General features: G+C 44.4%; 46 protein-coding genes and 1 tRNA gene (1 of these 47 running past the window's edge). 11 read left to right on the top strand and 36 right to left on the bottom strand.

Annotated elements, in window-relative coordinates; translation table 11 throughout:
* The 7 genes from FEF09_RS05195 to FEF09_RS05165 form a co-directional block, all read right to left on the bottom strand.
* A protein-coding gene (locus tag FEF09_RS05195; protein WP_146304136.1) for a murein L,D-transpeptidase crosses the window boundary here: on the bottom strand, positions 1-598 show its 5' portion. 1064 nt of this gene lie to the left of the window's left edge; only the first 598 of its 1662 coding nucleotides appear in the window; it begins with the start codon at positions 596-598; its stop codon lies beyond the left edge, outside the window.
* Positions 599-830: 232 nt separating this feature from the next.
* Complete coding sequence (locus FEF09_RS05190) at positions 831-1658, bottom strand: transporter (RefSeq protein ID WP_146304135.1); 828 nt, start codon at positions 1656-1658, stop codon at positions 831-833.
* Between the two features lie 66 nt (positions 1659-1724).
* Positions 1725-2273, bottom strand: coding sequence for a heavy-metal-associated domain-containing protein (locus tag FEF09_RS05185; RefSeq protein ID WP_146304134.1), 549 nt, complete (start codon positions 2271-2273; stop codon positions 1725-1727).
* 83 nt (positions 2274-2356) lie between these two features.
* Positions 2357-2746 (bottom strand): HYC_CC_PP family protein, encoded by a 390-nt coding sequence (locus tag FEF09_RS05180; RefSeq protein WP_146304133.1) that lies wholly within the window; start codon positions 2744-2746, stop codon positions 2357-2359.
* Positions 2747-2785: 39 nt separating this feature from the next.
* The gene (locus FEF09_RS05175) at positions 2786-2998 is read right to left on the bottom strand and encodes a hypothetical protein (protein WP_146304132.1); all 213 of its coding nucleotides are present in this window, start codon (positions 2996-2998) and stop codon (positions 2786-2788) included.
* A gap of 175 nt (positions 2999-3173) precedes the next feature.
* Complete coding sequence (locus FEF09_RS05170; protein WP_186774199.1) at positions 3174-5105, bottom strand: putative porin; 1932 nt, start codon at positions 5103-5105, stop codon at positions 3174-3176.
* 191 nt (positions 5106-5296) lie between these two features.
* A complete protein-coding gene (locus tag FEF09_RS05165) occupies positions 5297-6118 on the bottom strand; it encodes a purine-nucleoside phosphorylase (RefSeq protein WP_012794168.1) in 822 nt (273 codons plus the stop codon).
* A gap of 109 nt (positions 6119-6227) precedes the next feature.
* Between FEF09_RS05165 and sucC the strand changes: the two genes are divergently transcribed.
* A complete protein-coding gene (sucC, locus tag FEF09_RS05160; RefSeq protein ID WP_146304130.1) occupies positions 6228-7442 on the top strand; it encodes an ADP-forming succinate--CoA ligase subunit beta in 1215 nt (404 codons plus the stop codon).
* A 204-nt stretch (positions 7443-7646) separates the two neighbouring features.
* A complete protein-coding gene (locus FEF09_RS05155; protein ID WP_146304129.1) occupies positions 7647-8663 on the top strand; it encodes a DUF4407 domain-containing protein in 1017 nt (338 codons plus the stop codon).
* 53 nt (positions 8664-8716) lie between these two features.
* Here FEF09_RS05155 and FEF09_RS05150 read toward each other — a convergent pair whose 3' ends face one another.
* The 5 genes from FEF09_RS05150 to FEF09_RS05130 all read right to left on the bottom strand — a co-directional run bounded on the left by FEF09_RS05150 (position 8717) and on the right by FEF09_RS05130 (position 10987).
* The gene (locus FEF09_RS05150) at positions 8717-9337 is read right to left on the bottom strand and encodes a SprT-like domain-containing protein (RefSeq protein WP_146304128.1); all 621 of its coding nucleotides are present in this window, start codon (positions 9335-9337) and stop codon (positions 8717-8719) included.
* Between the two features lie 6 nt (positions 9338-9343).
* The gene (locus FEF09_RS05145; protein WP_143087872.1) at positions 9344-9655 is read right to left on the bottom strand and encodes a hypothetical protein; all 312 of its coding nucleotides are present in this window, start codon (positions 9653-9655) and stop codon (positions 9344-9346) included.
* Between the two features lie 70 nt (positions 9656-9725).
* On the bottom strand, positions 9726-9986 hold the full coding sequence (locus FEF09_RS34690) for an AtpZ/AtpI family protein (protein ID WP_146304127.1): 261 nt from the start codon (positions 9984-9986) through the stop codon (positions 9726-9728).
* Positions 9916-10389 carry a polymer-forming cytoskeletal protein gene (locus FEF09_RS05135; RefSeq protein WP_146304126.1) on the bottom strand — a complete coding sequence of 158 codons (474 nt, stop codon included), beginning with the start codon at positions 10387-10389 and terminating at the stop codon, positions 9916-9918. Before FEF09_RS05135 ends, FEF09_RS34690 begins: the two co-directional genes overlap by 71 nt.
* Before the next feature lie 193 nt (positions 10390-10582).
* Positions 10583-10987 (bottom strand): hypothetical protein, encoded by a 405-nt coding sequence (locus tag FEF09_RS05130; RefSeq protein WP_146304125.1) that lies wholly within the window; start codon positions 10985-10987, stop codon positions 10583-10585.
* 365 nt (positions 10988-11352) lie between these two features.
* Here FEF09_RS05130 and FEF09_RS05125 point away from each other — a divergent pair, with 365 nt between their 5' ends.
* A complete protein-coding gene (locus tag FEF09_RS05125) occupies positions 11353-14283 on the top strand; it encodes a tetratricopeptide repeat protein (RefSeq protein ID WP_186774198.1) in 2931 nt (976 codons plus the stop codon).
* A gap of 203 nt (positions 14284-14486) precedes the next feature.
* Positions 14487-16892 (top strand): transglycosylase domain-containing protein, encoded by a 2406-nt coding sequence (locus FEF09_RS05120; RefSeq protein ID WP_146304123.1) that lies wholly within the window; start codon positions 14487-14489, stop codon positions 16890-16892.
* Positions 16893-16958: 66 nt separating this feature from the next.
* On the opposite strand, the gene FEF09_RS05115 is transcribed toward FEF09_RS05120, so the two are convergent.
* From FEF09_RS05115 to FEF09_RS05105, 3 genes are all read right to left on the bottom strand, one after another.
* A complete protein-coding gene (locus FEF09_RS05115; RefSeq protein ID WP_146304122.1) occupies positions 16959-17906 on the bottom strand; it encodes a M20/M25/M40 family metallo-hydrolase in 948 nt (315 codons plus the stop codon).
* A 91-nt stretch (positions 17907-17997) separates the two neighbouring features.
* Positions 17998-19851, bottom strand: a complete 1854-nt coding sequence (yidC, locus tag FEF09_RS05110) for a membrane protein insertase YidC (protein WP_146304121.1) — start codon at positions 19849-19851, stop codon at positions 17998-18000.
* Positions 19852-19968: 117 nt separating this feature from the next.
* A complete protein-coding gene (locus FEF09_RS05105; RefSeq protein ID WP_146304120.1) occupies positions 19969-21621 on the bottom strand; it encodes a CTP synthase in 1653 nt (550 codons plus the stop codon).
* A 302-nt stretch (positions 21622-21923) separates the two neighbouring features.
* On the opposite strand from FEF09_RS05105, the gene FEF09_RS05100 reads away from it, so the two are divergent.
* A complete protein-coding gene (locus FEF09_RS05100) occupies positions 21924-22439 on the top strand; it encodes an acyl-CoA thioesterase (protein WP_146304119.1) in 516 nt (171 codons plus the stop codon).
* Positions 22440-22556: 117 nt separating this feature from the next.
* Here the strand turns inward: FEF09_RS05100 and FEF09_RS05095 are convergent, their stop codons facing one another.
* The 4 genes from FEF09_RS05095 to FEF09_RS05080 all read right to left on the bottom strand — a co-directional run bounded on the left by FEF09_RS05095 (position 22557) and on the right by FEF09_RS05080 (position 27789).
* Positions 22557-23225 (bottom strand): HD domain-containing protein, encoded by a 669-nt coding sequence (locus FEF09_RS05095; RefSeq protein WP_146304118.1) that lies wholly within the window; start codon positions 23223-23225, stop codon positions 22557-22559.
* A 976-nt stretch (positions 23226-24201) separates the two neighbouring features.
* The gene (locus tag FEF09_RS05090; RefSeq protein ID WP_146304117.1) at positions 24202-24783 is read right to left on the bottom strand and encodes a bifunctional precorrin-2 dehydrogenase/sirohydrochlorin ferrochelatase; all 582 of its coding nucleotides are present in this window, start codon (positions 24781-24783) and stop codon (positions 24202-24204) included.
* Between the two features lie 81 nt (positions 24784-24864).
* Positions 24865-25641, bottom strand: a complete 777-nt coding sequence (gene cobA / locus FEF09_RS05085) for a uroporphyrinogen-III C-methyltransferase (protein WP_146304116.1) — start codon at positions 25639-25641, stop codon at positions 24865-24867.
* 33 nt (positions 25642-25674) lie between these two features.
* The gene (locus tag FEF09_RS05080; RefSeq protein WP_146304115.1) at positions 25675-27789 is read right to left on the bottom strand and encodes a HEPN domain-containing protein; all 2115 of its coding nucleotides are present in this window, start codon (positions 27787-27789) and stop codon (positions 25675-25677) included.
* Positions 27790-28343: 554 nt separating this feature from the next.
* Between FEF09_RS05080 and hxpB the strand changes: the two genes are divergently transcribed.
* Positions 28344-28997: a hexitol phosphatase HxpB gene (gene hxpB, locus FEF09_RS05075; RefSeq protein ID WP_146304114.1), complete on the top strand. Its 654-nt coding sequence runs from the start codon at positions 28344-28346 to the stop codon at positions 28995-28997.
* Between the two features lie 366 nt (positions 28998-29363).
* Here the strand turns inward: hxpB and rpsA are convergent, their stop codons facing one another.
* Positions 29364-31256 (bottom strand): 30S ribosomal protein S1, encoded by a 1893-nt coding sequence (gene rpsA, locus FEF09_RS05070; RefSeq protein ID WP_146304113.1) that lies wholly within the window; start codon positions 31254-31256, stop codon positions 29364-29366.
* Positions 31257-31576: 320 nt separating this feature from the next.
* Here rpsA and FEF09_RS05065 point away from each other — a divergent pair, with 320 nt between their 5' ends.
* Both FEF09_RS05065 and FEF09_RS05060 read left to right on the top strand, forming a co-directional pair.
* Complete coding sequence (locus FEF09_RS05065; protein WP_222596922.1) at positions 31577-32356, top strand: rhomboid family protein; 780 nt, start codon at positions 31577-31579, stop codon at positions 32354-32356.
* Between the two features lie 46 nt (positions 32357-32402).
* Positions 32403-33629, top strand: a complete 1227-nt coding sequence (locus FEF09_RS05060; protein WP_146304111.1) for a 4-hydroxy-3-methylbut-2-enyl diphosphate reductase — start codon at positions 32403-32405, stop codon at positions 33627-33629.
* Between the two features lie 219 nt (positions 33630-33848).
* Here the strand turns inward: FEF09_RS05060 and FEF09_RS05055 are convergent, their stop codons facing one another.
* The 7 genes from FEF09_RS05055 to FEF09_RS05025 form a co-directional block, all read right to left on the bottom strand.
* The gene (locus FEF09_RS05055) at positions 33849-34625 is read right to left on the bottom strand and encodes a LytR/AlgR family response regulator transcription factor (protein WP_146304110.1); all 777 of its coding nucleotides are present in this window, start codon (positions 34623-34625) and stop codon (positions 33849-33851) included.
* Between the two features lie 18 nt (positions 34626-34643).
* Positions 34644-36596, bottom strand: a complete 1953-nt coding sequence (locus FEF09_RS05050; RefSeq protein WP_146304109.1) for a tetratricopeptide repeat protein — start codon at positions 36594-36596, stop codon at positions 34644-34646.
* A gap of 436 nt (positions 36597-37032) precedes the next feature.
* Complete coding sequence (gene cmk, locus FEF09_RS05045) at positions 37033-37719, bottom strand: (d)CMP kinase (RefSeq protein ID WP_146304108.1); 687 nt, start codon at positions 37717-37719, stop codon at positions 37033-37035.
* Between the two features lie 73 nt (positions 37720-37792).
* Positions 37793-39364, bottom strand: a complete 1572-nt coding sequence (locus FEF09_RS05040) for a T9SS type A sorting domain-containing protein (RefSeq protein WP_146304107.1) — start codon at positions 39362-39364, stop codon at positions 37793-37795.
* Between the two features lie 42 nt (positions 39365-39406).
* Positions 39407-42163 carry a beta strand repeat-containing protein gene (locus tag FEF09_RS05035; RefSeq protein ID WP_146304106.1) on the bottom strand — a complete coding sequence of 919 codons (2757 nt, stop codon included), beginning with the start codon at positions 42161-42163 and terminating at the stop codon, positions 39407-39409.
* A 204-nt stretch (positions 42164-42367) separates the two neighbouring features.
* On the bottom strand, positions 42368-44074 hold the full coding sequence (locus tag FEF09_RS05030) for a hypothetical protein (RefSeq protein ID WP_146304105.1): 1707 nt from the start codon (positions 44072-44074) through the stop codon (positions 42368-42370).
* 1293 nt (positions 44075-45367) lie between these two features.
* Positions 45368-47902, bottom strand: coding sequence for an ATP-dependent Clp protease ATP-binding subunit (locus FEF09_RS05025; protein WP_146304104.1), 2535 nt, complete (start codon positions 47900-47902; stop codon positions 45368-45370).
* A 195-nt stretch (positions 47903-48097) separates the two neighbouring features.
* Here FEF09_RS05025 and FEF09_RS05020 point away from each other — a divergent pair, with 195 nt between their 5' ends.
* Both FEF09_RS05020 and FEF09_RS05015 read left to right on the top strand, forming a co-directional pair.
* Positions 48098-48472 carry a hypothetical protein gene (locus FEF09_RS05020; RefSeq protein WP_146304103.1) on the top strand — a complete coding sequence of 125 codons (375 nt, stop codon included), beginning with the start codon at positions 48098-48100 and terminating at the stop codon, positions 48470-48472.
* Positions 48473-48576: 104 nt separating this feature from the next.
* A complete protein-coding gene (locus FEF09_RS05015; protein WP_146304102.1) occupies positions 48577-49485 on the top strand; it encodes a ribonuclease Z in 909 nt (302 codons plus the stop codon).
* A 79-nt stretch (positions 49486-49564) separates the two neighbouring features.
* Here FEF09_RS05015 and dapA read toward each other — a convergent pair whose 3' ends face one another.
* Both dapA and FEF09_RS05005 read right to left on the bottom strand, forming a co-directional pair.
* On the bottom strand, positions 49565-50443 hold the full coding sequence (dapA, locus tag FEF09_RS05010) for a 4-hydroxy-tetrahydrodipicolinate synthase (RefSeq protein ID WP_146304101.1): 879 nt from the start codon (positions 50441-50443) through the stop codon (positions 49565-49567).
* A gap of 101 nt (positions 50444-50544) precedes the next feature.
* Positions 50545-51498, bottom strand: a complete 954-nt coding sequence (locus tag FEF09_RS05005; RefSeq protein ID WP_012794201.1) for an acetyl-CoA carboxylase carboxyltransferase subunit alpha — start codon at positions 51496-51498, stop codon at positions 50545-50547.
* Between the two features lie 118 nt (positions 51499-51616).
* Here FEF09_RS05005 and FEF09_RS05000 point away from each other — a divergent pair.
* Positions 51617-51690: transfer RNA gene (locus FEF09_RS05000), tRNA-Asp, on the top strand.
* Between the two features lie 99 nt (positions 51691-51789).
* Here the strand turns inward: FEF09_RS05000 and FEF09_RS04995 are convergent.
* From FEF09_RS04995 to FEF09_RS04965, 7 genes are all read right to left on the bottom strand, one after another.
* The gene (locus tag FEF09_RS04995) at positions 51790-53094 is read right to left on the bottom strand and encodes an MvaI/BcnI family restriction endonuclease (protein ID WP_146304100.1); all 1305 of its coding nucleotides are present in this window, start codon (positions 53092-53094) and stop codon (positions 51790-51792) included.
* Positions 53060-54289, bottom strand: a complete 1230-nt coding sequence (dcm, locus tag FEF09_RS04990; RefSeq protein WP_146304099.1) for a DNA (cytosine-5-)-methyltransferase — start codon at positions 54287-54289, stop codon at positions 53060-53062. The genes FEF09_RS04995 and dcm overlap by 35 nt, the downstream gene beginning before the upstream one ends.
* Before the next feature lie 326 nt (positions 54290-54615).
* Positions 54616-55269, bottom strand: a complete 654-nt coding sequence (locus tag FEF09_RS04985) for an NAD(P)H-binding protein (protein ID WP_261387336.1) — start codon at positions 55267-55269, stop codon at positions 54616-54618.
* 12 nt (positions 55270-55281) lie between these two features.
* Positions 55282-55443, bottom strand: coding sequence for a 2TM domain-containing protein (locus FEF09_RS34685; RefSeq protein ID WP_146304349.1), 162 nt, complete (start codon positions 55441-55443; stop codon positions 55282-55284).
* A gap of 90 nt (positions 55444-55533) precedes the next feature.
* Positions 55534-56121, bottom strand: a complete 588-nt coding sequence (locus tag FEF09_RS04975) for an NAD(P)H-dependent oxidoreductase (protein ID WP_146304098.1) — start codon at positions 56119-56121, stop codon at positions 55534-55536.
* A 75-nt stretch (positions 56122-56196) separates the two neighbouring features.
* Entirely contained in the window at positions 56197-56787 is a 591-nt protein-coding gene (locus tag FEF09_RS04970) for a Crp/Fnr family transcriptional regulator (RefSeq protein ID WP_146304097.1), read from the bottom strand.
* A 323-nt stretch (positions 56788-57110) separates the two neighbouring features.
* Entirely contained in the window at positions 57111-57443 is a 333-nt protein-coding gene (locus tag FEF09_RS04965; protein WP_146304096.1) for a hypothetical protein, read from the bottom strand.
* Positions 57444-57671: the final 228 nt, after the last annotated feature.

The following is a 57671-nucleotide window of genomic DNA, read 5'->3' as shown; positions in this document are numbered from 1 at the left end:
GGGTAGCACCGATAATATGCTGGTGTAATGCGGAGTTGAGATAATTGGCCAGCAGGGTATCTGAATACACAGAATCCTTCCGCAAAGTGATGCTATCTCTCGGCCCTGTACCAAAACGCAGATGCGTAGCCATTTTCATAAAAGCGTCCGTCATCAGCAGATCTACCTGTGCCCAGAGTGTTGCATCCTTTTTAGCATTGGCGTCTTCACGGATATGCTTCATCGCTTCATCCAAAGCTACGCTGTGATAATCAGCCGGCAGCAATCCTGATTCATCTGCATGCATCACATAGTAATACATGGAGTCAGCCTGACCATCCAATACGCCATTAGATGACCATACAGGATTGTTGTTATTCTGCTGATAAAAATAGTTCAGCGCCCCACTCCGGAGAGCAGGTACACTATCCTCCATGACATCCTGATTATCAGCAATATACTCAAGACGTTCTGTAATATTTTCCGGTATAACTTCACTTAACTGACGTATGTCCCCTACAATTTCTCTTTCCCGGAGCACCCGCTTTCTCTGGCAGGCAAACAATGAAAACAATACAACTACAAAAAATAGATTGTCCCTTAGAAAACTATACTTCATTGGCGTCAAAACAATGGTTAAAGATATATAATGCTATATACAAATTCAGAAAATATATTGTTTAACGTTAGCAATTGCCGAGCCAGTTTCAGCAATAAACAGAAAGGGCAGGCTTTCGCCTGCCCTCCGGAAGAACAACAACTTTACTAAATAGATTGGAATAGTTATTTACAACAATTCTTCTTCACAAACAGTGACTGGAGTAATCTCAGGACTGTTATAACTGCCTTCTTCATTTTCGTTTTGTTGAAATATTGAAAATATTGTGCTCGAACCGTAATGTAAAGGTATTAAATACATTGCGAGACATATCACCAAATAATTCTGTACGGTAAGAAAAATCCAGACGGGTAGAGCTGTTAAAGATCAGCTGAATGGCCGGAGCCACGTCCAGATACTGATTCCGGCTGACTGCGTCCGTATTTGCCTTTCCTAAAAATTCTATATAAAGGTTCAAATTTGTCTGATCATAACTACGGTAACTACGTGGGAAAAGCAGGTAACCAGCTGAAAGACTGTAGTTAACGGCGTTAGCAGATAAATAATCCGGTAAGTTGTCCTTTGTATTATTCAGGAATCTGTTATATCCTACTGTTGCAGAAACAGCCAGTTTATGAATCAGCTGTGTAGCAATAATCCCACCTGCTACTCCGGAGGCCCCCCCTTCAAGGTCCAGCTCCTGATTGTCATAAGGTTTTGCGGCACCTTCACGCATAACAGGCACAAAAGGGTTATCTATCACCGAACCTTTAACATAAGCGGCCATACGGAAATGCGACTGCACATCATCATTGGACAGGAAACGGTATTTAGCATAGACACTTCCTCCTTCCAGTCTGAGGGAAGGTTGCATCTGATTAGAGGCCAGTCCGACCACATGCACCATGAGTTTTTTAGAAATGCCCCACATCAGTTCCGGCTCGATACGCATACCAGTCACCCCTTCATGCTCCATTTTAAAGAAACGGTTGGTAACACGGAATCCAAATGAATGAGCAGCCATATTACTGGCGGGTTCTGTGGAGACATACAGTTCCTGTGCATGCAAAAATGCGGGCATAAGGAGGACGATAAAGAATAAGAATCTTCTCATTTACAAGTATTGCGGGAATCGGTTCCCGGTGAATCAGATAGTAACGTGATAAATGCGTTCAGGAGCGGAATGACCTTCCATTTTACAGCAGCTTGCCATAACGCCTGTCTGGTAACAAGGCATGGTTGTCTGTGTACTGAACTTTTTGAATTGTTTGGCGGAGACAAAGTCTTTGTCTATCACGGTTATCTGCTGATCACCTGACAATACCTGATTTTTTGCATTGATGAAATGGAAAGTAGCACCGGCATATTTGATATGTGCATCCTTTTCAACAGCTACTTTATCAAAAGAAGCTGTCAGTACCAGTTTTCCTACAGAGAAACCGGCATCTTCCACCTTCGCTTTAATCTGATCGATATTCACATCAGCACCGGTCTTGAAAGAAAGCAGGAAGGTGGTGTTGTTCAGATCTGTGTCTATCTTATCAACAAAAGGAAGGGTTTTAAGCGCTTCCATGGTAGCACGTGAACACATGGCGCAGGTCAGTCCTGCAGCCTGTAAAGAAGCCTTTTTAATCTGTGCAGAAGAAGAAGTCTGAAGGCCGATGGCCAGCAATATAATAGCAAGTAATGATTTCATGATCTGTAATTTGTAATCGGATAATAAATGACAAACGCTGCTATGGGCATAGCAGATAAGTATCGGTTAACGCGATATACAAATCAGATCAGATAAGTGCAGTATTGAATATACAGGGGTATGGCTTTACAGTCGGGGGGACCGTGACTGTAGTAAGCGATAGGTTGCGTGTTACTGATGGCAGGAACCGGTACGATAATTACCGGCAGACTAAGATCCTTCACAGCAGGCTCAGAGCTCTGTTGTGCTTTTGCAATCTGATGAGAAGAAACGTCTGCTTTACAAAACTTCGCCTCTTCTTTGCAGCATTTGCCTTTTTTACCGGGCTTGCTGCATTTGTTGCACAGATCATCCGCATGAGAAATCAGATCCAGAGAAGCCAGTTTACCCATACAGTAATGCGCGTTCACCGTGAAGCCACTGGTGAGCGTGATATACAGGAAAACTAGTAATATGGTAATGATTCTCTTCATGAATAACAATCGCAAAAATAGCAATTTCTGCCAGATTTGCTACATACCTGCGCTCTCTTCTATTTTGTCAGCTATCGCAAGTAATAATGACATGCTGGCCACCTTGTTTGCCTCTGCCCGGATATGGCCGTCCATATCGTGTTCAAAGATAACTTCCTGTCCGTTGACATTAACCCGGAAACGAGGGGAATGACCGTTCAAAGGTTTCACCATATACCTGTCTGTGTTGTAAACTACTGTAAAGGCCTTCATGTTAAAATGCTTTATACAAACTTAAACAAATCGTGCGCCAGAAGGTTGCAGTCCGGAACAAATCTACCAGCTTAAGTAGTAGTAAAACGGTTTACTTAACAGAAATATAACAATATGATTTAAAACACTTTACAGCGTTAGAAAATAACAATCACGGCCATTGGTTAATAACTGGTTAATTGATAAACCACCAGCGCAAACCCAGTCTGAATGTGAAGTTATTGTATGGGTAAGAAGGTCCGGCAAAGTTGTTTGTTGCGAAAAACGTATTGAGATTTTCTCCCCTGATAAATGCCGACAGTGATTTGATACGGAAGTGTACAAATGCTGCCAGATCAGGCGCATAGTATTTCACCCGTTGGGTAGTCTGATACACAAATTGACCAATCACCGGAGAGTAATCATCTGCATAATAGGACGTGTTATACTTCGCCTCGATACCAGTCATCAGGTTCAGGTTATTGAACAGCTTATTCTCGTAGGCCAGACGGTGACGTGTCCAGATGGCAGGGACATTGATTCTGCCGTCTCCGTGTACCTGCTGGAATGCGAATTCCGCGTACCAGTTGTAGTGTTTGTACCGGAAATGCTTACTTAAGACCACCTGCAGCAGGTTAAAGAGTGCCGGTGCCTGCGTACTGGTATAATAGTTTGAGAAGTAGGTATAGTTTTCCATCAGGTAATAGTTTACCGCCAGGTTATACTTTAGCTTCTTATTATCAGCGGCAAACTGCAGGAGGGTGATGTTTTCCTTTCCAAGTGTGGTATTATACCAGCTGTCGTATGAGCTGCTGAAATATTTATAGATATAAGATGCTTCACGGTTGGTATTACTGAAAAAGAGATGCACATTACCCAGTGTTTCATTCAGGTAACGGCTCAGCATACCACTTACATTATAGTCTCCGGAGTTCCGGCCAGCCAGATAAAACTCACCTTTGGCGGACAGGTCCCATTTCTGGTTACGCGTTTTATTACGGTATTCGCCGTGCAACACCATGTTGTTGAAACTGATATTGGCGTCCAGAAAAGTACCGCGGATATTTTCGTAACGCGCACCGGCACTGATAAAGTGTCCCTGATTGCCACGGAGCGGGAACTGTATCAGAGACACATCATTGGAGATCGTACGCCATTCATGCAGGGCCCTGACAGTATCGCCGTTGAATGCCCAGCCGTATTGTCTGGTGTAGAACGCGGTATCGGGCTGTCCATCCAGATAAGCGAGGCTGTTATTATCTACCTTAAACGTATACTGTACACGGAAAAACGGATCAAACTTATAATAATCGGTTGTATCGTTTACATGCACGGTATCACCTTTACCCCAGTCATACTGCTGTACGAACATGAATCCGGACTGCTTATTGGTGGTCTTTACCGGTAAGGTAGTATTGAAGAGACCTGAAGAGGTAGATGCATAGTTACCAAGGTTCACGTCAATTGTCTTACGCTGACTATATCTTGGATTGTCCAGTATGGAGTCTGCTACGCGCAGCCCCCCGTTCTCACCGTTATTGATCTTATTATAGAAATAGCTGAGGTAAGCATTGTAGCGCTTGTTTTTACTGTTGAAGCGGCCGGTCACCCGATAGATATCATGGTTGGTGGCCTGCGAACGGAAATAACCCGGCGCATATTTCTTATTGTATTCGAAACCGAAATTGAAACGGTCGGTACGGTTCTGTGTGTGGAGTACGCCGATATTCTGTTCCTGCTGACTACCTACCAGATAGGATAATTCCGAGTAAGGCTTGGTCGTAGAATAGATACGGGCATTCTGGTGATTGAAGCCGTAGACATCAAATGTATGGAAGCCGGGATCGAAGCCTGCCTTCATAAAAGGTGTAAACAGGATATTACGGGCAGGTGCACCGCTGTTACCTAACATTACGTAGCTGGCAGGTACATGCATGTAGGACGAGCTGAAGTCGGCTATTGAGGAGTCCAGCTTATAGTCTGTCGGCTCCCCCAGTAAGCGGTAGGTGATCGTAATCGTATCCGGTTCATGCGTATGACTACCGGTATCACGCTGTGCTGCGCCACCGCCGCCTCCACCCATATTACCGAAACGTTGAAACTGCGCCATTACGCATTGCGCGGTCACCAGCAAACAACATATTAAAATAAATGACCTCATCCTATGATATAATTTCCTGCTTCGAGCTTCTTAACTTATTGGTATTGATACATTTGAAACCGGCACAACTACGCGTCTGTGAACATTTGTTTCAAACGGACGTGTCCAGCTTACCCCGGGTATTCCCGTGGGAAGGGCTGCAAGCTAATACAAGCAATTTATATAACCTTGATCAGCTCCCTGAAAATAAGGGTTAATTTCGGTTCAGCTGCATTGGCAGCTTCCAGTACTTCTTCGTGGGTGATCACATTTTCCTCTTCACGGATACCGATATCAGTAATAACACTCATTGCAAAAACTTTCATTCCGCTATGGATGGCAACGATCACTTCAGGAACGGTGCTCATACCAACGGCGTCTCCACCGATGATGTGCATATACATATATTCAGCCCTTGTCTCAAAGGTAGGTCCCTGTACACCTACATAAACGCCGGTATGTACCGGAATACTATTGGCGGCTGCAATTTCTTTTGCTTTGGCAATCAGCGCTTTGGAATATGGTTCGCTCATATCCGGAAAACGGGGACCCAGTGTATTGTTGTTGGGGCCACGCAGCGGATGCTCCGGCTGCAGATTGATATGATCGCGGATGATCATCAGATCTCCTACGTTAAATGCCTTATTCATACCACCGGCGGCATTGGAAACCAACAGCGTATGTACACCGAGGGCTTTCATTACCCTTACCGGGAAGGTGACCTGCTGCATAGACAGCCCTTCATAAAAATGGAAACGACCGGCCATTGCCACTACGGGGCGACCATTCATGTTACCCAGTATCAGGCGGCCTTTATGCCCTTCCACTGAGGAAGAAGGAAAATGTGGGATCTGCTCATAAGGAATTTCAACGCTGTCAGTGATATCACTGGTCAGGTTACCCAGTCCACTGCCTAAAATAATGCCCACTTCAGGGGTACCGGACCATGATTTACGGATAAATTCCGCAGCTGCAGCTATTTGTTGTAAGAGATCACTCATTGATTTATTGTCTTTAAAACAGGTTGCGCAAAGTTATTTTTAATTCACAAAACACTGAGGTTTTATATTTAAATCATAATGACCTATTTTAGCGCCAAATTTTTATCAGATGAACTTACATGAATACCAGGCTAAAGAACTGTTGAAGAAATATAACGTACCGGTACAGGAAGGGATTCCGGTAGATACCCCTGAAGCGGCAGCTGAAGCTTATAAGCAACTTAAAGTGCAGTATGGCAATGAGTTTGCAGTCGTAAAGGCGCAGATACACGCCGGTGGACGTGGTAAAGGTACCATCCGTGGTAAAGAGCAGAGAGGTGTGGCTGTAGGTAAAAATGCGGAAGATGTGAAAACCATTGCCGGTAACATCCTGGGTGGCGTACTGGTTACCATCCAGACCGGAGAAGCTGGAAAATTAGTTAACAAGGTGCTGGTAGCACAGGACGTGTACTACCCTGGCCCTAACCCAATAAAAGAATTCTATCTGTCTATCCTGCTGGATCGTGCAAAAGGTCAGAACGTGATCATGTACTCTACAGAAGGTGGTATGGATATCGAAGAAGTTGCACACAACACTCCTGACAAGATCTTCAAAGAACTGGTACAGCCAAACACTACCCTCCAGCCGTTTCAGGCAAGGAAGATAGCTTTCAACTTCGGTCTGAGCGGTGAAGCTTTCAAAAACATGGTGAAATTCGTTACCAACCTGTACAATGCATACGTTGGTCTGGACGCTGCCATGCTGGAAATCAACCCACTGTTCAAAACCAGCGACGATAAAATCATCGCGGTTGACTGTAAACTGAACCTGGATGATAACGCACTGATGCGTCATGCTGATCTGGAAGCTCTGCGTGATATTAATGAAGAAGATCCAACTGAAGTAGAAGCAGGTAAATTCAACCTGAACTACGTGAAACTGGATGGTAACGTAGGTTGTATGGTAAACGGCGCCGGTCTGGCAATGGCTACCATGGATATGATCAAACTGAGCGGCGGTGAACCTGCTAACTTCCTGGACGTAGGAGGTACTGCAAACGCACAGACCGTAGAAGCAGGTTTCCGTATCATCCTGAAAGATCCTAAGGTGAAAGCGATCCTGATCAACATCTTCGGTGGTATCGTTCGTTGCGACCGTGTTGCACAGGGTGTAATCGACGCTTATCAGTCTATTGGTGATATCAAAGTTCCGATTATCGTTCGTCTGCAGGGTACAAACGCAGAAGAAGCGAAGAAACTGATCGAAGAAAGTGGTCTGAAAGTACAGTCAGCTATCCTCCTGAGTGAAGCTGCTGCACTGGTTAACAAAGCCGTGACTGCTTAATTACATTTCGTAGTGATTGACTAAAAATAGAAAATGAAACCCCGGACAATGTCCGGGGTTTTGTTTTTTATCACTTATTGTGTCCCTTTGGTCACATTCCTGTACCGAAGCTGAAAAAAGTCGTATCTTCATAATCCATCCTTCACTATATACCTGCATTCTGCGGGTGCATTTTTTTTATATATACCAAATAGTACAATTATCATGAAGCGCTTCCGCGACTTTTTCCTGTTTTGTTCAGGAGTGCATGTGCCTATGCTGAAAAGGGCCCCATCAGAGACAAACAAATACGGGGGCATCGGGGCAACAATCTTTTTCACCGGACTACTGGCTGCTTTTTCCGGTGGGTATGCGCTGTGGACAGTATTCAGTTCTCCATGGGGCGCCATTGTCTTTGGCATCGTATGGGGACTGATGATCTTTAATCTGGACAGGTATATCGTCTCAGGTATGAAAAAGCGCAACAAATTCATGCAGGAATTCGGTATGGCTGTACCCCGGCTGATACTGGCGATCCTTATTGCCGTGGTGATCTCCAAGCCACTGGAGTTGAAGGTATTCGAAAAAGAGATCAATCAGGAACTGATTGTCATGGAGCAACAGGTATTCAAAAATCAGGAAGACAAGGTTAAAAACCGCTTCCAGCAACAGGTCAACACCCTGAATGCAGAAATTGCCCAGCTCAACCAGGGCATCCGCGAGCAGGCAGCCAAAGTGGACACTCTGCAGCTTATTGCCCAACAGGAAGCTGATGGTACAGGCGGTTCCCGCAAGCAAAACCTTGGTCCTATTTACAAAGCGAAAAAAGCAGATGCTGACAGTGCGGCTGCCTTATTGCAAAGAATCACGGTCCAGAATGGCACCCTGATCGCCCAGAAACGGCAGCAACTGGCAAGTATCGACTCTACCCGTCAGTCAACTGTAGGTACGCTGGACCGTAGTCACATTGATGGTCTGGCCTCCAGACTGGATGCATTGGGACATCTGACTGACCGTAGTGAGCCTGTGAAATGGGCAAACTGGTTTATCACACTGCTGTTTATTACGATCGAGACAGCGCCGGTATTCGTAAAACTGATTTCTCCCCGCGGACCGTATGACGATCTGCTGGAAGCACACGAACATGCTTATATCATTTTCCGGAAGGAAACGATAGAGAAAAGGGAACGGGAATACAACAAGCGTATGATGATAGGGCAAACAGCGGGTGTAAATTCTTAAATGGAGGTTTAAAGTAAGAAAGGATCTGCAGCTTCAGAGTTGTAGATCCTTTTTTATGCGGCTACGAGTTCCACCTCATATACGGGGCTGAAGAGATACATTCTTTTGGTGGCTACTTCTTCACAGCGGTAACGCTTACGGATACGCTCCCCTTTCCTGAAAACACGACCATCTTTGGTACGAAACAATTGATTGGGCTGCAGTTGTTCTACGAGAAAATGATTTTCTTTCTGACGATCATAGCGTTTGAGTACCCGCATCAGATCATCATCTGCACAGGAACTGGCAGCCGGATTACGGATACTCTGCCGGAGGGCAGCTTCCACATCGGCCGGCAGATAACCTTTACCCACAAACTCTTTCAGAATAGCGGAGAAATGCTGCTTCCACTCCTTCCCATGTGAGGCAACACTATTAGCGTATTGCATAAATGTGGTAAGGTGGGATATTTCATGCAGCAACGTGATCAGAAAAGCATATCGGTTCAGATTACCGTTGATACTGATACGATGTCCACCCCTTCTGTCGGGGTGGCGGTAATCGCCCAAAATGCTTTGCCGTTCACGTGTCACCGTTAAGTGGACCTTGTACTGGTTAAGGTAGGCCATCACCTGCCCGAAGGTTCCTTCAGGCAGATATGCAGCTAATGCATTTAAAGGAGCCTCCTGCTTCACGGGTTGCTAACTATTTTTTCTTTTGATAATTTTTTGCAGACTAAAATTCTCTACTACCGCATATACGGCATAGAAGAACATCAGTATGAAGATAGTGAATTTGCTGGTATGCGGCCTGTTCGCTACGGCATATATAGTAATGCCGGCCAGACATAACATCATTCTGCTGATCATGGAACCATATACACGAAGGAGGAAATCTCCGTTATTCTCAGATCGTATTCCCTTGCGGCTCATGCTGTAGGTCATGGCGGAGAGGGCAGCTAAAGCCAGGTTGCCGATAAGAAGTGCCGTGTGGTGTACTCCATTGTCTAACAACCAGGCTTTTAAAAATAATAATGCGCCATTCAAAATAATGAAAAGGCTAATAACTCTAAAGTAGAACCTGTCACTCATTCCTGCTGGTATCTTTGATAATTTGGCGCAAAATTAAGACTAAAGCTAATAAAGACAAAATGATCAGAAAGAAAGGGAATGACCATCCCGTCCGCTGGTCGATTTTATAACCAGCAAATACCGCTATGCCTAATGTGGCCATCATCTGAAAAGCCAGCCCTGTGTACCGGAGTATCAGCCTGTTATCTGGCTTCTTCTTCGGCTTTTTGTTCAGATTTTTGTTCGGATTTTGTTGAGGTGACTGGTTTTCCATTTTTTTCTTTCTGATTTGCAGCTGCTACTTCCTCAGGCTCCATATAGCAACGACCATTGAATTTCGCTGTTGGTTCCATCTCAAAATGAGCAGTGTACAGATCACCTTTTACCAGCGCGTTACCTTTCAGGAAAAGCAGATCTTCCACCTTAATAATACCAGTTACTTTACCCAGAATGTCCGCACTTTGACATATCAGATCACCGGTAATCTCTCCTTCAGGACCTACTACAATTTTAGCTTTTGTTGATACCAGGCCATTCACCTGACCGTCAATGCGGATATCACCTTCGCTTACAATATCTCCCTGAATGGAAGTTCCACTGCCAATAATGTTCACGTTGGAAGAAGGCATTACTGATTTGCTCTCGCTTCTGGCATTACGATTGTTGTTGCTAAACATAGGATTCTAGGTTTTTCAGCTTTTAGTTAGTGTGATGTAAGATAGTATTATTTATTAACATATTATTTCCGATTGACAATCACTTCTTTCAGAAGTTATTCACATCTTCCCTTAACGGTATACGGCCCCCTTTGCGTATATGACCTTCTCGTATATTTTGTCCCGCAATGTTTTGTCGCCTGACCTGAAATAGTTAGTATGTACTATTATCGACTTTCGGAACTTTAATGGTAGTTGTGTCCAGTTTGCTGGTGGAATAGTCACCGCTGATAACCTTCTGTATATTGTCCAGATATTTATCGCGGGCATTAATGGCTGCTTCCAGTGAATCTGTACGCATTTTCAACCGGATGAACTCTCTCCGCTGCTTAAGGTCACCATATCCCGGGATATAATAACGCAACGGTGTGAATACAACGGTGGCGACAGTAATTGTCACCAGCAGTACAAACAAAGTACTTAAAGCAACATACACACTCATCCGTGATAATTTAAACGATGTGACCTCTTCATAGGTATTGTCGTTCATAATTACCAGGCGGTATCGGTTACCGATCCGGCCCACATTTCTGCCCTTTTTATCACGCTTATTAGCCATATCCGCTATAAAACTGAATAATTTTTCTGATTATCAACCGGCTAAAGTTAAACATTTATATTATTTCGTATTTAAAAAATTGGATAGGACTCATTTTTAATCGTAATATGCACTTTTGACAGCCTCAAAAAAATAATCCTATCTTTAAAAAATAATTTCCTGACATATAAGTTATATAGGTAAGCCTATACACCCTGGCATCCATGAATTATTACAGATCAGTTCGCAATTTTCTATCATATACCTGTTTAGTAAGTCTGTTCTTGTGCTGTATTGAAATTAACAGGGTCAGCGCCCAGCGACGGGATACCACGGTTACAAATAACCAGTCCAGAAATAACAATAGCAGGCCCACTCAACGGACCATGCAAAAGCCGCTTGTTCCAAAAGTAGCGCAGCCGAAAGGTGAAAACAGACGTATTCCCGCAGAAATGCTGGCAGAACGCAAATGGACGATTAAACGTAAACTGGTACAGAACATGCTGGCCAGATATAACTATTTGTTCAATGCCCGCAAGAAACTGGCACTCATTACCCACAATGTGAGCCGTCAGGGACAGGATAACTACAATTACCTGCTCCCCTTCTACCCTTACAGTCTGCAAAGTCTTGGTCTCAGCATTGGCGACCTGGATACCGTCATCGAAAAAGCTTCCATCAACATACAGATACACGACCCTCGTAGTAAATGGATTGACGATAGCTATCTCGTCATTGGTCAGGCCTATTTCTTTCAGGGTGAATGGGATAAAGCCAACCGTACTTTCCAGTTTATCAACACCACCTACGCTCCTAAAAAGAAATCAGATTATAAAGCAGTAGTCGGTTCCAGCGCAAAAGACCAGCTGTCAATTGCCTCCCACGAAAAGCGGAAACCGCCCTTTGGCTACTTCAAACATACCTACGCCCGTAACGACGCTTTTGTGTGGAGAGCTAAAACTCTCCTCGAAATGAAGGAGTTTGATGAGGCCCGTTCTATGATGAATATCCTCGAACAGGATCCCTACTTCCCTAAAAGACTGGCCGGCGACATGGCTGAAGTAAGAGCCTACGCCCTGTACAAACAGGAACGTTTCGCAGAAGTGATCAATCCACTGCAGGTTGCTGTAAAGGCTAAAGGCAACAGGGATGAGCGTGCACGTATGTACTTTATTCTGGGCCAGCTGTATACCAATTACAGCAAACCGGATTCTGCGACCATGATGTTCCATAAGGTGATCAAACAGAAACCGGACCCGATCATGGACTTCCAGGCACGTATCCAGATCGCCAAACTTGATGGTACCCGTGAAGGCGGTTCACTCGACGAAAGCCTCGCCCGCCTGAAACGCATGGTGCGCAAAGAGAAATATTTCGAGTTCCGCGACGCGATCTATTATACAATGGCTAACCTCGTACTGCCAAAAGATCAGGATCAGGCAATGGAATATCTGCGGCAGGCACTCAAGGTAGAGAGCACCAACACTATGCAGAAAGCATTGTCTTTCAAAGCAGTGGCTGATATCTACTACGGACAGCGCCGTTACCGTCTGGCCAGAGATTACTACGACAGTACAGCTTCCGTAATGCCACCAGAATTTACAGACTCCGCCATCGTTAATAAGCGTAAACGCGTACTCAGCGATGTAGCTACCCGTGTGGAAGCTATCCAGCGCGAGGATAGTCTGCAGCGTATCGCCGCCATGCCGGAATCTGACAGGATGATCTTCCTCGAGAAAATGGCAGGACAGATGCGCAGGGAAGCAGAAGAAAAAGCAAAAAAAGACAAGGAAAATGCGGAAAAAGGGATTGTTGATCCACAACAGATGGCCAACAACAACCCGCTTTCCAATATGATGAATAACAATAGCCCTGCCGCTCCTAAAGCGGATGATAAGGGTGAATGGTATTTCTATAATAATGCGACCAAATCCGCCGGTTACTCCGAGTTCAAAAAGCGTTGGGGCAACAGACCTTTGGCCGATAACTGGCGCAGAAGCCAGACCGGTCCGGTTGCAGCCAACCAACCTTTGGCACCGGAAGATGAAAACGGTAATCCAATCGGGGTCAGTGGTGGTAAAACATTGACTGACAGCACCAATGCAAAATCACTTGCTGCCGGTCTGCCCCTCACGCCGGACGACCTGTTGAAATCCAACGTTATCGTAGAGGATGCCTATTATGACTTAGGCAAGCTCTATAATGACCAGCTGGATAACACAGAACTGGCTATTGAAACCTACGATACCCTGTTGAACAGGTATCCACAACATCCGCATAAACAGGAAGTCATCTATTCATTATATATCTGGCATACCAAACTGGGACATACCGCCCTTGCAGCGAAGTATAAACAGAATGTGGTGACACAGTTCGGCGATTCCAAATTTGCCAGCATCATTAAATATGGTGCACTGCAGGACATCAACGAAAGTAAAAAGAAAGAGATCTCCACCTCCTACGACTCCGTTTATGTGAATTATCTGCGGGGGAATCTGGAAGAAGCCTACAACCTGAAAAAGGCAGCTGATTCCAGTTATGGACTCAACTTTATGCAGCCAAAATTTGACCTGCTGGAAGCCATGATCATCATGAAAATGGATACCTGTGAGTTTGGTCGTCAGGCAGTTGTGAATGTCATCAATAAGTACAAGCAGGATGATGCGGTACAGGAAAAAGCCAAATCACTGCTGGAAGCACTGGATAACAGGGCTGCCCTCGTGGTATACCTCTCCAGACTGGAAATAGAAAAAAGCCGGGATAATGGCAATGTGGTCGATGAAAACATCTCTATCCGTTATCCATGGCAGAAACCGGAGCCTAAATTTGATTCAGATAAGCTGAAAACAGCTGCTGCCGATTCTGTAAAAGTGGATGCCAGCGCCGCCAATGCAGCGCTGAAAGTACAGCCTTTGCCAGCGCCACTGAAACCTGTGACTATCTATAAACTGGACGCCAGGAATCCACATTTCGTAATCATGTATTTCCTGCGTACCAATAAAGCCGCTATAGAGGAAGCATTGACACAATTCACCCGGTACAACGCTGAGAAACACGGCGGAGAAAGTATACAGGTGGCCAACTTTGTGTTGACCCAGCAGGATGTCATGCTGATATTCAGATTATTCCCGAATGAAGACAAGGCATTGGACTACTTTGATGAGATAAGGGGCGAAGCTGAAAAGATCGTTCCCCGTATCCGTCCGTCCGATTACACTATGTTTATCATTTCAAGGGATAACTTTATCCAGATGAACAGTACGAAAGACGTGGAAGGCTACCGGAAATTCTTTAATGATACCTACATTACACAATAAGGGACAATAAGATAGAAAACATATTAATTCATTTAAGAAGATAAATCAGCCTTTTAACATTAAAAGGGGGGTATCACACGTTTTTTTTAATAGTTTTGCCCGCTATTACAAGCTATTGCATTTAAGGCCCGCAAATTGCTATAACAGAGTTAGATCTATCCCTGTGCAATGCTGGCCGGGCAAATCAAATATTTTAAGCAAGTATGAAAAAATCGGTTAAAATATTGTGGATCACAGTGTTATCAGTAACCGGATTATTCCTTTTACTGATATTGCTTGTTAACTTCCGCATTATTGGCAACATGCCATCCATGGAAACCCTTGAAAACCCAAGGGCTGCAGTCGCATCTGAAGTAATTGCCGAAGATGGAACCATTCTCGGTAAATACTACCAGGTAGACAGGTCAAGCTCCGACTACAACGAAATTTCCAAAAATGTGCTCAACGCACTGATCGCCACTGAGGATGTCCGCTTCTATGAGCACTCCGGAATCGATCCTTACGCTACCATTGCTATTCCTTTCTACCTCGCAATAGGTAAGAAAAGGGGATCCAGTACGATCACCCAGCAGCTGGCCCTGAACCTGCAGGCTGATAATAACGGTACTTTACGTGCAAGAAACTTTATCGCAAGGTCTTTCCAGAAAATGCAGGAATGGCTGATCGCGGTAAGACTGGAACGTAACTTCACCAAACAGGAGATCATTACCCTCTATCTGAATACAGTTCCTTTCGGGGATAACGTATATGGTATCGAAAATGGCGCACGTACCTTCTTTAGTAAAGATGCAGCTCACCTGTCCATTGAAGAAGCAGCGACTCTGATAGCCATGCTGAAAGGTACCAACCTCTATAACCCACGCCGGAATCCGGTGGTGGCACTTAACCGTCGTAATACGGTGATAGAGCTGATGCAGAAAAATGACTTTATCACTGCTCCTGAAGCTAATGCTGCCAAAAGCAAACCTATCGTATTAAGATACAATAAGATAGACCATAACAAAGGTCTGGCGCCTTACTTCAGGGAGGTACTGCGTGACGAGCTGAAAGTATGGTGTAAAGAGCATAAAAAAGCAGATGGTTCTGAATACAATCTTTACCGTGATGGTCTGAAGATCTATACAACCATCAATCCACGCATGCAGCTGTATGCAGAAGAAGCGGTAGACCATCATCTGAAAGATCTGCAGAAAGTATTTGCTACACAGGCCAATATCAAATCAGGTAGTGTGTGGAAAAACTGGCAGACTTACGTTGATCGTTACATGAAAGAGTCTGACCGCTACAAAGCGATGAAAGAAGATGAAGCATCTGAAGATCAGATCAAAAAAGCATTCAATACGCCTACCAGAATGAAGGTATTCGCATGGAAGAGCTTTACAGAACCTGAGCTCAACGAACTGGATACCATCATGACACCGATAGACTCTATCAAGTACATGAGAGCTATTCTTCAGGCAGGTTTCATGGCGATGGATCCGGAAAGTGGTGAGATCAAAGCCTGGGTAGGTGGTCCTGACTTCCGTTATTTCAAAAATGACCACGTTGCCAAAACCCGCAGACAGGTAGGTTCTACTTTCAAACCATTCCTGTACACCTTCGCTATCATGAATGGTATGCAACCAAGCACCATGCTGCCAAACGAACCGGTATCATTCCCTAAATATAACTGGACACTGAGCCGAAACTCCGAAGGTAGTGTAGGCGGTAGTATCAGTATGGCAGGTGCACTGGCAAAATCACTGAACCTGGTATCTGCTTACCTGATCAAACAGTTAGGTCCGCAGGCAGTGGCTGACTTTGCGAAAAACAAGATCGGCTTCAGTGCAGACATTCCTCCCTACCCTTCTATTTCCCTGGGTACACCGGAAATCTCCCTGTTTGAAATGTTGCAGGCTTACACCATGTTCCCTGCACGTGGTATCATTACAAGACCAATCTACATCACCCGTATAGAAGACAGAAATGGTAACATCCTGCAGACTTTCGCGCCGGAAAAACGCGAAGTGATCAGTGAGAACGAGTCTTATACAATGGTAAAGATGATGCAGGGGGTAACTGGTCCGGGCGGTACTTCTGCCCGTCTGCGTTTCCGTTATGGCATCCAGAGCGAGGTAGCTGGTAAAACCGGTACTACCAACGATAACACCGATGGTTGGTTCCTCGGCTTTACCCCACAGTTACTGGCAGGCGCCTGGGTAGGTTGTGAAAACAACTTCCTGCACTTCAGTTCTACCGCGAATGGTCAGGGTGCAAATACCGGCTTACCAATCTGGGCGTATTTCTTCCAGAAGGTATATGCGGATAAAACATTGAAAATAGATGATAAGGCGACTTTCTCTATTCCACAGTCCATCACCAGTGAATTCTATCAGACGGTTCAAGATAATGTGAAACCAGGTGCTGAAGCTGACGATCATGGTAATGGAAACGAAAGTGACTACACCGAAGGCAACAGCGGCTATAGTGATAGCTACGATGTGAATAAACTGGAACCAGCAGCTGATAAAGAGGCAAAAAAGAGAGAAGAAGAGAAGAAAGAAGGCAAAGAAAAGCCCATTCCTTCTACTATGCCAAAAGCTACTTATCCACAGAAACCGCAACTGTAACGGTAACAATATAAAAGAAAAAGGGTCTGCCATACGGCGGACCCTTTTTCTTTTATAGACACCCTGTTATTTCTTATCCTCTACCTTCTTCTCATTCTCTACATAGTGTAAAGCAGGATATTTCATCGCGTTGTTGATCAGCTGAATACCCAGTTTTAATACCAGCGCTTCTTCTTTTGCCTTCAGTTTTTCCACATCATCTGTTGGTTTGTGGTAGTCGTCATGCGGACCGGTATGCAGGAAAATCACCGGTACATCATTCATATAGAAGTTATGATGATCGGAAGCGCCTTTACCGGAACCGTCTGTGAAATAATGAATACCCGGCTCCTGTGCTTCTTTGAATACAGCAGGCCATTCCTGTGCGGTACCATATCCACCGATACCCAAACCTCTTTCTTCATTATAACGGCCTATCATGTCCATGTTCAGCATGAAATGCATAGTGTTTAACGGGATAGTCGGGTTGGCGGTAAAATATTTAGATCCCTGCAGACCTAATTCTTCGCCTCCAAAGGAGATAAACAGGAAGTTAAATGGCTCTTTCTGACCGTTTTCAGTGAAATATCTGGCTAATTCAAGCAGACCAGCCACACCGGAAGCGTTATCATCTGCCCCGTTATGGATTTGTCCGATGGGATATTTACCATCAAACAATCCGGCGGTACCGAGGTGATCATAGTGTGCGCCTATTACAATGGTCTTTGCAGCGCCATTGTCCAGAAATCCGATCACATTACGGGTAGCAATGCCATGATGTTCTTTCCTGTCAAAAGTAAATTGCTGGAAATAGCTGTCCCCGTTACCCGGTTTCAGTCCGAGTGATTTAAACTGTTTAGCAACGTAACTACTTGCTTTAACGCCCCCTTTTTCGGCTGTGCCGCGACCTTTTAATTTTTCTGACGCCAGATAAGTAACCGTTTTCTGAATACGGCTGGCCGATGGTTGGTAGTCCTGTGCGTAGGCACCGGCATAAACAGTTGTAGCTGTGAATAGAAACAATAAGTACTTCATTAGGTATGATTATGCATGATTTCCTCAAAATACAGAAGGCTTCCTACGTGGGAAGCCTTCTGTTAATATATTACATCAAATTGGTTCGATACTATTGCTTTTTACGCTGTTGTATGTCCTGTTGACGTTTTTGCATGTCTTGCTGTTTCTTCTGCATGTCCTCGAGTTTCTCCTGCCATTTAGACTTGGAAGCAGGTTTCTTTTTATTCTCCTGTATCTGTGCATGAATCTTATCGTGGTTCACGAAGAACTTCTGGATTGCCCACTGTAAACCGATACTGATCACGTTGGACAGGAAGTAATAGAAGGTCAGCGCTGAAGCCAGACGGTTGAAGATACCTAACAGCATGATCGGGAACACATACGGCATGTATTTCATTACCGGATTGCTCTGATCAGCCATACCACGGTTATTGAATGCCAGCATCAAACTGGTGGCAGTCATCAGCAGGGTGAATAGGCTGACGTGGTTACCATAGAACGGAATGGTAAATGGCAGGTTCAGGATAGAATCGTAAGCGGAGAGGTCAGTTGCCCACAGGAAACTTTCTTGTCTCAGCTCGATAGAGGATGGGAAGAAGCTATACATCGCTACCAGGATAGGTAACTGCATCAGGGCTGGTAAACAACCACCGAGCGGATTCACACCTGCGCTTCTGAATAATTTCATCTGTTCTACACCGAAAGCCTGCTGGTCATCACCATATTTTGCTTTCAGGGCATCTATTTCCGGTTTCAGTACTTTCATTTTAGCCTGAGACACATAGCTCTGGTAAGTGAAAGGTGCTATCAGCAAACGGATAAAGATGGTCAGCAGAATGATGATCAGACCGTAGTTACCAATAAATCCACTCAGGAAGTTGAACACAGGGATAATGATCCATTTGTTCACATATTTCACGAAAGCGAAGATACCGGAACCCAGAGGGATGATACTTTCCAGACCGTTATCGAAGGATTTTAAAGTCGAATAATGGTTAGGTCCGTAGTAGATTTCAATCGGGAAGGTGAAATCGTGCGCACGGTTGTAAGGAATTTCCAGTGTGGTAAAGGTCTGTCCTACAATGTTAGCACTTTCAGGCACTTTGGCGTTCACCTCTGCACCGTTGAAGTGTGCATCTTTTCTGGCGATGAAAGTAGTGTTGAAGAACTGTTGTTTTACACTCACCCACTGGAGTTGGTTGTCCCATTTCTCATGTGTGGAACGTTGTAAGGTAAAATAGTCATGTTTGCCATTCACATCACGGTAGTGTACCTGATTGTTCTGGCGTTCGTTCTGCATATCTTTTTCCTGCTTATCATTTTCCGCATCCCACTGTAAGGAAAGGGTTTTCTGATTAGATGGCAGGACGTTTTCCAGTCCGATAGCGTGAATATCAAAGTCTACTGCATAACCATCCTGTTTCAGGGTATATATATACTCCAGATATTGTTCAGGATTGGAGGTAGGCAGGCGGTAAGAGATGGATTGGCTACCATCTGCGAGCTGCTGTACGGTACCACCGGTAAAGTAAAGGTCTGCAGTGTTTAACTGTGTATTGTTATTTGCAGGAACCTGAAGGGAAATACGGTTGAAAGAGCTGTTAGCCAGCATCAAAGGTTTTCCTTCAAAATCCTTGAATTGTTTCAGTTGTACTAAAGTTGGCTGGCCACCCTGCGTAGAGAAGGTAACTTTCAGCACTTTATTTTCCAGAACGGCTGTCTGAATGGTACCATTGGCAGCGCCGGCGAAGGTGCCATATGTACTTGCAAGCTTGCTGGAATCAGCAACGCCCCCGTTTACGTAGGCAGCAGTATCAACCGGTTTAGGCTTATTTACATTAGCTATGGAATCCTGACGATCTTTTTCTCTTTTTGCAGCAGTCTGTTGTTTTTGGTTAAAAAAGATGTAACCAACGAACAACACGCCCAGCAATGCGAAGCCAATGACTGAGTTTCTGTCCATGAAATTCAATTAAAATTTAGGCAGCAAAGGTAAGTAAAAGCAACAAGCTTTCAGCCGCCAACAATAAAGTTAATGCCTTATTGTTGCTACTGAAAGCCTGTCAGTTATAAATAAATATTATTGGTGTGCGATCTTTTCTTCTGCAACTTTTGCCTTAATGGTCTTGTCTTCAGCGTACTGTTTGGCAGCAGCGATGAAGTGAACGAATAAAGGTGCAGGCGCTTCTACAGTGCTTTTCAGCTCCGGATGGAACTGACAGCCTACGAAGAACGGATGTTCCGGCAGTTCTACCATTTCAACCAGACCACTTTCCGGGTTACGGCCGGAAGGTACCATACCCGCTTTTTCGAAATCGGCCAGGAACTGGCTATTGAATTCGTAGCGGTGGCGGTGACGCTCGCTGATGGTAGTATTTGCGTAGATAGTAGCGGCTTTCGAACCTGGGATCAGTTCGCAGGTATAAGCACCCAGACGCATAGTACCACCTTTCACAGTAATTTTCTTCTGCTCTTCCATGAGACCGATTACCGCATGTGGGGTGTCCGGGTTCATTTCTGTGGAGTGAGCATCTGTCCACCCGATCACGTTACGGGCGTATTCCACAACTGCCATCTGCATACCGAGACAGATACCGAAGAAAGGCAGGTTATTTTCACGGGCGTACTGAATAGCCACGATCTTACCTTCAATACCACGATGACCGAAGCCGGGTGCTACCAGCAGACCGTCCAGATTACGCAGCTTTTCAGCCACATTTTCCTGTGTAAGGAATTCAGAATGAATGTTCTGTACTACCACTTTACATTCGTTCATGGCGCCGGCGTGAATAAATGACTCGAGGATGGATTTGTAAGCATCCTGCAGTTCAACGTATTTTCCGATCAGACCAATCGTTACTTTGGATTTCGGATATTTCAGTTTATCCAGAAATGCGCGCCATTTGGTCATATCCGGTTCCTTTTCGATAGGAATACCGAGTTTCTTCATACAGATCACATCCAGCTTCTCGCGCAGCATTTCCAGCGGCACTTCATAGATGGTGCTCATATCTGTTGCTTCGATCACAGCATCAGGCGTCACATTACAGAACAGCGCGATTTTCTTTTTCAGATCATTGTACATTGGCTCTTCTGTACGACAAACGATCACATCAGGATGTACCCCATTTTCGCTCATCATCTTAACAGAGTGCTGTGTTGGCTTGGTTTTCAGCTCTTTTGCAGCACGCAGATAAGGGATGAGGGTCAGGTGTACGACCAGGCAATCCTGCTCGTCCAGTTCCCACTGTAACTGACGAACCGCCTCAATGTAAGGCAGGGATTCGATATCCCCTACGGTACCACCCAGCTCGGTAATCACGATATCATGTTTACCATCTTTACCCAGCAGGAGGATACGACGTTTGATTTCGTCAGTGATGTGCGGTACCACCTGTACGGTTTTACCCAGGTAGGCGCCTTCACGTTCTTTATTGATAACAGTCTGATAGATACGACCAGTAGTCACGTTATTAGACTGTGATGTAGGCGTATTCAGGAAACGCTCATAGTGACCAAGGTCCAGGTCAGTTTCAGCGCCATCTTCAGTTACGAAACACTCACCGTGCTCGTAAGGGTTTAATGTGCCCGGATCCACATTGATATATGGATCAAATTTCTGAATTGTCACTCTAAAGCCACGAGCCTGCAATAATTTTGCCAGCGAGGCAGCTATGATTCCTTTACCCAACGAGGAAGTCACACCTCCCGTAACGAAGATATATTTTGCCATAAGATCTAAAAATTCTGTAGAATATACTTGACCTAAAGAGAAGTGCCGGACGACTTTTGATGTAACCAGTCAAGTAAAAATAACTTCCGAAGGTCATGCAAAGTTAAGACAAATTTAAAGTGCTCCCAAACAGCTTTTTCACATTTAGTCATCGTCATACATATAACAACTTAAGCACAAGATGGTTATAACGTTTTTTTAGCCTTATAAATTTATCCTTGAGGAAATCCTTGTAAGCTGCAGGCATTTATTGCGTCCGTCAGCAAACTTCTTGCTAATTTGCGCCCGTAATAAATCAGCATATGACATTAACGCCCAAGCGTGCGCAGGACTCGGTGATCCAGATGACGGAACTGGTACTGCCAAATGACACCAACACTTTCGGTAACCTGATGGGGGGCCGCCTTATGTACTGGATGGACATAGCGGGTGCCCTTGCCACCATGAAACATTGTAGTGCTCCCGTTGTAACTGCCTCTGTAGATAACATTTCTTTCGAAACGCCTATTAAGCTGGGCAACGTAGTACATATTGAGGCTAAAGTAAGCAGGGCCTTTTCCACTTCTATGGAAGTGCACCTGCGTGTGTGGGGAGAAGATCCGGTACAGCAATACCGTTATAAATCCAACGAAGCGTTCATGACTTTCGTGGCTCTGGATCCTAATGGTAAATCCAGACCGGTGCCGCAGATCATTCCGGATACAGAAGAAGAAAAGCAACTATATGAAGGCGCTATGCGCAGACGTCAGCTGAGGCTGATCCTGAGTGGTAAGATGAAGCCGCAGGATGCGGAAGAACTGAGAGCGCTGTTTCTTTAATTGAAATTAAGAATCAGATAGTTAGTGCTTTCAAACATACTATTGTCTGAAACTTTTTACACCAGACAACAAGGGCGTCCATTATCTGATGGACGCCCTTGTTTTTCCATTATTTACTCAGCTTTCCCCTTCCCATTCCTGATAGAACTTCTCCAGAAAAGTCTCCATAAACGCATGTCTTTCTTGCGCCAGCTGGCGACCGGTGGCCGTATTCATCCTGTCTTTCAGCAATAGCAGCTTCTCATAAAAGTGATTGATAGTAGGGGCAGTACTGTTTTTATACTGTTCTTTGGTCATGTGCAGATCCGGCGGGATAGCAGGATCATAGAGTGCCCGGTTTTTAAAGCCACCATAGTTAAAAGTTCTGGCGATACCGATAGCCCCGATGGCATCCAGACGGTCCGCATCCTGTACCACTCCCAGTTCAGGAGAATAGAATGCACCACTATTATGCCCGCCTTTGAATGAGATATTCACTATGATATCCACCACATGTTGAATTGTCGCTTCCGGCGCCCCTGCCGATTCGAGGAATGCTCTGGCTTTACGGGGACCAATACTTTCATCTCCGCCATGGAATTTGGAATCGGCGATATCATGCAGTAAAGCACTGAGTTCCACCACCAGCATATCCACCTGTTCCCCGGCAGCAATCTTACGCGCCAGTTTCCAGACCCGGTAAATATGCCACCAGTCATGTCCGCCTTCGGCGTCGGCCAGCTCTTTTTTGACAAATTGTTCAGTAGTGGTAATCAGCAGATTTGCTTCAGCGGTGTGTTGACTCATAACGCCAAATATACGTCAGGGCTAACAATAACAAGAAAAACGAAGAAAAGGAGAAGTTGTTTCTCCTTCCCGGGATTCCGGCATGCAATTGTAGAATTGTCCAGGGACCTTGCTTCACTAAGATCTTCTCCGTTTTTCCTTCTAATAAGGGTGGGGAGAAAAATATTGACCCCTTGGAAAAGGGGGCAATCGACATAATCGCAATTAAGCGGTATAGATTCTGGTTGATAAATATGGTTGATCTGATTGATCCGGTTGATCTGGTTGATAAAACTGGAAAGACCTTTTGCTTTCCCGGGAGAATACCTTAGCGAGGCCCCTTTTGGGCCTCGTGCCATAAGGTATATACTTCAGGGAAGCGGGAATATTTTTAATTGGCGCGGCTCAAGGCAGGGGACTAAGGGAATCACCCCGCCTTTGACCGCTGATTGATTTTTAAAGTTGTGACTTCTTCGGTATACGGCTAATTTTCAGCGTCCGGTGCTGTTATTAGCCGGGAAATCATAGGATAGTACTATTCCATTGGCTGGTTTTAAATCTTTTACTGTCTGATTTGATCTTGCGATGGAAATATGTTGTTTAAGCGTAGTTCCTGTGTTATTGTACCAAACCCTTTTTATGACAAGTCTGCCAAATCTATTTCTTGAAGCTATCCTCATACCGCCGGAGATGATATATTATAAAAAATACAATCTGTTTATTATCCGATTCAAATTTTGAAATAATACAATCATCTATCATGATTTCGTTATAAAATTAGGAATCATGATTGATATTTTAAAGCTATTTGCTCTAAAACACATATATATTTTTATTACTAATATTATATATAAGTGCTTAAAAGGAGCCGAAACCCTTTGAAAGGCAGTATTATTTTAACTGAAACAAAACAGATATAAACGACCATCAGAGGGATATGGTCGTAAATACACATATAGAATTAAATAGCATATAAATAAAGCTATAAAGGGGCTGTCTAGTCTTTTCTTACCAATACGTCCGTAATCCGGTTCAGCTGTTTTACTTTTTCTGTAAAATCACCTTTGATCCTGTCACGGATGACCTGTAATTTATCCAGTACATCATTGATAGAAGGGGGAATTACTTCCTGTAATACTTCTTTGAGGCGTTTTGCTACGGTCGGGGATTTACCGTTAGTCGATATGGCTATTTTGAGTTGTCCTTTCTGTACAATGGACCCTAAGTAGAAGTCACACAATTCCGGCGTATCTGCCACATTGATCAGTACCCGGCTGCTTTTGGCTTTCTCCCAGACATACTGGTTCAGTTCACGGTCAGCAGTAGCAGCAATCGCCAGATCCTTTCCAAGCATATCTCCACAGGAGAATGGCTTCCGGATCAGTTCCACGTTAGGCGCATCCTTCACTAACCTGATCAATTCGGGTTGAAAGTCAATCGCCACGACGGTGATATATGCCGATGGACAGTTCTCCAGCAGGGCATTTACCTTTTCGTGACCAATGTTTCCACCTCCGACTACCAGCACGTGCAACTGGTTCAACTTGAAAAATACCGGGAAAAGATGATTTTCTTCCATAATGATCCGATTACTGGTTACACAACGACGGACTACAATGCCGGGCGGCAGTTGTAGTCCGTCATATGTAATATATTAAACTTAAACTGCAATTTTCAGTTGTTCTGCGATCTTTTCCTGTACTGTCTGGAAGGCTTCGTGGAATCGTACCACCTCTCCTACCACAATGATAGCCGGATTACGCAGATTATCACGCAGGGCAATTTCCTGCAGATCGGCTACGTTACCAATGCCAATCTTCTGATCAGGCATGGTACCATTCTGAATGATGGCGGCGGGTACATTTCCTTTCCCCTGTGCCACATATGCTGCTGAGATCTCATCCAGTTTGCCCATCCCCATGAGTACTACCACGGTAGTATCTGCCTGGACAGCATAAGCCAGGTCACGGGATAAGCTCCCACGCTGTGTGGTACCTGTCAGGACCCAGAATCCTTCACTCACGTTACGGGCGGTAACCGGTATTTTGTTAATGCCCGGAACAGAGATCGCGCTGGTGACACCTGGAATGACTTCTGTATCGATGTTGAATTGCTGGGCAAAAGTCAGTTCTTCCTGACCACGACCGAATACAAAAGAGTCTCCGCCTTTCAAACGTACGACACTACCATAAGTCAGTGCGTATTTTACGATCATGCGGTTGATCTCCTCCTGTGAGTACATATGCATACCTGCACGTTTACCTACAAAACGCTTCAGACAATTGCAGGAAGCATGTTCCAGCAATTCATTATTAGAAAGCGCATCATAGAGTATCACTCTGGCCTGTTGTATTGCTTTCAGACCTTTTACGGTGATCAGCTCCGGATCGCCGGGCCCCGCGCCTACCAGTGTCAATTTCGGATGAATAGTCTGCATAGTGTACATTTAAGAGTTGATAACCGCAGTGGATTACTGGGCAGTAACTGCTGCTGTCTGATTTCTGAAGGCATGTGCCTGCTTGTAGAAGTCTTCTGCCTGCTGATAGTATTGTTTTGCAAAGCTTTCAGAAGGTTCGTTCTGATTGATCTGCAATACCAGCGTTTTGAAGCTGCCATCCAGCGGCCATTTGCCTGTTTCTACAAAGTGTTTATCGAAGTCATTGATGATACCGGTCTGGGTATTGCAGCTTACGCCTTCACCCAGTAACAGTGCCTTTGCCGTCTGAACGAATGTAGAGTAGGAATGATAGATACCATCCGCATACTGTTTTTCATCCAGTGCTATTTTACCTGATTGCAGTTTCTCCTCGCCTTCAAACAGCAGGGTCGCTACCAGATCAATTACTACGCTGGCACATTCGCCCACACCAATGGCGGTTGCAAACTTATCGCCCTGACCCCAGTCTACGAAGTCTTCATCTTCCAGAGTACCCAGATCGGTCAATGGTTTCAGGAGGTCGTAGAAGTATTTTTCACCCTGACGGTCGTAGTATTCATTGAATTTCTCGTGTTGTTGTGCATTGGCTTCGTAATTTCTCAGCAGGGCACGCAGTACATCCGGACCACGTTTGCTGGGCACTTTGATTACTTTATCCGCTACGCGGCCAACACCATCACCTACAATACCACCACCCAGCAGTACCTGAAGGGCAGGCAGTACTTTACCACCGCTCTTCAGAGAAGAACCATGGAAACCAATGGAAGCGATACCGTGCTGTCCGCAGGAGTTCATACAACCACTGATCTTGATCTTAATATCTTTATTATATACCAGATCCGGGAATTCTTCTGCAATTACCAGTTCCAGTGCTGTAGAGATACCAGTGCTGCTGGAAATAGCGAGGTTACAGGTATCTGTACCCGGGCAGGCTGTAATATCTGCGATGCTGTCGAAGCCGGGTTCTGCGAAACCGGCTGTTTCCAGTACGCTGAATACGTAAGGCAGGTGTGCCGGCTGGATATATTTGAGTAATAAACCCTGATTCGCAGTTACCCTTACATCATTGGCAACGACTGGTCTGAGTGCTTCTACCAGTTGACGGGAGATCACTGAGCTGATATTACCCAATGGTACACGTACATAAGCAGCATAGTAATCAGCCTGACGCTGACGGAAGGCGTTGGTCGCTTTCCATGCTTCATATTTCTTCGCATCCTTTACGGTATAAGCAGGTAAAATTGCATCTGCTGCAGGTAATTCCGTTTCAGGCCATGCTGCTGCATCAATAGGATAAGATTGCACCTTGTTAGCAATACGTTCTTCCGCTACCAGTCTGGAAAACTCTTCAAATCCCAGTTTCTGGACCAGAAACTTCATACGTGCTTTATGACGGCTGGCTCTTTCACCATGACGGTCAAATACGCGCAGTACGGATTCAATATATGGGATCAGCTGATCAGCTTCCAGAAATTCGTGTGCTACATGTGCGAGATAAGGCTGTGCACCAAGACCACCACCTACCAGCACTTTGAAGCCGCGGACCTCCTCACCATTTACGATACGTACTTTTGGAATCGCTCCCATGTCGTGCATGAATGACCACGCAGTATCTGCATCGCTGCTGGAAAATGACATTTTTATCTTACGCCCCATGTCCTGACAGATAGGATTACGCAGGAAATAACGGAAGGTAGCATCCGCGTATGGCGTCACATCAAATGGCTCCTGCGGATCGATACCCGCTCTGTCAGAAGCGGTAATATTACGAACGGTGTTACCACATGCCTCACGGATAGTGATATCATCAAGATCGAGTTTGCTCCATAATTCCGGTGTTCTGTCCAGACTAACGAAGTGGATCTGAACGTCCTGACGGGTAGTTAGGTGGAGATTACCGGTTGAATATTCGTCAGACACATCAGAGATACGTTTCCATTGTTCCAGGGTCATTTTACCATAAGGTAATTTGATACGGATCATCTGTACACCAGGCTGACGCTGGCCATAAATACCCCTCGCCAGACGCAGGCTACGAAACTTTTCCTCAGGGATCTGTCCTTCGCGGAATAAACGGATCTTCTTCTCCAGCTCTATAATATCTCTCTCAACGACAGGATTTTCCAGTTCTGTTCTGAAGCTTTGCATAAGTAATATTTTCTTGGTGGTAAATTATCAGAGATTAAAATGTTATTGTTCCTTATCAGATATAAAGTAAAAAGCCTCCGTGTAATATGACGGAGGCTTTGTATATTTTGTTTGATTCTTTTGATTGATCATTCTCCTTATACATCTAAGCCTCCACGAGCGTCTCCTATATTCCCCATTACTTTAGTAGACTATTACAAAGTTAGAAATATAGGTGAGAATTCCAAAAGTATTTTGGGCCCTTCACATAGGAGGTTCGGACCTTACTTCCGCTATCTCTTACACACTAAAAAAGCCTGTATGGTACGCTGTGTATAGGATAGCGGTCCCTTCGCTGTGATAGGAGTCATAACCGCTGATTATAGCGGATAACTATTATTTATCTGCTTCGCGCCAATTACGCATCAGGAATCTGAAAACGGCAACGCAGGCTACTTTAATTAAGTCGGCCAATCTTCCTGCTTAATGCTCAATTACAGCGGTTCAAATGGCGGCCTCTTAGTATAATCGCTCCGGCTGTTGTATCTTTGCGGCGCAGAACAAATGAAAAGCACATGATAAACACGGTGATTTTTGACATGGATGGGTTGCTGATTGACTCCGAGCCACTTTGGGGCAGAGCGATGAGAGAGGTTTTCGCGACTGTAGGCGTTGACCTGACCATGGAACTGGCCAGCCACACTACCGGCCTTCGTACGGCTGAAGTGGTGGATTACTGGCATAACTATTTCAAATGGGAGGGTAAAAACAATGATCAGGTAACTAACGAGATCATTGATGCGGTGATTGCAAAAATACTCGCTGAAGGTGAAGCTATGGAGGGATTGGAATATATCCTTGACTATTTCACCAAAAAGAACTTCAAAATAGGGCTGGCTTCTTCTTCTCCCCTGCGTCTGATCGAATCAGCGGTTGACCATATGGGTATCAGGGATCGTTTTCAGGCGATTTCCTCGGCGGAGTTTGAATCACATGGCAAACCGCACCCGGCAGTATACCTCACCTGTGCTAAAAAGCTGGGGAGTACCCCACTGGAATGTGTGGCATTTGAAGATTCTGTAACAGGTATGACAGCTGCCAAGGCTGCCCGCATGAAAACGGTAGTGGTGCCTGAAGCACATAACCGTCAGAATAAGCGTTATGCACTGGCGGATATACAGCTGAACTCCCTGTTGGATTTCAATGATGAGATATTGAAACAATTATAAATAAAGCATTGAGGTCTGATCATTTCAGACTCATCAATTATGCTTAATATGTTATAAAATAAAGTCCCGGTAAGCTGTACGCTACCGGGATTTTATTTTATACTACTGCTGAGGGGCTGCTGCATAAAACAATACATTTGCCATACTTCTCTCACACTCCTTCCCCTCAATTCAACATTCAATAAGGCTTATAGTATACTTAACCTACGATAATGCTACGTTAAAAACGTAGCATTATCGTAGGTTAAGTATAGTCAGACTATAGTCAGACCAGCCTCTGACAATCAAACAGCTCAACCATCAACAAAAAAAAGAAGGGTGCTCCTTTCGGAACACCCTTCATGTATTTCAACAACCTAAAAAAGCTTATTCACCTTTTTTCTCGTCGCCTTCGTTCTGCTTCAGCTTCTCTCTCAGTTCAGCCAGAGCTCCCAGATCGCCCAGGGTAGCTTTTTCTACCTTGTTCTGGATAGTTTTCACAGCTTTACGAGTTTTGTCAGCTTCTGCTTTTCTTTCTTTGGCAACTGCTTCTTTCTCCTCATTTTTCGCTTGTTCCCACACTCTTGTATGAGATACCAGGATACGTTTTTCGCTACGATCGAATTCAATGATCATGAATTCTTTCACATCTTCAACGTTGATTGGTTTCTCATCTTCAGTGCGCAGGTGACGTGCAGGAGCGTATGCTTCCAGACCGTACTGCAGCTGAACTGTAGCACCTTTTTCGTCTTTCTTCACTACGGTACCTTCATGAACGGATCCAATCGGGAAGATAGTTTCGAAAGTGTTCCAAGGATCTTCTTCGATCTGTTTGTGACCCAGGCTCAGTTTACGGTTATCTTTATCGATACCCAGAATAACTACCTCGATCTCGCTACCCACTTTAGTGTACTCACTTGGGTGGTTGAAGCGTTTGATCCAGCTCAGGTCAGAGATATGGATCATACCACCGATACCAGTTTCCAGCTCAACGAATACGCCATAAGGAGTGATGTTCTTCACGATACCTTTGTGACGGCTGTCCAGAGGGAATTTAGTTTCGATAGTAGCCCAAGGATCTTCTGTCAGTTGCTTGATAGACAGGCTCATCTTACGCTCTTCTTTGCTCAGTGTCACTACCACTGCTTCGTATTCTTCGCCTAATTTGAAGAATTCTTTAGCATTGATAGGAGTAGAAGCCCAGGAGATCTCAGATACGTGTACCAGACCTTCTACGCCAGGCAGAATTTCCAGGAATGCACCGTAATCTTCGATGTTCACTACCTTACCTTTTACGCGCGCACCTTCAGTGATGTGTGCAGGCAGGGTATCCCATGGGTGCGGAGTGAGTTGTTTGTAACCAAGGCTGATACGTTTTTTCTCGTCGTCGAAGTCCAGTACAACCACATTGATCTTCTGATCCATCTGGAGTACTTCGCTTGGATGAGAGATACGGCCCCAGCTGATGTCGGTGATGTACAGCAGACCATCCAGACCACCAAGGTCGATGAATGCGCCGAAATCGGTGATATTTTTGATAGTACCTTCCAATACCTGGCCTTTTTCCAGTTTGGAGATAATATCCACTCTCTGCTGTTCGATATCGCTTTCGATAAGCGCTTTGTGAGAAACAACGGCATTTCTGATGGCTTCGTTAACCTTAACCACTTTGAATTCCATTGTTTTGCTTACAAACTGGTCGTAGTCTGTAACAGGCTTAACATCGATCTGAGAACCTGGCAGGAATGTTTCCATACCATAAACGTCTACGATCAAGCCGCCTTTGGTTTTGCTGGTAACAGTACCAGTAACCACTTCGCCGGTTTTGTAAACTTCCACGATTTTTTCCCATGCACGCTGTTGACGAGCTTGTTTACGGCTCAGGTGCAGGTTACCATCACGGTCTTCTTTTTCAACAACCAGTACTTCAACTTCGTCTCCTACTTTCAGACCCTGCAGATCACGGAATTCGTTCAGTGAAATCAGACCGTCAGATTTGAAACCGATGTTGATCACTACGTCTGTTTTGGTTAAACCAACTACAGTACCAGTGAGCAGGCCGTTTTCTTCGATCACTTTGAAAGTGTTGTCGTACGTCTCATCGTACTTCGCTTTCTCTTCTTTGTTATAAGAAGATACATTACGTTTGTCTACGCTCCAATCGAAATCATCGTGAGCAGTAGCCACAACTGGCGCATTTGTTGTCGCTGTTTCCTGAGCTGCTGCTGCAGGTGCCTGTTGTTCAGCGTTTTGTTCGTTAGAAATGTTGTTTTCTGCCAAAATTTGGTTCCTCCTTTTGTTAATTCCCTCCGGATTTTTAGGGCCCGGAAGTTTAAGTTGGACGGCAAAGATAATTAATATTCATAAAAAAATCATGACTTTTCACATGTTTAACACACTTCCAGCCTCTTCCATCCCAGTGCCTCCTTAGCGCCATTCCGGGAAAAAAAATGTACTGTTAAATCGATATACGATTGCAGATTTTGTACTAATTTTCAAGTATGAACGGGACCTCATTTAGCGCTGATATTCGCTACTGGCTTAGACAGGGAAACACAATTAATCTTCTTCTTTTCTGGAATGTTATTGTTTTCCTCGTCGTGGGAATTGTGTACCTGATCGGCAAAATAGCTCCATCGACCGGTTTCATTTCCCTTTTTATTGCTGACAATCTATCCATACATTCAAATGTATTCGCTTTCCTGAGAAAGCCATGGGGATTGATCACTTACATGTTTACACATTTCGAATTCCTGCATATTCTATTTAATATGCTGAACCTTTACTGGTTCGGGAATATCTTCAGATCTTTTCTGGGCAACCAGCGTGTACTGCCACTTTACCTGCTGGGAGGTATCGCAGGTGGTGTAGCCTATCTACTGGTCTACAACCTGATATTCGGTGGCGCCAACGTACCCATGATCGGGGCTTCGGCTTCTGTTATGGCCATCCTGATCGCCTGTGCCACCAAACTGCCTAACTATGAGATCGGTTTGTTACTGATTGGTACCATCCGGTTAAAATGGCTGGCTATCATCGTGATCATATTAGATCTCGTATCCCTGACGCAGGGAAATATAGGTGGCATTACCGCACATATGGGTGGCGCCCTGTTTGGCTTTATTTATATACAGTTTCTCAATAACGGCACTGACCTGGGACAGCCATTAATCTGGCTCTTTAACCGGCCGGCGCGTACCGCGACTGCCAGACGCCGCTCTTTCAAACCTAAGAAATCACCGCTCAAATTGGTAAAGCCTGGTATGGAAGAAAACAAACAACTCCGGCTGGACCAGCTCCTCGACAAAATCAATGACAACGGCATTGAAAGCCTCAGTCCTGAAGAAAGAGCCTGGTTAAAGAAAATGAGTCAGGAATAGCTGGCCCTGCCTGTCAGCCATTCAAAATATGTAACTTTGCCGCCAGATGAAAACATTTAACGTTCCTATTATATATCGCAGTCCGCTGATCACGGCGATCAAAAACCGTCGTAAACAGCAGGATCGCATGAAAAAGGATTTTACGCCAACCGTACTGGATTTCGGTCCGTTGAAGATATTACTGGCCCGTCACTTCGGTTTCTGCTACGGAGTGGAAAATGCCATCGAGATTGCTTTTAAGACAGTAGAAGCCAATCCTGACAAAAGGATCTTCCTGCTTAGTGAAATGATCCACAATCCTCATGTTAATAACGATCTGCTGGAAAAAGGGGTGCAATTCATCATGGACACAGCCGGCAAACAGCTGGTGCCATGGGAATCCCTGACGCCTGAAGATATCGTGATCATCCCGGCCTTCGGTACGACACTGGAAATAGAGGAGAAACTGCGTTCATTAGGTATCGCTCCCCTGCAATACAATACCACCTGCCCTTTTGTGGAAAGAGTGTGGAATAAGGCAGAACAGATCGGAAAACAGTCTTATAGTGTGATTGTTCATGGGAAACCCGGTCATGAGGAAACCCGTGCGACCTTCTCTCATAGCCGCAGCAATACACCTACGGTAGTTGTAAAGGATATAAAAGAGGCGCAGTTACTGGCCACCTTTATCACAGGAGAGAAAAGCCCTGAAGAGTTTTATGCCCTCTTTAAAGGACAATACTCCCAGGGTTTTGATGTGATCAACGATCTGCAGCGTGTAGGTGTTGTCAATCAGACTACTATGCTGGCCACAGAAACGCAGGCGATCGCTGACTATATCAAAAATGTGATCATGGACAGATACAGCCTTGATGCTTCCAATGTCAATGAACGCTTTGCTGATACCCGCGATACCCTCTGTTATGCCACCAATGATAACCAGAGCGCCGTTACCGGTCTGCTGGAAGAATCTGCGGATCTGGCTATTGTTGTGGGCGGTTATAATAGTTCCAATACTTCTCATCTGGTAGAACTCTGCGAAGTAAAATTGCCTACATACTTTATTTCTTCTGAAGAGAAACTGGTCAGCGCCGAAGAAGTACATCACTGGGACTTCCATCACAAACAGGAACTGCACAGTCAGGCTTTTCTGCCGGCGAAAGAGCAGGTAACCATTATGCTGACGAGTGGCGCCTCCTGCCCTGATGCTATGGTTGAAGCTGTTATCAGAAGACTCTTATCTTTTTATAATCTGGAAGACAAAATGGAAGAAGTGGCGGCTACATTTGAATAAATACAGCATCCCACAAAACATTATAAAAGCAAAAAAGACACCAGGCGGTGTCTTTTTTCTTTGGGGCTAATCAATGCTAGTAATGCAGAGAAAAAAAATTTTATATCGTAATAAGTTTAAACCTGAGTCAAAAGTATATTTTCAGACGTATGCCCGCAACAGAGAATTATTATCCGGTGGTCTATTTCCTGTAAGTGGCGTAAAACAGATTAAATCTGGTTAGAACTGCATCGCCTTTTTTAGAAAATCAGCCTTCCTTCTTCGTGAAATTTCTACCTGCGTCCCGTCACTCATCAGTGCAAACCCGCCTTCACCTTGTATATAAGATTGCATCTGTTGCAGATTAATCAGGTGTGAATTATGTACGCGGAAAAAATCTACGTCGGTCAATAGCTCCTCAAATTCCTTTAACGGTCTGGATACCATAAGGTTCTTTTTATCTGTGAAAAAGATACGGGTATAGTTACCAGTTGATTCGCAGCGTACTATATTCTGTACCGGCATAAAAACCAATCCATTAATGGTTGGGAGCGCTATTTTCTTGTGTGTCTGATGCAGCGTTTTCATATTCTGCAGGAATACTTCCAGAGGAGAAGTGGTTGTTTCCAGTTGACCATTATTCGCATTGCTGTTGCGACGAACGATGCATTTCTGGATCGCGTCCTGTAACTCTTTCACACTGAAAGGCTTCAGCAGGTAATCAAGGGCATTGAATTTAATTGCTTTCAGGGCATACTGTTCATAGGCAGTAGTGAATATTACATCAAAAGTGATCTTATCGAACATTTTCAGCAACTCAAAGCCATTCTGATGTGGCATTTCCACATCGAGGAACACCACGTCCGGTTGTAATTCCGTTATCAGTTCCTTTGCTTCTTTTACACTATTTACGCCTCCCAGTACAGTCACTTCCGGACATTTCTTCTGAAGCATAGTCTGAAGAGCATCTATACAGTGTTGCTCATCATCAACGATGATTGCTTTAATTTCGCTCATGCTGTCTGTGTAGGTTTTTTAAAATATAAATTCCACCGGTAAGATGAGTGTCACCTTTGTACCTGATGCTTTACCAGTCTCATCTTCCAGGTCTATAATCGTCACATCTGCTTCTTTGGTATTGTTGATCTTCCTGATGAGGTCTATACGGCCTTCTGTTACCTTCATACCCATTGAGCGATGGGTTTGTCCTTTTTTTTCCTTTATTTCTATTGCCTTTTTCCGTCCTATACCATTATCTGTTACCGTACAGGTCAGGGTTTTTCCTTTCAGTGTGACTTCTATATCCAACATGCCCCGGCCGGATTTATGCACCAGACCATGCCAGATTGCATTCTCTACATATGGTTGAATGATCATCGGCGGAATCATTACTTCTTCTTCATTAATGTCATCGGCGACGGAGATCTGGTACTCAAACACATCGTTACAACGCAACTTTTCCAGATCAAGGTACAGGCGTAATGATTCCAGTTCCTTATTCAAAGATATGAATGTGTACTGCGTATTATCAAGTATCATTCTCATTAAGCGGGAAAATTTCGTCAGGTAGTCTGACGCTTCTTCCTGATTATTGCTCCAGATAAACCTGTGAATGGAACTCAGTGAATTGAAGATAAAGTGAGGATTCATCTGTGCACGCAGGGAACGCAGTTCCAGCTGCAGGGTCTGTTTCTTGGTTTCAAGATTTCTGTGCCGGATATAGAAGAATCCACCTACGCCGAGCATCAGTACAAATCCTGCCATTGACAGGGTATAGACTACATTCCGACGGGTGCGCAGTTCACTCATCTGTTTATCATGCTCCAGCAGCTTAATCTGATTATCCTTACGGTCCACCTCATAGATGGCCTGTGTCTGTGCCCATGCCAGCGAAGACTTTTCATTGATCAGGCTATCCTTATATACGAGCGACTTATCCAATGCTTCCATGGAACGTTTGAAATCACCCGATGCTTTGAAGTCGCCGGCCATTGCCTTATAAGCTTCCATCAACAGGTATTTGAAACGCCAGATAAGACTCAGGTTAATAGATTGCATAAAGTATTTCCGGGCTTCTTCATGTTTACCCTGCAGGCTCCATAACTTCCCAATGTTCAGGTAACTTTCTGCGACATGCACCTTATCATCTACATTTCCATTTACTTCCAATGCTTTATTCAGGTATTCGAGTGCACGGGCGTAGTCTTTTTTCTCCTGATATACAGATCCGAGAGAGTTATAACAGATAGCGAGTCCGACACTATTATCCAGTTGCTGGTTAACAGCCAGTGATTTTTTATAGTATTCAATAGCGAGGTCCAGTTTTTTCAATCCCTGATAAGCATAACCGATATTGCCGAGGTTGATGGCAACGCCCAGATTATTCTTGCTTTGTTTTTCCAGTTCGAGGGCTTTTTCAAAATGGTTGATTGCTTCCGCATATTTTTCGGTGGAGAGATGAATGTTCCCGATACTATTGATGGCGATGCAGATATTACGGATGTCATTAATTTTTTCGGCCAGCTGGAGGGCTCTGAAATGGTAATCGAATGCCTTTTCCAGCTGATCGTCCATACGGCGGTAATCGACGCCGGTATTGTTCAGGGCGATACAAAGCCAAAGGTCATTTCTTGCTTCTTCAGCGTATTTAACAGCTTTCTGATGATAATCGGCGGCAAGGAGATATTCCGATTTATTTCTTTTGGAGATGCCGGTTTCGTTGTATGCATTGAAGGCGCCACGCGCATATTTCATGCGCAGCGAAAGAGTAATTGCTTCCTGAAAAAAGGGGTTTTCTGTCCCACGTTTGTCAAAGTACCGTCCCAGCGATCTGCCTTTATCAATCAGCCAGTTCACTTTACCGGTATCACCGGGAAGCCGTCGGGCAGAATCGAGCGTACGGAATACAAGCACTGAATCCTGTGCCTGAATATCATTCCCTTTTACCAACAATAGCAAGAAAAGTAGATAGAAATAGCCTTTAAACATGCATCAGCCGGGTAATACCACAAGTTAATTAAAAAAGCGAAAGGGCGAAAGAATTCGCCCCTTCTTCCTATTAACCGAATACACCTACTGAAAATATGGAGCAAAGGCAGGCATCCCTGCCCTGCACCACATTAAGTTTAATAGATATCAGCCCACAAAGCCACGATATATATATAAAATAGTTTAGTAACGGTTAATAGCAACAGGTCTGTGGATATAGTTATACTAAGATCTGTTGAGACCTTATACGACTTCTCTTGACCACGTTGGGTATAATATATTGTAAACGGCACACTGATATGAACCGGTCAACACGATACAATAAAATTGCAGGAAATTCGAGAGGATGTGGAAAATTACCGAAAGGGTTTCTCCCCGGTATATGACCGGGAACACAACAAATTTAAAAAGGATTTCTTAAAACTAAAAAATAATTTCAGGATTGCACCAAAGTAGCATCTTCTACCCACTGAATTACCAGTTTCAGCTGTTCATCCTGACTTAGCTGGCTATTGTCCAGAATGATAGCATCTTCCGCTTTTCTGAGGGGGCTGATCTCGCGGTTGGTATCGATATAATCCCTGAGTTCAAGGTTTTCCTTTACCTCATGGATGCTGATGTTTTTATTTTTGGCATAGAGCTCTTTGAAGCGGCGTTCTACGCGGATAGCTGCATCAGCGGTCATGAATATTTTCAGTTCTGCGTCCGGAAATACCGTTGTACCGATATCCCTTCCGTCCATTACGATCCCTTTTTTAACGCCCATTTTTTGTTGCTGGGCCACTGCGAATTCGCGCACTTCTTTTACGGCGGCTACTTCGCTCACTTTCTCCGCTACAAGCATTTCCCGGATCATGTGCTCTACATTTTCCCCGTTGAGGGTAATTTCAGATGCCTGAGAGATCGGGTTGAATTCAAATTCAAGGTGGATATCACGCAAAGCTTCTTTTACAGCATCATGATTTGTCCAATCCACCCGGTTCTGAATAAAATAAAGGGTGATAGCACGGTACATGGCTCCGCTGTCAATGTAGACATAATCCAGTTGCGCTGCCAGTTGTTTTGCCAGCGTACTCTTTCCACATGAAGAATAACCATCGATCGTGATAATAATCTTTTTCAAAACCCCTTTTATTAAATGCTGTATGAAGTAATAGACGGTGTAAAGTTAAAGGAAAAATGCAATATCATCAGCATCAATGGTCTATTACGACAACTTTGCAGACATAGGCTTGTTTTCCGCTTTCTTTATGCGTCAATACCAGGAAGTAGGTACCTGTAGGCATGTCTTTGATATTCAACTCACTCTGACCAACCATTTCCTGTTTGCGGATCAATTGACCCCATGTATCGAATATCTGTACGATCAGCGGCGTCTTAATGCCTCTCACCGTTACCTTAAACTGACCATAGTTCGGGTTCGGGAATACAGTGGCCTGGATTAATGGTCCGACTTCTCTCACATCTGTGTACACATATTTTCCGGTAGCGGATACTGCCTTTATACGGTAGTAGCTCCAGCCGTCGTAATCATTTGTATCCTGATAATAGTAATCGAGGCGGGTTGTGCTGTAACCGTTTGGCGCTTTGGTGGCCACGGTAGCAATTTTCTTAAATACCGTTTCATTATCCAGCATACGCTCGATCTCAAATACAGCATTGTTGGTTTCGCGGGTAGTTGCCCATACGATATCCACCAGTGAATAGCTGATACGATACGCGTTAAAGTGTATGAAATCAGCCGGGAGATAACTATAAGATAAAGATGCCAGTTTGGCGAAATAAGTATTGTTTCCGATGCCTTCCATGCCACGTGAGTGCATGGTAGCAGACTGACGCATTGGTTGTGTAGTCAGTGTGCCGGCGGTCATATTATCATTTACTGATTTACGGAGTTCCCAGTTACGTTCCTGAAAAGTACTGATATAACTGCTGGAACGGTTCACACGATATTCAGGCGCTTCATCAGCATCCATATGTTGTAAAGCGACGGCTGTCAATCCGGTACCATTCCCCTCCTGTCCCAGATTCCATGTTTTGAAGACCACACTGTCATATACTGTTCTGCCGGAGATAGCCTGCGTGAATACGCTGTCAAATACGCGTGCTTTAAAATCTTCCGGACTTCCTTCATATCTCACACCGGCCGGTGCATAGTTAGTGGCATTTGTCCCTACGGGAAATACTACCTGTCCGGCGGCACTGCTCAATTTTGCACGATACAGAAATCCACCGCCTGTTTCCGGTCCGGTGACAATAAAACGTTGATCACTATAACCGGTGATCTTACCCGGGTTATTCACACCTACCTGTAAGTTCCATCCGTTCAAGTATACGTGACCGTTGGTAAGCTGTAAAGTATTTCTTACCTGCAGATCATTCAGATCTGCGAGGATGATACCATTTGCATTACTGACTTCCAGATTGGGGAAGCCGGGACCTGCTTTAGCGGCTACGTTATATCCACCGGCAATGATCTGCTGCCCTTTATTACCGGCAAAACGGAAGGTGCCACCTGTACCGTCTTTACCGGAAGTACTTTCATCTGACAATAAAGCGGTATTACCATTTGTCCATTGTTTTCCAAGGAAGTAAAGCACAGAGGCCGGGCTTGAGCCCAGCGTTCCATCATTGGTCACATCGCCAAAGAAGGCAACATTCCCAAAGCTCCATACTTTACCATCAGCAGGAATATAGGCAGCCTGCTGGGCGTGTATGGTATTTATTGAGAGAACCAGCAAACATAATATGAGTAAATATCTCTTCATGCAGGTATTATGCTTTAGTATCGCTTCCTGTGGTTTTAATTGTTATGGAACAAAGGCTGTAACAATCCATCTGTTGTCACTACCGGAATAGATCAGTGTAACGGAACCCTGACCGGTGGTAGTGATATTGGTGCTGTTAGTCAATATCCTGTTAGCTGCAGTAATTCCTCCTCCGGTATTTTCGTTAGAGATTGTCATATTCTGACCGGTCGCGTTGTACAAGGTAATCATACGACCATCAGAGCCTCCCGCTATACTGGTTATTGTAAAGTTGTTATTCGGACCAGTAATTCTGTAAAAGGAGTTATTGCCGATGTTAATGTTGTTATTGTTGTTGTTACTCAGGTTTAAAGCAGCTGTTCCAACAGAAAGCGTCGTAAATGTGCCACTGGCAGCCGTGTTATCGCCTATTGGCGTGTTATCAATAGACGTCGCTTTTGTCACATCTCCATTGCTCGCCACTACCAATGCAGCACCAGTACCTGAGGAAAGGTTAGTGATACGAATCGCATCATTGTTTGCATTGACGTGTAAACGCTTTGCAGGTGTGGCACCACCAAGGCCGATCCCCACGTTCAGGTTCTGCATTCTCATGATTTCGGTGAACGTTGGTCCTGTATAATTATAGCTTTTGAAAACGATCGGTTCATCACCATCATCACCAATGATAAATTCGAAACCACCAGCGTTGTTGGTACCAGTAGCACCAAACTCAAAATAGTCGGTACCGGCGGAGCAACCTTTCATACGGAAATTACCATCTGTATTTGTCCACATCTTAGGCTTATAAAAATTCACGGATGCAGGTACTGCGAATTGCAATGCAGAACGCAGGTGGGTCACCATCTCATCGTTATCCGTATAGTCTGTATAGCCTTCTGTCAATCCTAATGTTTGTCTGCGGCCAAATTCCAGCAATGGTGTATTGTTGGATCTGATCACCATTTTATTATCATCAGTTGTACCGAGGAACTGGTTATTTGCATCTACCCCACTATTACCGGTGATCAACCAGTTACTTGCGGCAGCATTCTGTGTCACGATCACATCGCCGTTGTTATTGATCGATAATACCTTACTGTTATAAGGTTGAACGGTAGCACTATTTAAAGCTCTCAGACGCAGACCGGAAACACCGGTACCAGCTACGGTACCCCCTACATCCAGTGTATTACCGGGTGCATTGACACCTACGCCGAGACGGTTGTTACTATTATCCCAGAAGAAGTTGGCGTTCTTCTGAGAGACGAGACCACCCGTACCTGCAAACAATACGGAGCCTGCTGTCATAGATGACAGGGTGAAGTTTCCACCCAGGCTACCATTACCACTGATCGCATAGTTAGCGGTTTGTGTGCCGGAACTGATGTTCTGGATATAATTCGCTGAACCCGCAGGAATATCACCGGCGGCAAGGGCGGCACCAGTAGTAACGCGACCTTTTGCATCAACGGTTACTTTTGTATAAGTACCGGCGGTTACACCACTGTTGGCGAGTGTAACCGGGATACTGGTTGTACCGCTACCTGTTGCATCACCCGTTAAAGTGATGGTAGTAGAAGAAGCGGAAGGAGTATAATATTCGAAGCCGTTACCACCACTGTTCACGCGGATAGATTGTCCGGCAGAACCGAAATAATTCAATCCCAGACCACCCCTTGCGATAGGAAATACGCCATTGATGATCTTACTGGCATCAAGACCGGGAATATCGCTATCCTGCAATGTGGTACCATTAGTTACCCTACCTTTTGCATCAGTAGTTACTTTCGTATAGGTGCCGGCGGTACCCACATTCACGAGGGAAGTATTTACAGAATAGAAGTTACCGGTAGCAGTCACATCTCCATTGAAGTTAGGTGTAGAAGTCAGTGCTACATAATCATTCGACCATTCAATACCACTTCCATCTGCCTTTACTCTCATCACATCTTTTGCAGAACCGAGGTAGTTGATACCGGTACCACCTTGTGCGACAGGTAATACACCGCTGGTGATCTTACCTGCATCTATATTAGGAATATCATTTGCGTCCAGTGCTCTGAAAGACGGTGCACCATTTGACCATACCGGAGAAGCAAAAAACAGTCTTTGGTTCTGGTTATTAAATGTCGCTGTTAAGGTACCCGAGGTAGTGACCGGGCTATTCGTTACTGTGAAGATAGAAGGCAGTGATAAGCCTACGGAAGTCACAGTACCAGATCCACCAACTGCAGGCGCTTTAGGCATCCATGTGCTGGTGGCATTGTCCCATGTCAGGACATAGTTATTAGCAGGAGCAGTAGTAGAAATGTTTCGTCCCTGTAGCTGAGAAGCATTCCAGAGTGCGGTTGTATTTAAAGCGGAGATCACGCCACCTGCGGCGATACCGATACCCGTGCCGGCGCTGAATGCAGCCCTTGCTCTTGCATCGGTGTAATACAGGTTGACAGACTCAGTAATATTGTTGGTGGTTAAGGTAACAGCAGGACCAGTTTGTCCATTTACGGATGTAATACCAGTGGTAGTTGTGGTTTCGTCGATCAGTTTTCTCCAGATACCATTTTTCCTGATATAGAGCATCTTATCAGGAACATAGTAAATGATCATACCATCTGGAGCAGCGTTCAATGGGGCAACGCTGTAATCACTTACACGGGGTAATAACAAGCCCTGTTTATCACTGTTCAGGTCTAACAATGCAGATTTCTCGATCACTGTAGGAGCGGATCCCAGTTTTAACTGTTGCGCATGTGCAAGTACAGGCAATAAAAATGCACATAAGCTCAGGATTCCGCCGCGACAATTCAATATTTTCATAGGTCTTTATAGGTAGGTTACTGGAAATACAGCGTAATAATGAGTAACAGGAGCAGCACGAGGCTACTCCTGTTAAATAAGATTCTTATTATTTCCTGATGATGTACCAGTTAACACCATCAGTCTGTACTGTAACGAAAGTCCAGTCGTTGTAGATCATATAATCAGCACCACCTTCGATGGTACCTGCAGCTGGCTGGATCTTTACGGAGTTGTTGATATCTCCTGTACGATCTTCTTGATAGTATAGATACGACCAGCGATAGCAACAGAAGGCGCAGGCAGTGTGATGGTCAGAGAACCACTTGTTGCGTCAGCCAGTACTGTGTTATCGGTATCGTTGATTGTATAAGATGCAGTTGTTCTGTAGATTCTCATCTGCACCGAACCATTCACCTGCAGTGTTGAATTGGCCGGAGCGTTGGTACCTACGGCTACGCCGGCAGCGAAGCTTTTGTTACCCGCGAAGCTCTGGTTACCAGTTGACACCACACCTCGTTGAGCAGCAGTATGAGAAGCGTCTACTGCGCTTGCGTTAGGCAGATTGAATGATACATCGTTTGCAGTTGCCTGAATATCGAAGTTTGTACCTACGCTATCAGTTTTGAAATTCACGTTCACGTTATCAGTTGCACCGGTACCTGCATTGATTGTACGGATTGCTTTTGCGATAGCGTCGAGATCAAAAGGTCTTTTGGTCACTGTGCTACCTTCACGTACCAACACATCATAAGATGTGGCAGTGGCCGCGTTTGCAACTGTAGTCAGGTTTAAAGTACCATTGAGGGTTGTTCCGTTGGTTACCGCCAGTGTGTTCAGGGTAGTTCCACCAGTTACAGTAAGGTTGTTACCTAAGTTGGTAGCACCGGTTACACCGAGTGTACCGCCTACTGTGGTAGCACCAGTCAGTGTGGAAGTACCAGCTACAGACAGGTTATTACCCAGTGTAGCAGCTCCGCTTACATCCAGAGTATTAGCTACGGTAGTTGCACCGTTGAAGGTCTTATCACCACCAAAAGTTTGTGCACCAGTGGTTACGATACCTGCTTGTGCAGCGCCGGCAGCAACGAGTTCCAGTTTATAGCTGGCAGTCGCTGCATCATAAGTGATACGGCCACCTCTATTTACTTCAGCAGCAGCCACAGTAGTGATAAAGTCAGCGATGGTCATATTGCTGCCGCTGGACAGAGCCTGCAATTTATCCCAATCAGATTTTTTCAGGAAACCGTAGGTAGCAGTAGTAGATGGCGCCAGGATCGGTGCATTTACAGTAACTTCACCAGTTGCCACATTTTCAGTCACGTTGAATGCTGCGTTTGCAGAATCAGCGGTAGTTTTGATGTTGTTGAACAGGGTGTTGAAGGCGGTCTGCGGTAATGTTCTTTTAGCTACGATACCGGCAGCGCTCAACATAATCACTTCTAAAGTGGTGTTGTCTGCATTAACTGCAGAGAGTTTCACCTGTCTGTCAGCCTGTACGCCGATTGCTTCTACGCCATTCGTACGGATGGACAGTGGCTGTGCATCAGAAGTACCGATGTAGTCCGTTGCAGTGGTACCTGCATTACCTTTCAGGCTCCAGTTAGCCAGTGCATCTGCAGTACTTGCTATCTTCACCCAGGCACCTGCTTTTCTCATATAGATACCTTCGGTGGTAGCACTACCACTTGCCAGGTATACAACCATTCCATCTACGACATCAGTTCCGATGGCGGCGTCGATAGCTGTAAAGTTTGGCACTCTTGGCAGCAAGAGACCCTGCTTGGTACTATTCAGCTCGAGAATAGCTGATTTAGTGATCTGGGAAGGGTTGTCACCAATCTTCATCTGAGCGTTGGCGGCAGTAGCTGCCAGCGTGATGCCACCAGCCAGAACGAGTGTACGGGAAGTGTTGCGTATAACTGATTTCATAGTATAGGGATAGATAGATTTTATGATTATGCTATTAAATAATTGTTGTGATGTAATTGCAAACTAAACCCAACATGAGTAAATCATGCACATTTACAGGCTGATAGTTTAATTTGAATAAACTACACAGTCTGATCACCCGCGTTTGCCAGGCACTTCAGTCTTTCAGTAAAAATGTCAGGTTAAAAAAATGTGGATGTGCTTATTGTTCACATGTCTGTTTACGAAACGATTTATGCAGATGCTAAGTGAAACAACCTTAGCAGTATTGTATAGTGCAAATATCTAATATTATTAACATTCGTGTTATGACATGAACGTATGATTTTGACTTACAATTGAGTTTTATATAGGGTTGGTTATCATTTGTTTATTTTTCAAATATATGAGGAGCACTGATTACCATATCCCGGAATTCAGGGATATAGCAGTGAGGTAACACATTCATGTTATATTTAATGCAAGTGTCAGGTAATCATTGTTGTATCATATACTTATATGAGTGTAATGGTGGGTTTGGCTTGCTGGTTAAGATAGCTGATTTTGGCGGGCGGGCTGCGGGGTTTAAGTGTTAGTTGATGTTGATTAAGTCTCTTATCGGGGATGGCTGGCTGCGGTTTGAGGTGGGACGCCGGGCTGATGCCCTTTTTCGAGGGATGCTATGGGGCGGCGGGGGGCGTGTTGGGCGATGGGAGGTGGATTATACGTTGTCAGGCGGTCAGGATCTCAAAGGGCTAAGGCCCTTTGTCTCCACCTCAACCCCTCCGCTGCTAGTGTCTGATGCTTAGGGAATAGTCGTATGTTAATACTGTTGCCTATCTTCTTTTCTGCCATTCGGTTATTTGTTTATCTCTATCTTTCTACTGTCTACTGGTGCCTAATCTGTTTTCTATTATCTGCATTCCAGTTACCGATATTTCTTCTACCTGGCTATCTACTACCCTGTCTATTCGGCTGTCTATATTTTACCCTATTCGTCTTCTATTTTCTTCATTATAGCTTGCTATATTTCTTCTACTTACCTATCCTACATTTCTGCTTATCCAGCTGTCTATCTTTTCTTATTCTCTTCTACTATTTACATTTTAGCTAACTATATTTCTTCTACTTATCTATCTATCTATACTTCTGCTTATACAACTGTCATCTTTTAATTATCTGTCTTCTACTGTCTGCATTCCAGCTACCTATATTTCTACTACTTATCTATACAGGTATCTTCAGGTATAAACAAAAAAATCCCGGACTTACGCCCGGGATCTTTATCAAAACATTTCTATCAACTATGGCTTATTATGCCTCTGATTTTTCGGATTTGTTACTCTTTGGAGAGTTCTTTAAAGTGAAGATCAGTTTCTGATTTTCCTTGTCCAGATCTGCAATGAGGACGTCTCCGTTATGGATGTTCATATTCAGGATTTCCTCTGCCAGTGGATCTTCCAGATATTTCTGGATGGCTCTGTGCAGCGGACGTGCGCCGAACTGTTGGTCGTAACCTTTCTCTGCGAGGAAGCCTTTGGCTTCTTCTGTCAGTTCCAGGCTGAAGCCAAGGTTCTGCAGACGTTTCAGTACACTCTGCATAGTGATATCTATGATGGTATAGATATGCTCTTTGCTCAGAGAGTTGAATATGATAACATCATCGATACGGTTCAGGAACTCAGGAGAGAAGGTACGTTTCAGTGCTTTTTCAATTACTGATTTTGTATTGTCTTCTTCGCTGCTTGCTTTTGCGGAGGTAGTGAAACCAACGCCTGCACCGAAATCTTTCAGCTGACGTACACCGATGTTAGACGTCATGATGATGAGGGTGTTCTTGAAATCCACCTTACGACCCAGACCGTCGGTCAGGATACCATCGTCCAGCACCTGTAACAGGATGTTGTAGATGTCCGGGTGAGCTTTCTCGATTTCATCCAGGAGGATTACAGAGTAAGGTTTACGGCGAACTTTTTCAGTCAGCTGACCACCTTCTTCATAACCAACGTATCCCGGAGGCGCACCAATCAGACGGCTTACGGAGAATTTCTCCATATATTCACTCATATCGATGCGGATGAGGCTATCTTCTGAGTCGAACATATAACGTGCGAGGGATTTTGCCAGCTCGGTTTTACCAACCCCGGTAGGACCAAGGAAGATGAAAGTACCGATTGGTTTCTTAGGATCTTTCAACCCTACCCTGTTACGCTGGATCGCCTTTGTAACTTTTGAGATGGCTTCGTCCTGACCAACCACAGCGCCTTTCAGGTCTTCACCCATGCGGCGGAGTTTTTCAGTTTCAGCCTGTACCATGCGTTTAACAGGGATACCTGTCATCATGCTTACTACTTCTGCGATAGCTTCTTCGTCGATCGGATAACGTTTGTGCTTCACTTCTTCTTCCCAAACGTTCTTTGCCTTTTCCAGGTCTTCTCCGAGTTTCTTTTCAGTATCGCGTAATGCAGCAGCTTCTTCAAAACGCTGGCTTTTTACGACTTTATTTTTTTCCTGCTTGATATCTTCGATCTGTTTTTCAAGGTCGAGGATGTTCTGCGGAACATTGATATTTTTCAGGTGTACTCTTGCGCCAACTTCATCCAGTACGTCGATCGCCTTATCAGGTAACAGACGGTCTGTCATGTAACGGTCGCTGAGTTTAACACACGCTTCGATCGCATCCTGAGAATAGCTTACGTTATGGTATTCTTCGTAACGTGGTTTGATGTTATTCAGGATCTGAATAGTTTCATCCACGGTTGGAGGTTCTACCATTACTTTCTGGAAACGACGGTCTAACGCGCCATCTTTCTCGATGTACATACGGTACTCATCGAGAGTAGAGGCACCGATGCACTGGAGTTCTCCACGAGCCAAAGCCGGTTTGAAGATGTTGGAAGCGTCCAGGGAACCTGAAGCACCACCTGCACCAACAATGGTATGGATCTCGTCGATGAACAGGATCACATCACGGTTCTTTTCCAGTTCGTTCATGATGGCTTTCATCCTTTCTTCGAACTGTCCGCGATATTTTGTTCCTGCTACCAGCGCCGCCAGATCAAGGCTTACCACGCGTTTGTCAAACAGTACACGGGACACCTTACGCTGTACGATACGCAGCGCGAGACCTTCCACGATAGCTGTTTTACCCACACCCGGTTCCCCGATAAGGATCGGATTGTTCTTTTTACGGCGGGATAATATCTGCGATACACGCTCGATTTCCTGCTCGCGACCAACAATAGGGTCTAAGCTGCCACTCTCGGCCAGCTTGGTAATATCCCTGCCGAAATTATCCAGCACAGGGGTTTTGGACTTGGTATTGGTCTGTTTGGCCTTGGAGGCAAAGCTCTTACGCTCATCTTCAAACTCCTCTTCTCCAGGATCATCAAACTCTGCCTTGGGATCGGCTGATTTTACGAAGCCCAGTTCGTTTTTAAAAGTGTCGTAATCCACGTCAAACTGTTGTAAGATTTGTGTACAAACGTTTTCTTTATTCTTGAGGATTGAAAGCATTAAATGCTCGGTTTCCACGGTTGGGCTTTTGAGGGCTTTTGCCTCGAGCACGGTAACACGTATAACCTTTTCTGCCTGCCTTGTAAGCGGTAGACTGTTGATATTGGCAATATTTTTTCCTGTCTTATCTTTTACGGCCAACTCAACCTCTTTACGAAGTTCATAAAGGTCTACATTTAAGGCCTGCAGAATTTTAACAGCTGTCCCTTCCCCTTCTCGAATTATGCCTAGCAGCAGGTGCTCTGTGCCGATGAAATCATTTCCCAAGCGTAAAGCTTCCTCTCTGCTAAACGAAATGATCTCCTTTACTTGCGGTGAAAAATTCTGGTCCATTGTGAGAATATTAAATTATTAAAACCCTTACGGGGACTTGCTTATACAATATTAGCAAATAATTTTGATTTACCTTTACCCTAACACTTTAATAGTACAAGTGTACAATTGAGGGCTGTTAAGTAAGAAAGAAGGCTGTTATTTGGCAGGATTCCCGATTACTTATTTACTAACTTATAAAAGAAAATCTTACTTATGGAATTCAAAATTGATACCAAAGAAAAAATCCTGATCGTACAGCCTCAAATTACGCAACTGGATGCTAATTTGTCAGCCGGGTTTACCAGGGAGGTATCAGAATTACCAGGTCTGGATGGACGTAACCTTATACTGGACATGGCCTTAGTGGAAAAAGCCGATGAGGAAGGGATTAAAGCCATTTTAACAGTATATCACCAGCAGTATGACAGCGGACTGTCCTGCGCTGTAACCGGCCTTAACAGCACTTTAACAAATGACCTTAAAATTGCCGATGAAACGGCGTATAACCTCGTCCCTACGATGTCTGAAGCCATTGACATGGTCATGATGGAAGATCTCGAAAGGGAATTATTGCAGGATGAGGAATGATTTTTTCCCTGCACTCACATTGATGCCATATTTTTCCGGAATGTGGAATTCAATTCCATTTTCCGGAATAAATAAGGATTTTTGGTAAATATTTTTTTTCGTTCATGTTTGCAGTCACCATTTTAGGTAATAACTCAGCTCTTCCCACGTTAGAAAGACATCCGACGGCTCAGATAGTGACATGTAATGATCAGCTGATACTGGTGGATTGCGGAGAAGGCACACAATTACAGTTTGCGCGCTATAAGATCAGAAGGAGCCGCCTGAGATATGTATTTATCAGCCACCTTCACGGAGATCATTATTTCGGCCTTATCGGGCTTATTAACAGCCTTAGTCTGCTTGGACGGCAGGACCCCCTGACGGTGTTTGGTCCGCCGGAACTCGAGGCTATTTTACAGCTCCAGATGCAATGCTCAGGTACCATCCTGCAGTTTGAGTTACAGTTTGTACCGCTGCTGGAAGAGCATCAAGGTGTTATTCTCGAAGATAAAGATCTGAAGGTCAGCTTCTTTCCCACTCAACACCGTATTCCCTGCTATGGATTTATCTTTGAAATGCAGAAACGCAGGCGTAAGATCATTCCGGATCAGGCCAAGGCTTATGAGATACCAGCCGCTTATTTCAGTAAATTACAGCAAGGCGCTGATTATCAGCGTAAAGATGGTTTACTCGTCAAGAATGACTGGGTTACGCTGGCGCCGCCTCCGGGTAAGAAGTATGTGTATTATGCAGATACCCGTTTCGCTGAGGACCTGATCCCTTTCGCCAAAGATGCAGACCTTGTCTACCATGAGACGACCTATCTGCACAATCTGGCAGAAAGGGCGGCCGAAAGGTTTCACAGCACAACTGTGGAGGCAGCCACCCTGGCATTAAAAGCGAATGCACACCGGCTCATTATAGGGCATTTCTCTTCGAAATACACAGACCTGACACCATTTGAGGCAGAATGCCGGGAAGTATTCCCTAATTCCGATCTGGCACTGGAAGGCGTCAGTTATATCATCTGATCAGTCAGTATACCTCATAAAACAAAGATCCCCGTCCTGCCAGGCAGAACGGGGATCACTATTTTTACCAGTTATTGGTTTACTTGTAGTTTTTGTTGAAAGCAGCGATACGGCTTTGCAGACCAGCGCTTACCGGCACTACCGGCAGGCGGAATACATTTTCGATCAGGCCACCTTCTGCCATGAATGCTTTTACACCGGCAGGGTTGTTCTCTTCGAACATCAGATCGAAGGAATCCTGCAGTTTGTAATGCAGTTCACGCGCTTTTACGTTATCACTGGCCAGCGCAGCCTTCACCATGTCAGCTACATCCTTTGCGAAGTAGTTAGCTGCCACAGAGATCAGTCCGTCCATACCGGTTGCGATCTGAGGGAATGCCAGTGCATCGTCACCGCTGACAACCAGGAAGTCCTTTGGTTTGTCTTTGATGATCTGCATACACTGCACCATATCACCGCTGGCTTCTTTCATAGCCACGATGTTGCCTACCTCTTTCGCCAGGCGCAGGGTTGTCTGCGCTGTCATGTTACGACCTGTTCTGCCAGGTACGTTGTACAGGATAATCGGTTTGGGGGATGCTGCCGCAACGGCCTTATAGTGTTGGAACAATCCTTCCTGGCTGGGCTTACTGTAATAGGGAGCAACGCTCAGTACAGCAGCAGCTTCTTCCAGCGGACAGGTTTCGAGTCGCTTGACAACGTCGCGGGTATTGTAGTCACCAATGCCTACAACCACCGGTACGCGTTTATTTACCTTTTCGAAGGTAAATTTCATAATGTCCAGCTTCTCTTCTGAGCTAAGTGTAGGAGTTTCTCCGGTGGTCCCCAGGGATACTACGTAGTCAACCCCGCCGGAAATCACATGATCAATCACTTTCTCCAAAGCATTCCAGTCGATGCTTTCGTCTTTTTTAAAGGGCGTAACCAGTGCCACACCGGTGCCTTTCAATTGTTCCATATTGAGTGTAGATTCCAGATAACAAATTCCAAATCGCCCTCTTTATCAATCGTAAAGAGGTGCAAAGATTATAATTTGGAATGGTATAAAACGAAATATTTTTAGCGTTCTTCAAAAAAGCCCATGTTGCTGAACTTATCGATACGCTGCTCGATACGGGTATCGGCGTCGATCTTTTTCAGTTCTGCCAGGGTATCCTTGATCTTCTTCTTGAGAATATCCGCCATTTCGTCCGGATTCACATGTGCGCCACCCAGTGGTTCTTTGATGACACCGTCCACGAGGCCAAAGCGGCTCATATGGTCGGAAGTCAGCTTCAGTTCTTCGGCAGCTTTCTCCTTAAAGTTCCAGCTACGCCAGAGGATTGTGGAGCAGTTTTCTGGCGAAATCACTGTATACCAGCTGTTTTCCAGCATCAGGATCCTGTCGCCGATACCGATACCCAATGCACCACCGGAAGCACCTTCACCGATAATGATACAGATAACCGGCACCCGTAATTTTACCATTTCGAAAATATTGCGGGCGATGGCCTCACCTTGTCCGCGCTCTTCAGCTTCGAGACCAGGATAAGCACCGGGAGTATCTATCAGCGTAACAATAGGCTTGTTGAACTTTTCTGCCAGTTTCATGAGGCGAAGCGCCTTTCTGTAACCTTCCGGGTTAGCCATCCCAAAGTTGCGGATCTGACGCATTTTGGTATTTATCCCCTTCTGCTGACCAATGAACATGACAGTTTCACCATCGAGCTCAGCGAAGCCGCCGACCATGGCTTTATCGTCTTTCACATTCCTGTCGCCGTGCAGCTCCACGAAATTGGTACACATCTTCTCGATGTAGGCAAGCGTATAGGGCCTATCGGGATGCCTACTGAGCAGTACCTTCTGGTAACTGGTCAGGTGGTCGTACACTTCGAGGCGGGTATCAGCGATTTTCTGCTCATACTCCTTCACGGTAGCTGTAACGTCTACACCTGACTTTGCGCCATTCTCCTTCAGTTTTGCCAACTGATCATACAGGTCCTCAATAGGTTTCTCAAAATCCAGGAATTGCATATTTGTGTATAAAATTGGTTAAAGTACGCTGTAAAGATAAACGCTAAAATATTTTTTAAAAAAGATTTGCATAATTGATTTGTTTGTTGCTATCTTTGCTGCCCCGAAAACAAGGGAAGGATCAGTAGTTCAGTTGGTTAGAATGCCGCCCTGTCACGGCGGAGGTCGCGGGTTCGAGTCCCGTCTGGTCCGCAGAAAAAAGCTTCAGGTTGTAAAGCCTGAAGCTTTTTTGTTTATAGCAAATCTCCGTTGCACATTCATTATCACACTTTTCTTCCCTACTTCTGATGCTTATTTCAGCTCAACAATTTCACTATTGTGATAAAGATTGCTTAAATATTGTGATCTGATCCTGAACTGACTCCGTTTCTTTATTGCAGGTTTCGTCGAAGCATTCTCCATTTTGATGCCTGGATCATAGTATATATGCCCCAAAGCCATTTCTTTTAAGAATAACTGAAAGTCTGTACCCGTTCCTAAAATCACCTTGCTGGCATACTTATAAACCTTGTTCTCAGTGGTATTTGAAAGTGAAGGCACATAACAGGCCTGATTGTGCTTCTTATTCCAATGTAAAAGCATTGATGCAAAACTCCATGATGCTGCGTCGTTGCCATTCTGGTCAATCAGCGCAATACGCCCGTTTGCATTTCTTATTTTCCCGGTGGCAGCATCAAAACCAATCAGCTGCATTTCAAGATTTGTTGCTTTATTCCTGACACCTGCTTTATGAGTGCCGCCAAAGTTAATACGGTCCTGCCTTCCTGTCTTATCAGCGTAACCATATCTATTCAGGAATTCTTTCACCCCCTCATCCTTATAGATGCCATTGGTTGGCTCAGGCGTCATCAGGGTAATTACAGCGGAATTAACGCGTGTCAATGCGGTTACTCCAAACTGTTTTATCTCCCACCCTAAATAGTCAGGTTCTGAATAGCCATTAGGTTTAATCCCTAATTCAGCCTCTAAGGTATAGCCGCCACAATTTGAAGATTCGCAAGGCAAAACATTTCCATTCCTATCGAGTCTTTTAGAAGTTATCCAATCCAACTTGTGAATACGTAATAATTCTGCGAGCAATTTTTCTCTGTTATTGACCACCTGCGGCAATTCAATCACCTTGAAAATGCCATGTCCGGTTATCTGCGGCTGTTTGTTAAACTCATCGGCGATGCCGGCATCCGGAGCTGCTACATATCCGAGAACGGTTCCATTTTTCCCGACTCCAAAAAATAACAGTCTGCCGGCTAATCTTTGTGTCATTAGCTCTGACGGCGGATTATCGCAGCCCAGGAGAAAGCCTGAAAACCTTACTTCCGGATATTTGGGATAAAGTATAAGTTGTGCATTGGGTGCAGGATAAATATTCCCGTCCTCCCCTATCCAGCCGAAATTGATGGAAGCTTTAAAGCGTTCCTTTTTCCAGTCGCCAGCTGCTTCGGTTGTAATTGCGGAAATTGGAAGAATATTGACAACCTCAAAACTGCCGCCTAAATAGACCTGGTTTTTTGAATTATCGTTTGGCGAAAGTACTTTGACATAAATCTTATTACAGCCATTATCAGCAAACAGCTTTTTGAGATTCTGCAGGTTCATTGATTGCTAATAATGTTTTGACTAATTGTTTACCAACAGCCTGGATAAGCGGTACAGTCACCGAGTTTCCAAATTGTCTGTAAGCCTGATTATCTGAAACCGGAATAATAAAGTCATCCGGGAAACCTTGCAACCTTGCACATTCTCTCGGCGTCAGACGTCTTGGATTAATGCCATTCTGTGGAATCAGAATCTCAGAACCATCCTTATAATATCTTGCAGAAATAGTTCTTGAAATACCGTTTAAATCTGTCAATCCAAAACCAAAACCATTTCCCTGCGCTTTATGTTTAGCTGCATAATTCTGCAGATAACTCCACAGTTTATCACTCAGGGTATACTTGCTTTCTATTTCTTCCTCAAGAATATCTCTCATTTTCACGCTTGGTTCCGGCAATTTAGGGAACTGGAAATTTTCCTTCCCTTTAAATTGTTCATCCCTGAAACCAACAATGATGATCCTTTCTCTATGTTGAGGCACATAGTGTTTGCCATCCAACACCTGAAAATGAATGGTATAACCCAATTCAGTGAGTGTATTTTTTATTACTTTGAATGTATTCCCCTTATCATGCGAAACAAGGTTTTTTACATTTTCCAACATAAAAGCCGAAGGCTGTTTATGCTTCAGAATTCTTGCGATGTCAAAAAATAGAGTACCCTGTGTTTCATCTAAAAATCCATGCTTTCTGCCTAACGCATTTTTTTTGCTTACACCTGCAATTGAAAATGGCTGACAAGGAAACCCTGCTAATAAAACGTCATGGTCAGGAATATCATTCTCATCAATTTTAGTGATGTCTCCAAATGGTACTTCACCAAAATTAGCCTCATAAGTTTTCTTTGAAAAGTTGTTCCACTCGCTTGTGAACACGCACTTACCTCCCAGATTCTGATACGCGAGTCTTATACCACCAATTCCTGCGAACAAATCAATAAATCTGAACTTAGGCTTGTCTTTAGGAGGAAAAGGAACGTCAAATTTCACTGGCACATGCAGCTGCTTTGTATCTTCTGCCACCGGCGATAACGCACTAGTCAATATTTTCAGATAATCTGCTGCGAAAGATTCAAAATATGGAGAAGCTTCATTTTCGGGATTCTGCCAGTAATGTGTCAGATGAGCAAAACCGTCATTTAAATGTTTGTCAACTTTTATATTGAGCTTTTCCTTTATACTACTATATGTTGCCATTTCCTACTATTAGATTACATTCAATTTCCTGTATGCAATATGCTAAATTTTTTGGTATTTTTTATGCCCCAACCGTCATGCAGATTACCCGTTATTGATAATAATTTGCATACCATTCCCTTTGCTCCCGGAGAAAATGTCCATGAACAAATTTTAAAGTAGAGCAATTACTGTCTGTTTGCAGAATTTCGATGAGTTCGCTGGCAGGGCTGTTAAAACCGCAAAGATACATAGAAAAACATATAATACCGGGCAAGGGACTGCGGCCTTTTGCAAAAGCTGTTATTCGTTTTGGGAAAAGGTTGTCTCTCCACTACTCACTATTCCTAAAAAGTAAAAATCTCCTCCAATATTATCACATGCTTCCCTCTTCCCACCGCTCCCGGCGCCTTTGCTAATTTCTCCGCCAGCAAAGAAGTCTCCAGCGGCCGGAACCGCTTCAATATTCCCAGGCGGTTCAAAAATTTCAATATCCTTCCAAATACATGTTCCCCTGCCCTGTCCGTATCCTTCCTTAACAACATCCCCGGCTTAAATATCACATACTGGTCAAATGCAAGGCGATCAATATCCTCCTCCAGCTGCCCCTTCATTTTCGAATAAAACACCTTACTACGGGCTGAAGCTCCATAAGCAGACACCAACACCGCTTTCTGAACACCATTACGCTTCGCGATCTCCGCAAACTTCAAAGGGATCTCATAATCAATATGCCACTGTTTCTCTTTTGAGCCTGCTGTTTTTAGTGTGCTGCCCAGACAAGAGAACCATACGTCTCCCTTTATGAAGTCTGATACGGCTTCCAGTTTATCAAAATCGGTTATGATCTCTGTCAGCCTGGAATGCCTGATACCGGCGGAACGACGTACAAATATTACGACCTCAGTATAAGCAGGATCCTGTAAAAGGACTTGGGTCAGGTCTTTTCCGGTTGCTCCGGTAGCCCCGATGATCAGCGCTTTCATATTATTACTTTTCAAATCAGGATTCAATTAAATATAACTCTTTTTAAAAACAAATACACCCAGATAGTGGAACAATACACCTGTTGCCCAGGGAAATGAGCTCCATGCCGGCCATGGATATGTAGTATCGGTCACGTACCATATCAACCATACCAATGGTGTAACTAACAGGAAAACGAGTAAATGAATCCTGAAAGCCTTTTAGGATGAAGGTGTATAGCGGAAGTATATTTCATATTGTGTTTCATAACTTTAATTTATTGTTTGTTTGTGATGGATTTATTTAAACTGTCTTCCTAATTGTTCTACTTTCTTTAACCAGCTATTACGCAGTTTTTCAGTTGATTTTCTTATGAATCCAAAAGTTGAAAACCGGATAGGATCGAAGCCCACATATCCAAAGACGACCGACTTCAGAATCTGATATTGTGATGCGCGATAGATCAGGTAGAACCACCATTTTGGCGTATCCATTGTTACCAGTAAGCGCATGCTTTTTCCTTTCAGGAGTTTTTCAGGGAAGGTTTTACCTGACTGATGTTTGAATGCAAATCCGGGTAGCAATACCCTGTCTATAAAACCTTTTGCCAGCGCAGGCATAAAACCCCACCAGTTTGGATAAGCCATCACAACATGGTCAGCCCATTGTATGAGCGCTTGTGATTCAAGCAGGTCTTTTTCCATCGACATTGCTTCGCCGTTTTTATAGCCATCTGCAAGATTTACATCAAAATGCAGTTTTGATATGTAGATGGTTTTGTGATTGGCTCCGACACTTTCCGCACCTTTACGATAGGCATCAAGCAGTGCATTACAGAAAGAATTTTCTGAAGGATGACCGAGTATAAGTAAGATATTCTTTGCCATTGCAGTTTGTTTTAAGTTGATACTGCAAAGCTCCGGTATAAGTGAAAGGGGGACCTGACGCAAATGCGTCAAAAACTATTTATGGGCTAATTTCTGGCGGATACGGGTCAGTGTTTGTCGCTCAATACCGAGGTAGCTGGAAAGGTGAGATAATGAAACTCTGTTGAATAACAAGGCGTGATGCTCCGCGAAATCAAGATAACGTTCCTCGGCAGTCTGAAATACAAAGCTTTCAATACGCGCCTGTTGCCTTTTTAAAATCTCTTCTGCAATGAGGCGACCATACCTTTCAAACTTCGGACATTGCTGGTATATCCATTGCAGGTCATCAAATGAAAGGCAGAAAAATGTAGTCTGCTCGATGCATTGAATAGTATAACTACTGGGCTTGCGTGTAATGAAAGATGGATAATGCGTTGCGTAATCACCTTCTGCGTAGAAACCGACATTGATTTCATTGCCATTCAGATCGACAAAGAAAGAACGGATCAATCCCTGGGTAATAAACCCTAAAGCTTTCTGGACTTTACCTGCCTGAATAAAAAGGTCTTTTTTATCCAGTTGCTGCAACGTGAGTTTTGAAGCAAACAGAGACAGTTCTTCATCAGTCAGATCGGGACAGATTGCCTTAATGGAATGTAAATATATTTGAATATCTGTCTGCATGGTTCAGTTGTTTAATCTCCCAGGTATAGCAACAATTGTATGGGTCCTGTATCAAGTAAATATAACACTTACCAGACTGTTGAAAAAGTTCTCCCGGTCATTCAGGTGATATATACCCTGTTTATACGGGCTGTACACCTTATTTACCGGTCGTATACATGCTCCATAGGTGGACTTGATCAGGTGATGCCTTCCGGGTGAATAATTACCGTGTAATGAGACCATAAGCGCAGAAACAGTCCATTTATACAATAGAGAGACGGCTGCAGAACAAGCCTGTAGAAATGACAAGATATCGGGAAGTAACATTCAATGGTATTTCATCAAAATAATCGCTGCGGCAAAATAACTTTACTCTCTTTGCACATCAACTGGTGCCCCTGTGTATATACACTATCTGCTGAAAGGTTTTGGGATAATCTCAATGGATTAGGGTAAGTAATATGATGAATGCGCTTGTACATCAACGGAGGCATTACAGCAATAATATCAGCAGCCATGTATTGTCTGTTACAGGAAGGACGGTCTTTAGTCATGCCTGTCACTTGTACTGTTACTATGAGTGTTCCTTTTCCTGATACATTCACCGCGATATCAGTACCGGTAAAGGGTCTGGCTGCATCTATTGTGAGCGGGTATATTTCCGTTCCGGTCACCTGATTGGTCAGGAAATCAATGCGGGTTGCAATTACTTTTACATCCCAGAATAAGATGTCTTTATACTGCGTGAAATCCTGTGGCGGTATATGTAAGACGCCGTCACCGGATAATACAGGGCCATAGCAAAAAAGCGGTCTATACCGGCATGCCGGTTAAAGCTGAAGCCTTTTAATACCCTGTGATCAGCTGCTGCTGGCCCCAATGAGCAGTTTATTCAGACGGTT

This window comes from Chitinophaga pinensis (assembly GCF_007896845.1).
Taxonomy (GTDB): Bacteria; Bacteroidota; Bacteroidia; order Chitinophagales; family Chitinophagaceae; genus Chitinophaga; species Chitinophaga pinensis_C.
Note: the sequence above shows the minus strand (reverse complement) of the source record. Positions and strands in the feature narration are given on the sequence as shown.

Excerpts from the sequence above, each read along its gene's own strand:
- FEF09_RS05190 (WP_146304135.1), bottom strand. The coding sequence starts at position 1,658 with ATGCCCGCATTTTTGCATGCACAGGAACTGTATGTCTCCACAGAACCC.
- FEF09_RS05185 (WP_146304134.1), bottom strand. The coding sequence starts at position 2,273 with ATGAAATCATTACTTGCTATTATATTGCTGGCCATCGGCCTTCAGACT.
- FEF09_RS05180 (WP_146304133.1), bottom strand. The coding sequence starts at position 2,746 with ATGAAGAGAATCATTACCATATTACTAGTTTTCCTGTATATCACGCTC.
- FEF09_RS05175 (WP_146304132.1), bottom strand. The coding sequence starts at position 2,998 with ATGAAGGCCTTTACAGTAGTTTACAACACAGACAGGTATATGGTGAAA.
- FEF09_RS05165 (WP_012794168.1), bottom strand. The coding sequence starts at position 6,118 with ATGAGTGATCTCTTACAACAAATAGCTGCAGCTGCGGAATTTATCCGT.
- sucC (WP_146304130.1), top strand. The coding sequence starts at position 6,228 with ATGAACTTACATGAATACCAGGCTAAAGAACTGTTGAAGAAATATAAC.
- FEF09_RS05155 (WP_146304129.1), top strand. The coding sequence starts at position 7,647 with ATGAAGCGCTTCCGCGACTTTTTCCTGTTTTGTTCAGGAGTGCATGTG.
- FEF09_RS34690 (WP_146304127.1), bottom strand. The coding sequence starts at position 9,986 with ATGGAAAACCAGTCACCTCAACAAAATCCGAACAAAAATCTGAACAAA.
- FEF09_RS05135 (WP_146304126.1), bottom strand. The coding sequence starts at position 10,389 with ATGTTTAGCAACAACAATCGTAATGCCAGAAGCGAGAGCAAATCAGTA.
- FEF09_RS05130 (WP_146304125.1), bottom strand. The coding sequence starts at position 10,987 with ATGGCTAATAAGCGTGATAAAAAGGGCAGAAATGTGGGCCGGATCGGT.
- FEF09_RS05125 (WP_186774198.1), top strand. The coding sequence starts at position 11,353 with ATGCAAAAGCCGCTTGTTCCAAAAGTAGCGCAGCCGAAAGGTGAAAAC.
- FEF09_RS05120 (WP_146304123.1), top strand. The coding sequence starts at position 14,487 with ATGAAAAAATCGGTTAAAATATTGTGGATCACAGTGTTATCAGTAACC.
- FEF09_RS05115 (WP_146304122.1), bottom strand. The coding sequence starts at position 17,906 with ATGAAGTACTTATTGTTTCTATTCACAGCTACAACTGTTTATGCCGGT.
- yidC (WP_146304121.1), bottom strand. The coding sequence starts at position 19,851 with ATGGACAGAAACTCAGTCATTGGCTTCGCATTGCTGGGCGTGTTGTTC.
- FEF09_RS05105 (WP_146304120.1), bottom strand. The coding sequence starts at position 21,621 with ATGGCAAAATATATCTTCGTTACGGGAGGTGTGACTTCCTCGTTGGGT.
- FEF09_RS05100 (WP_146304119.1), top strand. The coding sequence starts at position 21,924 with ATGACATTAACGCCCAAGCGTGCGCAGGACTCGGTGATCCAGATGACG.
- FEF09_RS05095 (WP_146304118.1), bottom strand. The coding sequence starts at position 23,225 with ATGAGTCAACACACCGCTGAAGCAAATCTGCTGATTACCACTACTGAA.
- FEF09_RS05090 (WP_146304117.1), bottom strand. The coding sequence starts at position 24,783 with ATGGAAGAAAATCATCTTTTCCCGGTATTTTTCAAGTTGAACCAGTTG.
- cobA (WP_146304116.1), bottom strand. The coding sequence starts at position 25,641 with ATGCAGACTATTCATCCGAAATTGACACTGGTAGGCGCGGGGCCCGGC.
- FEF09_RS05080 (WP_146304115.1), bottom strand. The coding sequence starts at position 27,789 with ATGCAAAGCTTCAGAACAGAACTGGAAAATCCTGTCGTTGAGAGAGAT.
- hxpB (WP_146304114.1), top strand. The coding sequence starts at position 28,344 with ATGATAAACACGGTGATTTTTGACATGGATGGGTTGCTGATTGACTCC.
- FEF09_RS05060 (WP_146304111.1), top strand. The coding sequence starts at position 32,403 with ATGAAAACATTTAACGTTCCTATTATATATCGCAGTCCGCTGATCACG.
- FEF09_RS05055 (WP_146304110.1), bottom strand. The coding sequence starts at position 34,625 with ATGAGCGAAATTAAAGCAATCATCGTTGATGATGAGCAACACTGTATA.
- FEF09_RS05050 (WP_146304109.1), bottom strand. The coding sequence starts at position 36,596 with ATGTTTAAAGGCTATTTCTATCTACTTTTCTTGCTATTGTTGGTAAAA.
- FEF09_RS05040 (WP_146304107.1), bottom strand. The coding sequence starts at position 39,364 with ATGAAGAGATATTTACTCATATTATGTTTGCTGGTTCTCTCAATAAAT.
- FEF09_RS05035 (WP_146304106.1), bottom strand. The coding sequence starts at position 42,163 with ATGAAAATATTGAATTGTCGCGGCGGAATCCTGAGCTTATGTGCATTT.
- FEF09_RS05030 (WP_146304105.1), bottom strand. The coding sequence starts at position 44,074 with ATGAAATCAGTTATACGCAACACTTCCCGTACACTCGTTCTGGCTGGT.
- FEF09_RS05025 (WP_146304104.1), bottom strand. The coding sequence starts at position 47,902 with ATGGACCAGAATTTTTCACCGCAAGTAAAGGAGATCATTTCGTTTAGC.
- FEF09_RS05020 (WP_146304103.1), top strand. The coding sequence starts at position 48,098 with ATGGAATTCAAAATTGATACCAAAGAAAAAATCCTGATCGTACAGCCT.
- FEF09_RS05015 (WP_146304102.1), top strand. The coding sequence starts at position 48,577 with ATGTTTGCAGTCACCATTTTAGGTAATAACTCAGCTCTTCCCACGTTA.
- dapA (WP_146304101.1), bottom strand. The coding sequence starts at position 50,443 with ATGGAACAATTGAAAGGCACCGGTGTGGCACTGGTTACGCCCTTTAAA.
- FEF09_RS05005 (WP_012794201.1), bottom strand. The coding sequence starts at position 51,498 with ATGCAATTCCTGGATTTTGAGAAACCTATTGAGGACCTGTATGATCAG.
- FEF09_RS04995 (WP_146304100.1), bottom strand. The coding sequence starts at position 53,094 with ATGAACCTGCAGAATCTCAAAAAGCTGTTTGCTGATAATGGCTGTAAT.
- dcm (WP_146304099.1), bottom strand. The coding sequence starts at position 54,289 with ATGGCAACATATAGTAGTATAAAGGAAAAGCTCAATATAAAAGTTGAC.
- FEF09_RS04975 (WP_146304098.1), bottom strand. The coding sequence starts at position 56,121 with ATGGCAAAGAATATCTTACTTATACTCGGTCATCCTTCAGAAAATTCT.
- FEF09_RS04970 (WP_146304097.1), bottom strand. The coding sequence starts at position 56,787 with ATGCAGACAGATATTCAAATATATTTACATTCCATTAAGGCAATCTGT.